Consider the following 56,768-nt stretch of genomic DNA (forward strand, 5'->3'; position numbering starts at 1 on the left):
GGGTCCCCGGCCCCGGGTGGGTGGGGGGGGTCGGGGGTGGCGTTTCGGGTTAGAACCCGAAACGCCACTCACGACCACCTGGACCGAGCGCTGACCAGGGAGCCTTCGCGTACTGGAGCTACTTGCCGCGCCTCAGCGAGCGCGGGAACAGGCGGCCCTTCCACGACATCGGCGCGTTCCGCTTCAGACTCTTGCGAACCTCGTCGAAGGCCGGGCCCAGCGTCGGGTCGTCCGCGGGCTGGTCCGAGTACCAGGACCGCTCCACGACACCGATGACCGTCCGCAGGCCGGTGCGGCCCTCCTCGTCCAGCCGGTGCTTCTCGACGACCTTCCGGCCCGCCACGCGCACCGTGTCGCCGTCGGAGAGCGGCAGGCCCCGGTCCGCGCATTCATCCATCAGTTCGCGCCACGCCGCGTCGGCCGCGGCGGGGGAGCGGGACGCGATCTTCTGCAGCCGCAGCCGTCGCTTGATCTCCCGGATGGCCGTCGGCGTGCCGAGCCCTCCGAGGACGATCACCAGCGCCAGCGCGAACCACCACGAAACCCACGCCGCCAGGAACGCGAACGCCGCCACCCACAGCCCGATCACGATCAGCGGCAGCCAGTTCGTCACGTTCTGGTCGTCCAGGAACCCGCCGTCCTCCCGGACCGGGGCAGGCGCGTCCGGGGCGGGGGACCGGGCAGGCGACGAGCGCAGCAGCGCCCGATATCTCAACTGCGACCGCACGATCATCACCACGGTCAGCGCGGCCGCCAGCCCACCGAGGATCCCGGCGAGGATCGCGGGCCACAGCGGCTCTTCCTCCTGCTGGCCCGTGCCGCCGTCAGCGCCGAGATCGGCGCCGGGGTCGCGGGGCGTGCCGGTGGCGGGGGCGCTCGACGCGGGTGCGCTCGGCACTTCCTGGGTGTCGTTGGCCGTGGAGCTGCCGGTGTCGTTCTGCAGGTACGGCGGGACGACCGCGCGGCCGTCGAGCAGCGGGGTCGGGTCGAAGCTGACCCAGCCCTTCGTCTGGAAGTAGACCTCGACCCACGCGTGCGCGTCCTCGGAGGTGATCGAGACGTAGTCGCCCTTCGGGGTCCCGGAGGAGAAGCCGATGGCGACCCGCGACGGGATGCCGACCGACCGCAGCATCACGGCCATCGCCGACGCGTACTGCTCGCAGAACCCGCGTTTGCCGTTGAGGATGAAGTCGGCGAGCGCGTCGGAGTCGGTGGCGTCCGCGGTCTTGGTGTCGTAGACGAATCCGTTCTGCGCGGTGAAGAACGACCAGAGTGCCTGCGCCTTGTCGAAGTTGTTGGACTCGTTTTCCGTCAGCTGCTTGGCCTTCGCGACCACGCGGGGGTCGACGCGGTCGATCCGGGTGAACTGCTGCGGCACCTCGGCCAGGCGGGCGTCGTCGCGCCGGAGTTCGTCCTTCGTCGGGTTCTCGATGGACGCGGTCTCGGTGTAGGCGGGCGCGTTCTGCTTGGTCGTGGTGAACACGGCGCCGCCGACCGGGTCGTACAGCCAGTTGTCGGCCAGCCCGTTGAGCGCCCGCGGCGCGCCGTAGATCGGCAGCCAGTTGTCGACCCAGTTCGTCGGTTCGATCCGGATCTCCCGCGCGGGACCGGAGCCGTCGTCGCCCGGAGCGGGCGGAAGGCCCTTGTTGGCCTGCACACCCTGCTGGGCGCGGCCGTTCTGCGCGAGCCCCCAGCCCTTGTTCGGCGTGTACGTGTCGAGGGTGAACGCGCGCAGCAGCCGTTTGTCCGCGCCCATTCCGTAGACCTTGAACAACTCCACGTTCTCGCCCTGGTCGAGCAGGCCGCGCAGTTGCGTGAACGGCTCGACGCCGAATCCACCGGCGCCAGCGCGGCCCGAGCCGGTCCCGCCCGGAAGGCTGCCGACCGTGCCGACCCCGGTGACGGCCGTGCCGATCACCAGGCCCATCGCGATCGCGGCGGCCACCACGCCGACGGGGGCCGACAACGTGCTCGCCGAGTTGCCCAGTCCTGGCGCGTCCCGGTTGCGCCAGCGGCGATGCCGGTGGTTGCCGTCGACGGCGAGGAGGGCGGCGAACGCGGCCGCGCCCAGCAGGAACGTCCACCACGGCAGCATGTCCTCGGCCAGCGCGGCCGGGACGGCGTACACGCACAGCAGTACCAGGCCGGTCGCGGCGGGCGCGGCGGCGGCCACGGCCAGCGTGTCGACCAGGACCGCGACCAGGCCGATCGCGATGGTGATCAGGCAGAGGATCGGCGGGGTGCCCTCGATCGGCGGGAGGCCGACGCGGATCTGCTCGGCCGCCGCGGCGAGGACGCCGCGCAGTTCCCCGAACGCGTCCGGGCCGGGGAAGATCTTCAGGATCCCGCTGGTGGTGAAGGCACCGGTGATCAGCAGCAACAGCACCAGCAGCTGTGCCAAGCCGACGACGATGGTCGGCGCGCGCAGCGAGCGCAGGGCGAGTCCGGTGGAGGCGATCAGGACGACGGCGACCAGCAGGTAGCCGAACCACGCCCAGCCGGAGACGACGCCGGTGAGCGAGGTCGAGGCGAACAGCGTGGCGAGCCCGGCGGCGACCGGAGCGAGCACACTGCTCGTCCAGACCGGGGGCGGGGCGGACGGCCGCGGTTGGGGGGTATGCGGCCGGGGTGGCGCGGTCGCGGTCACAGGCCGCCTCCGATCAGCGTGCCCCGGCGGGTGGCCGTCTGGCAGAGCTCGGCCCAGACCTGCGGCATGGGCGATCCGGGACCGGCGACGACGACGCCCCAGCCCGCGGCTCGCAGCAGCGCCACCGATTCCTCGGTGGCGGCGGCACGGTTTTCGGGCCGGTTGACGCCGGAGGACCAGCCGGGGGTGTCGAGCAGCACGGCGAGGCTCCGGATCCCGCGCGGGCGGTACCGGGACAGCTCGTGCACGGATTCGTTGCTGACGGTGCCGAGCACCGCGATGAGTTCCTGTCCGTCGGCCGGGTCGTGGCCGAGGGTGATGTCGCGCTGGTGCGCGGGCTGGAGCGCGGCGAGGACGTCGAGCACGACGTTGTCGTAGTGCTCGCCACCCTCACCTGGGGTGTCGGCCAGGGTCTGGCCGTGTTCGGTGATCAGCCGGACCCGGTGACCGGAGCGGCGCAGGTGCAGTGACACGGAAGCGGCGAACGAGACGGCCCATTCGAGGCTCGCCGCGGGGCCGTTGCCGTGGTGCGCCGCCGCACGGTGGTCCAGCAGCACCGTGGTGCCGCCGCGCCACGGCCGTTCCTCGACGCGGACCATGATCTCGTCGCGGCGGGCGGTCGAGCGCCAGTGGACCTTCCGCAGGTCGTCGCCCTGCCGGTACTGCCGGACGATCACGTCCGATTCGCCCTGTCCGGCGTGCAGGCGGATGCTGCCGTCGTCGCCCGCGCCGATCCCGGCGCCGCTGGGCAGGCCCCACAGGCCGACCACCTTCGGCACGACGACCAGCCGGGAATGCCCGATCAGCTCACGTTCGAATTCGCACAGCCCGAACGGGTCGGTGATCGTCGCCCGCAGCGGGCCGACCTGCTGGACGCCGCGCAGCACCGGTTGCAACGGGTAGCGCAGCGCGACCCGGCGGTCGTGGGGAAGGCGCTCGACGACGAACCGCGGCCGCGAACCCAGCGCGTAGGGCACGCCGTCTTCGAGCAGCACCTCGCCCGCCGGGAGCCTGCCGTCCCGCCACAGTTCGAGCTGGACCTCGCCCGGCGAACCGACCGCGACCCGCTCCGGGCGCAGCGAGCGGGCCGCGCCCAGCCGCAGCCGGGTCGCCGAGATGAAGAAGGCGACCAGCAGCGGCAGGGCGATGACGAACACCGCGACCCGCAGCAGATCCCGTTCGTTGAGCACGAACGAGCAAGCCGCCGCGGCCACGCCGGCGGCGAGGAGGCAGCGGCCGCGTGTGGTCAGGCCGGACAGCGCACGCAGCATGGCGCTTTTTCCTTACTCAGCGGTGGTTCGAGCCCTGCGGAACGGGAACGCGGTGCAAGATCGCGCGGACCACGTCGGTGGCCGAACGGCGGGCGGCGTGCGCCTCGGTGGTGAGCACCATGCGGTGCGCCAGCACCGGGACCGCGACCGTGTGCAGGTCGTCCGGGACGACGAACTCGCGGCCCGAGAGCGCGGCCTGCGCGCGGGCCGCGCGGACCAGCTGCAGGGTCGCCCGCGGCGAGGCGCCGAGACGGATCTCCGGCACCTGACGGGTCGCGGACACCAGATCGACGGCGTAGCGGCGGATCTCCGGCGACATGTGCACCGACCGCACCGTCTCGATCAGCCGCTGCACCGACTCGCGGTCGGAGACGGGCTCGAGCTCGGCCAGCGGGTTGTGCCCGGCGTGCTCGTCGACCATGGCCAGTTCGGCCTGCTGGTCCGGGTAGCCGATGGACACCCGCGCGGTGAACCGGTCCCGCTGGGCCTCGGGCAGCGCGTAGGTGCCCTCCATCTCGATGGGGTTCTGGGTGGCGATCACCATGAACGGCTCTTCGAGGTGGTAGGTCGAGGTGTCGACGGTGACCTGGTGCTCTTCCATGCATTCGAGCAGGGCCGACTGCGTCTTCGGCGAGGCGCGGTTGATCTCGTCGCCGACCACGATGTTCGCGAACACCGGCCCGGGGCGGAACTCGAACCCGCCGCTCTGCCGGTTGTAGATGGACACCCCGGTGACGTCGCTGGGCAACAGGTCGGGGGTGAACTGGATCCGGCTGACGGTGCAGTCGATCGAGCGGGCCAGCGCCTTCGCCAGCGAGGTCTTGCCGACCCCGGGGACGTCTTCGACGAGTAGGTGGCCTTCGGCGAGCAGGGTCACGAGCGCGATGCGGATGACGTCGGGTTTGCCGACCAGTACCCGCTCCACGTTGGCGGCGATCCGCCGCGCGGCCTCGTGCAGTTCGTCCAGCGACGCTCTGTTCTTGGCGTCACGGCCGTTCTGCCGACCGCTGACCGAGCCGGCGCCCGTGGGGTACGGCGCTTGCCCGGTTGCCTGCTCGCCCTGGTGTTCGCCGGGCGTCGCAGACTGGATTCTCGACGTCACTCGACCTCCTGATGCCGCGTGGCTGGATTTCCGCTGGGTCCTCTGCCGGACCGTTCAGTCACCCGGGCAGCGGTCAGCCTCCCACGAAGTGTGTCAAACTCGGGCGAACTCGTGGGGGGAACCCCGCCAACCCCAGTCGATGACTCTGTGCAACCGGAGACCTTACCTCGATCGGGTTAGTCGAGCGCGTTTTCGGGTGCTCCCGCTGACGGCGGGTTTTGTCGTATGCTCCGGTACGAGGTCGCTCGACTACGGAGAGGCGTAATCGCATATGAGCGAGGTGAGTACCGCCAAACCACGGTTCGATCTGAGCGGATTCGCGGTCGCGCCGGAGCTGGCGGCGGACGCCCACGTGAAGATCTCCGCCCTGCAGGACGTGGTCGGCCAGATGGTCCGCGAGGCCAAGGTGCTCGGCCGCACGGTTCCCCTCGGCGGGGGATACGCGGACGAGGTCGGCAGGTTCATGGCGCAGTACGGGATCGGCGCCGAAGGCTCCGCGGTCGAGGCGCTCACGGCGTTCGGCAAGGAACTCGAGGCGCTCAAGAACCGGATCGAGAAGGCGCTGGCCCGGTACACCCGGCAGGATGAACAAGCGGCGGCGGACGTGGACTGTGTCGGCGGCTGAACCCATGAAGTCCCGCCTTCCCGCGCTCGGCGTCCTCGTCGTCCTCACAGTGTCCGCCTGCGGGCAAGGGGCCGCGGGCCAGGCACCGGTTCCGAGCATGGAGACGATACGCACCGGCGCTTCCGTCGCAGGCACGGTCCCGCCGGCGGTCCTGGATCCGTGCGCGCTGCTCGGCCCGCAGGACCGGTCGGACGCCGGGATCACCGTGCTCGGCGTCGCGAAGGAGATCAACGGCGCCCGCGCCTGCGACTGGACGGTGCCCGCCACCTTCGGCGCCACCATCACCGTGGACGAGCGCAACGGCCTGAAGGATCTCGAGGTCGCGCGCAAGACCGCCACCAAGACCAAGGTCGGCGGCCGGGACGCGCTCAAGGTCGCCGACAAGAAGGCCGCCGACGGGACCTGCGCGGTCCTGCTCGGCATGGGGGAGAAGGCGAGCGTCCAGATCGACGTGAGCAACACGAACTTCACCGACACCGCGCTCGCCTGCGAGCGCGCGATGACGGTGGCGGGATTGGCCGAACCCAAACTGCCTTAGGAGAACTGCCGTGCCTGAAGGAGAGACGCCGGGCCGCGAGGTTCCGGTCGCGGCCACGCGGTACGCGGCCTACAGCCATGAAGCGCTGGCCGCCGAAGTCGAAGCGGGCAACGACCCCGAGGCGGCGGGCGGGATCGGCGCCGCCTGGGACGCGCTCGCGCGGCGCATGCACGACGCGACGTCCGAGCTGGCCGGGCTGGTCGGCAGCAGTGAAGAGAACTGGCGCGGCGAAGCGGGCGACGCGCTCCGTGGTGTGCTGGCCACCGCGTCCGGCTGGTTGACCTGGTCCGCGGACATCTCGTCCGCGCTCGGGAAGGCCGTTTCCGGGCAGGCCGAAGCGGCGGCGCGGGCCCGTGCCGACATGCCGCCGCCGGTGGACTACGACCCCGGCGCGATGATCCGCGGCGCCGCGGCCGGCGGGAACCTCGCGCTCCTCGCCGCGCTCGCCGACGAGATGGAGGCCAAGCACGCGGAGGCCGAGGAGGCCCGGCGCAAGGCCGTCGACGTCATGAACACCCGCGATGCCTCCCTGCGTTCGCTGACCCCGCAGGTCTCCTTCGGGAAGCCGCCCGAGCTGGGGCGGTCTTGATCCGCGTTTCCGCGTCGGCGTTCGACGTCCTCTGGTCCGACCTGGGACACGCGGCCCCGCCTTGGCCGCTGTCCGTGCGCAGTGTCGGCGCCACGGAAGCGGAGCGCGCCGAGATCCGCGGCGCGGTCTACGAAAACCTCGGCGAACGAGGCCTGTACGACGGGGACCGGCTCGACGCCGCCCTGGAAGCGCGGCTGGACCTGCTCGCGCGCGCCGAGGTCTATGTCGAATGCGAGGCGCTCGCCGACATGACCGCCGAAACCCCGTTCCGCGCGGTCGCGGCCGCGCGCGGACGGCATGGTGTGCTGGCCACGCAGCCGGAACAGACCATCGCGCTGTCCGGGATCACCGATGGCGAGGTGTTCACCGCGGTCGTCGGCGTCCTGCCCGAACTGCGGCCCGGCCCCGGCTACGGGATCAGCCTCCCCGCGGCGCGTTTCGACGACGACCTGGAGGATCCGGTGTTCGGCGACGGCGGGCGATCGTCGGCTTCGGACAGTCAGCTGCGCGAGGTGCTCGCGATCCAGGCACGGCCCGTCTACAGCGCGGGCCAGTTCACCGTGCGGACCCGCGACCGCGACGGCCGGGCGCACCGGGCAGGCGGGTTGACCTGGTTCGACACCGACGTCGGCGCATACTGCGCGGCGCGGACCGAGGGCCGTGGCGGGCAGGCGTGGGTGAACGTGTCCCCTGTGGATGGTCCCCGGCTGGCCGCGCGGCTGGCTTCGCTGCTGGACGACGACCGCTAGGTTGTGACGGGTCGAAAACCCGAGAAACTGGCGCGGCGTCAGCCGTCGTACGACGCCTGGGCTCCTGAACGAGCTTGGCCGCGGACCGGTCCGTGAAGGCCTCCTTGCCTACCTTGAGGGTAGGCAAGGAGGCCTTCGCTACCTCTGGGACCGCCACGCTCGCGTGACCGGACGGACGACACGCGTGTCGTCCGCCGGATCACATGTGTCGTCCGGTCGACCACGTGACGTCGCCGGTGCTGAGCCTCGTGAGTGGTGAGGACGGCTAGAACCCGAATCGCCTCTCAGGGCCAACACACCTCGGGGCCCACGAGAGCCCAGACGGCTGTCCTTTGTCGACACGTCATGGGATGAACCGACGTCACTCTCCACAGTGTCCTCGGCCGTCCCCACCGTGCCCCACCGGATTCCCCACCTTCACCCCCACTTCGCCCCACAGCAGGGTTCCGGCTGCCGATATCCGGACGTGTCAGGCCTGGATGAGGTTGCTTCGATACCCGCCCAGGGGGATCTTGGCCACCGTCCCCCACCATGCCCCCACCTGGCCCCACCTGGCTGACCAGCGAAAACGTCTGACACGACGGAGTGGTCGCGGCTTTTGACGCGTTGACTGTGGTGAAAAGTGGGGTACGGTGGTGCGCAGTGGGGCAGAAGGGAGCCCCGTGGCCGAGCTCGGTTGTTCGCAGCCGGGATCGGTAGGGAGGTGGGGCCGGTGTTCCTCGGCACCCACACCCCGAAGCTGGATGACAAAGGGCGGCTCACGCTGCCCGCGAAGTTCCGCGACGCGCTCGCCGGTGGGCTGATGGTCACCAAGGGACAGGATCACTGTCTCTTCGTCTTCCCCCGGGCGGAGTTCGAGCAGATGGCGAGGAAGGTCGCCGACGCCCCGTTCACGAACGAGGCGGTCCGGGCCTACCAGCGTTATCTCTTCGCCGGGACGGACGAACAACGCCCGGACGGGCAAGGACGTATCGCGATCGCGTCCGAGCTCCGACGCTACGCCGGGCTGAACAAGGAGTGCGTGGTGATCGGGGCGATCACCAGGCTGGAGATCTGGGACGCCCAAGCGTGGCAGGGCTACCTGGACGAACACGAGGACAGCTACGCGAAGGCTCGAGAGGAAGTTCTGCCGGGCGTCTTCTAGACGTGGCCGAGGAAGCACCCACGCCGTCGGGGGGCGCGGGTTCATGCTTCGGACACGCCGGGAACCGTCCACACGGATGCCGTGAGGCCTCTGTCCGCTCAGTGGCCCTGGTACACCTTCCCCGGTACCAGGTCAGCAGGCGGGCGGACAGGGACCTGACGGCATCCGGCATCTTCCCCGGCACTACAGAAAGGGGGGAAGACATGGCAGACGAACACGAGCACGTACCGGTGCTGCTGGACCGCATCGTCGAGCTGTTCGCGCCGGTCTTCTCCGACCGCGAGGCCGTGCTGGTCGACGCGACCGTCGGACTCGGCGGTCATTCCGACGCGCTGCTCACCGCGTTCCCCCTGCTGCGCCTGGTCGCCCTCGACCGTGACCCCAACGCGCTGGAACTCTCCGCGAAACGGCTTGCGCGGCACGGTGATCGTGTCGACTTCGTGCACGCCGTCTACGACGAGATGCCGTCCGCGCTGCAGGACCTCGGACTGTCCAGAGTGGACGGGATCCTCTTCGACCTAGGGGTCTCCTCGATGCAGCTCGACCGTGCCGAGCGCGGTTTCGCCTATTCCAAGGATTCCCCGCTCGACATGCGGATGGACCCGACCACCGGGTTCACCGCGGCCGACGTGCTCAACACCTACGCCCCCGGCGAACTGATCCGGATCCTCCGCGACTACGGCGAGGAACGCTTCGCCCAGCGGATCGTCAAAGCCGTTGTGGCGGAACGAGAGAAGGAACCCTTCACGCGCAGCGGGCGGCTGGTGGAACTGCTGTACGACGCGGTCCCCGCGGCGAGCAGGCGCACTGGCGGGCATCCGGCGAAACGCACGTTCCAGGCGTTGCGGATCGAGGTCAACGGCGAACTGGAGGTGCTGCGGCGGGCGATGCCGCGGGCGCTGTCCTCGCTCGCCGTCGGCGGCCGCATCGTCGTGGAGTCCTATCAGTCCCTCGAAGACCGGCTGGTCAAGCAGGCCTTCGCGGAACTGGCGAAATCCCGGACGCCGGAAGGGCTTCCGGTGGAACTGCCGGGCCACGGCCCGGAACTGAAACTGCTCACCAGAGGGGCCGAGAAGGCCGGCGAGGCGGAGACCGAACTGAACACGCGGGCCGCCTCCGTGCGGCTGCGAGCCGCCGAACGGATCGGAGACCGAGCACGATGACCGCTCCCGCGAAGTCCCGCGGCCGCCGGACACCGGCGCCCGGACGGCGTGCCCGCGCGACCAGCACGGTCGACCAGGCGCCCGGCACCGAGTCCACGACGTCCACCCGTGCCTCCCGCGGCCGCACGTCGGCGGCCGAACGCGCCTACGCCCGCCGCGCCCAGCGCGCCGACCTGCTGCAGCGAGACCAGCAGCGCAACCGTCCCGACGCCGAAGGCGGTGCGGGCAAGGAAGAGCCGAAGAAGAAGTTCACGCTGCGCTGGCCGCGTTCGCGGGCGTCGTTCGTACTGATGATGATGGGCCTGCTGGCCGTCGGCGTGGCGTGCACGCTGTGGCTGACCACGCAGGCCATCGCCGATTCGTACCGGCTCGAACAGCTCCGCACGACCAACGCCGGGCTCGCCGAGGCGAAGGAGCGGCTGCAGCGCGAGGTCGCGAAGGCCGAGTCGCCTGCTTCGCTGGCGCCCAAGGCCAGGGAACTGGGCATGGTGCCCGGCGGCGACCCCGCGCATATCTTGGTCGGCCCGGATGGGCAGTCCACTGTGGTCGGTGAGCCGAAGAAGGCCGAAGCCGAAGCGCCCGCCGCCTCGGCCGAGTCGACGGCGCCGCCGCCCGCCGAGGGAACGCAGCAGGGCACGCCGTACGAGGGCGACCAGCCCGCGGTGCCGCAGGAGAACGCGGCCCCGGCGCAGGGAGGTCAGTGATGTCGCCCGGCCGCCCGGCGCAGGCAAGGGCCCGGTCGGCGGGGAGCGCGCGGCGGACGTACGCCGCCGGGACCCGCCGTGCCACCGCCCGCCGGGGCAACGGGGGAAACCGGAGCCGGTTCACCGGCGTCCGGATCCTGCTGATCGTCGTGATGGTGCTCGCCGGTCTCAAACTGGTGCAGGTGCAGTGGTTCGAGGCCGGCGCGCTCTCCGAGGCGGCGGAACGGCAGCGGACGTCGGTGATCGAAAGTCCCGCCCAGCGTGGGTCCATCCTGGACCGAAACGGCACGAAGATCGCGTTCAGCGTCGAGGTGCGGACACTCGCCGTGAGCCTGAACTGGCTTCACAAGACGATGGACGACTTCGCCGCGAAGAACCCCACCAAGGGCAAGAACTTCGAGTCCGAGGTGGCGGGCGCGGCGAAGCTGATCGCGGCCAAGCTGCCCGGGGTGATCACCGAGAAGGAACTGCTGGACAAGTTCCACAAGCCGGACGGGTTTACGTACCTGGTCCACGACATCGAACCTTCGGTCGCCGAGGCGATCGTCAAGGAGTACCCGTGGATCAGCGTCGAGAAGCGCTCGAAACGGGAGTATCCCGGTGACTCGATCGGCGCGAACATCGTCGGCTACGCGAACTGGCGCACCGACGACAAGGACGTCTCCAAGCACAACCTGCACGGTGGTTACGGTCTCGAAGCCTCGCGGGACAACGACCTCGCCGGGACGCCGGGCCGCAAGATCGTCAACACTCGTAACGGCAACGACAACCTCGTCATCCCCGGCACCGAGCGGGACATCCAGAACGCCGTCCCCGGTTCGGACCTGCAGCTCACGATCGACACCGACCTGCAGTACGAACTGCAGCGGCAGCTGAGCGAGTACGTCGTCAAGTCGAAGGCCAAGGGCGGCCAGGCGGTCATCCTGGACTCCAAGACCGGCGAGGTCTACGCGCTGGCCAACGACAAGACCGTCAACCTCAACGACCCGGCTTCGCGCAGCGAGACGGAGAACCTGAACAACCGCGCGGTGACCACGCCGTTCGAACCCGGTTCGGTGAACAAGATCGTCACCGCCGCGGGCGCGATCGACGCGGGTATCACGACGCCGGAGGCGTCCCTGCCGGTGCCGGGTTCACTGCAGGTCGCGGACAAGATAGTCAAGGACGCCTGGCATCACGGCACGCAGCAGTTCACCACCACCGGCATCTTCGCGAAGTCGTCGAACGTCGGCACCCTGTTGCTGGCGCAGAAACTCGGCGAGGACCGGTACGCGGACTTGCTCAAGAAGTTCGGTCTCGGCCAGCGCACGGGGCTCGGCCTCCCCGGTGAGAGCCCGGGCGTCGTGCCGCCGCGCAACCAGTGGTCGGCCACGACCTTCGGAAACCTGCCGATCGGGCAGGGCCTTTCGATGACCGTCGTGCAGATGGCCGGGATGTACCAGGCCATCGCGAACGACGGGCTGCGCGTGGAACCCAGGGTGGTCAAGGCGAAGATCAATCCGGACGGGACCGTCGTCCCCGAACCGGCGCCGAAGACCGTCCAGGTCATCAGCCCGCAGGCGGCGAAGACCGTCCGCGAGATGATGCGCGCCGTGACGCAGCGGGGCCGCGGGCAGCAGAGCGGCACCGGGCCGAAGGCGGCGCTGGAGGGGTACCAGATCTCGGGGAAGACGGGCACCGGCCAGCAGGTCGACCCGAAGACGAAGACGTACAGCGACCACCTGTACAACATCACCTTCGCTGGCATCCTGCCCGCCGACAACCCGCGCTTCGTGGTCGGCATCCGGCTCGACGCCCCGGACGCCACCCTGCAGCAAGGGCTCTCGGCCGCGCCGCTGTTCCACTCGGTGGCCGCGTATCTGGCGCAGCGGTTCCAGATCCCGCTTTCGGACGGCCCGTCACCCCAGGTGCCGCTGATCCTGTCCTGACGTAACACGCGTGCTTGAAGCCGGAACTCGCGTGCTTGAAGGCGGAACTCGCTCATCCGTCCCGAGACACGTGAGATCCGGCTCCAGACACGGGAGATCCGGCTTCAAGCACACGAGATCCGGTTCCGGGCACCGCGCCGGAAAGTGATCGTCGCTGTGCGTGAAGGGGTCTCCGCGCTGAGCACCGTGCGGAAACGCGGGTCCGCCGAGGTCCGCTGTCCTCAAGCGACAGTCGGAAGCCCTTGCGTGCCAAGGAGAGCTCACGAAACCCAATACCACGCGAGTGATCGTCGCGTGCACACACCGCACCGCTTCAGTCACCCGAATGCCGCGCCGGTAACCTCCTTGGCTGTGTCGGTGCCTACTTCAGATCCCCGCAGCGGTCCCGCCGTCGAAAGCGGGTCCGGCGCGACGGCTGCCCAGGTCCCGGACAGTCCGGTCAAGGCCGTCGCCGCACCCCCTCGCCCGGCCAGGATCGAGCCGATGCCGCTGGGCACGCTGCTCGCCAGGGCGGGCGCGCGGCTCGTGGTCGGCGGCGACGACTACCCGGCCGCGGCCGAGCTGACGGTCACGGGCAGCACGCTGCGCGCGCAGCACGTCCTCCCTGGTGACCTCTTCGCCGCGCTTCCCGGCGCCCGCGCCCACGGCGCGGACTTCAGCGACCAGGCCATCGCCGCCGGCGCGGCCGCCGTGCTCACCGACGAGGCCGGTGCCGAGCGCCCGGTGCTCCGCGACGCCGGCGTGCCGATCCTGGTGCACCCGGACCCGCGCGCCGCCCTCGGCGAGATCGCCGCCTGGATCTACGGCGAGCCGTCGCTGGAACTGTCCGTCCTCGGCATCACCGGGACGTCGGGCAAGACCACGACGTCGTACCTGGTCGACGCCGGGCTCAAGGCGGCCGGGCTCACCACCGGGCTGATCGGCACGGTCGAGACCCGGATCGCGGGGGAGCGGCTGGCCAGCGGGTTCACCACCCCCGAGGCGCCGGATCTGCAGGCCCTCCTCGCCGTGATGGTGGAACGCGGGGTCACGCACGTCCCCATGGAGGTCTCCAGTCACGCGCTGTCGCTCGGCCGGGTCAACGGCACGCGTTTCGCGGTCGGCGCCTTCACCAATCTCTCCCAGGACCACCTGGACTTCCACAAGGACATGGAGGAGTACTTCGCCGCCAAGTCGCTGCTGTTCGACGGCCGTTCCACCGCCGAGGTGGTCGTCGCCGACAGCGCCTGGGGCCAGGCACTCCTCACCCCGCACACGGTGACCGTGTCCACCGAGCCGGGGACGGACGCGCTGTGGCGCGCCACCGACCTGACCCCCACCCCGGCGGGGGAGCAGACCTTCACCCTCCACGGTCCCGAAGGCCTCACCGCCTCGGCGAAGATCCCGCTGCCGGGTGAGTTCAACGTGGCGAACGCCGTGCTCGCTGCCGCGATCCTGAACACCGCCGGTGTCCCGCTCGACGCCATCGTCGCCGGGCTCGCGTCGGTCGAGGTGCCGGGCCGGATGGAGCGGGTCTACCTCGGCCAGCCGTTCACCGCCGTCGTCGACTACGCGCACAAGCCCGCCGCGGTGGCGCAGGGGCTCGACGCGCTGCGTGCCCGCACCGAGGGCCGGATCATCACCGTCCTCGGCTGCGGCGGGGACCGCGACACCGCCAAGCGCCCGGTGATGGGCGAGGCGGCGGTCCGGCGCAGCGAGATCCTGATCGTGACCGACGACAACCCTCGTTCGGAGGACCCGGCCGCGATCCGGGCGGCGATGCTGGCCGGTGCCCGCAACGCCGGTCCGGCTTTGGGCGGCGAGATCCTCGAGATCGCCGACCGCCGGGAAGCCATCGTCCGCGCGGTCGAACTCGCCCAGCCCGGCGACATCGTGCTCATCGCGGGCAAGGGCCACGAGACCGGCCAGGAGGTCCAGGGTGTCGTGCACCCGTTCTCCGACCGGGAAGAGCTGGCCTCCGCCATCCGCAGACGTCTGGAGACAGAGTGATCGTGCTCAGCCTGGCCGAGATCGCCGCCATCGTCGGCGGCAGGCTGCATCGGACCGACGGGACCGCCGAGGTCACCGGAAGCGTCGAATTCGACACCCGTGAAGTCACTCCCGGGGGTCTGTTCATCGCGCTGCCAGGGGCGAAGGTCGACGGCCACGACTTCGCCGCGCGGGCCGTCGAGGCGGGCGCCGTCGCGGTGCTCGCGGCCCGCGAGGTCGACGCACCGGCCGTGATCGTGCCGCCGTTGGACGGCGGTGTGGCCCATGAGCGGGCCTTCGCGCTGGTCTCGGACAAGGACGGGGCGGGTGCCGCGGTGCTGGCCGCGCTCGCCAAGCTCGCCCGGCACGTGATCCGGAAACTCGCCGGCGACCACCTGACCGTCGTCGGGGTCACCGGTTCGGCGGGCAAGACCTCCACCAAGGACATCATCGCCCAGCTGCTGGAGCCGCTCGGCCCGACGGTGGCGCCGCCGGGATCGTTCAACAACGAACTGGGCCACCCCTGGACGGCACTGCGGGCCGACGACACGACGCGGCAGCTCGTGCTGGAGCTCTCCGCCCGCGGGCCCGGCCACATCGCCGAGCTGGCGGCCATCGCGCCGCCGCGGATCGGTGTCGTGCTCAACGTCGGCACCGCCCACGTCGGCGAGTTCGGCTCCCGCGAGGGCATCGCCAAGGGCAAGGGCGAACTCGTCGAAGCGCTGCCGAGCGCCGAGGACGGCGGTGTAGCGGTGCTGAACCTCGACGACCCGTACGTCGCGGCGATGGCGAGCCGGACGAAGGCGCGGGTGGTGTTCGTCGGCGAGAGCGAGTCCGCGCAGGTCCGCGCGGCCGACATCACTCTCGACGACGAAGCGCGCGCGTCGTTCCGGCTGGTCACCCCGAGCGGCGAAGCGCCGGTCAAGCTGCCGCTCTACGGCGAGCACCACGTCGCGAACGCGCTCAGCGCGGCCGCCGTGGCACTGGAAATGGGCTCGACGGTCGAGGAGGTCGCCGCCCGTCTGTCGAACCTCGAACGGCGCTCCGAACGCCGCATGGAGGTCACCACCCGGGCCGACGGCGTCACGGTCCTCAACGACTCCTTCAACGCCAGCCCTGAGTCGATGCGGGCCGCACTCAAGGCGCTCGCGTCGATGAGCGCGAACCGGCGCTCCTGGGCCGTGCTCGGCGTGATGGGCGACCTCGGCGAGAACTCGGTCGAGGCGCACGACGGCATCGGCAGGCTCGTCGTCCGGCTCAACATCGACAAGCTCGTGGTCATCGGCCAGGCGGCCGCGGCGACCCATCAGGGCGCGCAGCAGGAGGGTTCCTGGGGCGAGGAGTCGGTACTGGTACCCGACGTCGAGGCCGCCATCGCCCTGCTGCATGATCAGCTCCGCGCGGGGGACGTGGTGCTGGTGAAGGCTTCCAAAGCCGCCGCGCTGTGGCGGGTGGCCGACGCCGTGCTCGCCTCCCCTGTAGTAGCCCCTTCCCCCTCTCAAGAACGCTCGAACGGTGGTGACGCGTGATCAGCATCCTGATCGCGGCCGCGGCGGGCCTGCTGGTCTCCATCCTCCTCACTCCCTATCTGATCCGGGTGTTCTCCCGGCAGGGCTTCGGCCAGGAGATCCGGGAGGAAGGACCGCAGGGACACAAATCCAAACGCGGTACCCCGACGATGGGTGGTGTCGCGATCATCGTCGCGATGGTCGTCGGGTATTTCGTGGCGCATCTGATCAGCGCGCTCAGCGGCGGCAACGGCACCGGCGGCCCGTCCGCCTCGGGGCTGCTGGTCCTCCTGCTGGCCGTCGGCCTCGGGCTCGTCGGCTTCCTCGACGACTTCATCAAGATCCGCAAGCAGCGCAACCTCGGCCTGAACAAGACCGCGAAACTGGTCGGCCAGCTCGTGGTCACGATCGCCTTCGCGATCCTGGCGCTGCAGTTCGCCGACGAACGCGGGCTCACCCCGGCGTCGGAGAGCCTGTCCTACGTGCGGGACCTCGCGCTGATCACCTTCCCGTCGGTGTTCTTCGTGATCTTCTGCTACATCGTCATCTCGGGCTGGTCGAACGCGGTGAACTTCACCGACGGCCTCGACGGTCTCGCCGGCGGCACCGCGGCGATGGTGCTGGCGACCTACGTCGTCATCGCCTTCTGGCAGACTCGCCTCTCGTGCGCGGTCACCCCGCAGGCCGCCTGCTACGACGTCCGTGACCCGCTGGACCTGGCCGTGGTGGCCGCCGCGGCGACCGGTGCCTGCGTCGGCTTCCTGTGGTGGAACGCCGCCCCGGCGAAGATCTTCATGGGCGACACCGGTTCACTGGCCCTCGGTGGCCTCGTCGCCGGCCTGTCGATGACCACCCGCACCGAACTGCTCGCCATCGTCATCGGCGGTCTGTTCATGGTCGAGATGATCTCGGTGGTCGCGCAGATCGCCGTGTTCCGCACGACCCGGCGGCGGCTGTTCCGGATGGCGCCGTTCCATCACCACTTCGAGCTGGCGGGCTGGGCCGAAACCACCGTCATCATCCGGTTCTGGCTGCTGTCGGCCATCTGCTGCATGTTCGGTCTCGGCCTGTTCTACAGCGAGCAGCTCGGTCTCGGGGGTTAGCAAGTGGAACTGGCCGGGCGTCACGTCCTCGTCGCCGGAGCCGGGGTCACCGGCAAGTCCATCGTCCCCGTCCTGGCGGACCTGGGCGCACGGATCACCGTCACCGACGGCAACGCCGAGCGGCTGGCGGAGCTCGAAGGGCTCGGCGCGGAACTCGTGCCGGGCCTGACGGAGCCACCCGAAGGTGTCGAGCTGGTCGTGACCAGCCCCGGCTGGAAGCCGACGTCGCCGCTGCTGGTGGCGGCGGCCGAGGCGGGGATCGAGGTGATCGGCGACGTCGAGCTGGCGTGGCGCGTCGGGCAGCTGCGCGACAAGCCGCCGGTGTGGCTCGCGATCACCGGCACCAACGGCAAGACCACCACGGTCGGGATGCTGGAGTCGATCCTGCGGTCCGCCGGGGTCGACGCCGTGGCCTGCGGGAACGTCGGTTTCGCGGTGCTCGACGCGGTCCGGGCTGGGCACGAGGTGCTCGCCGTGGAACTGTCGAGCTTCCAGTTGCACTGGTCGTCGACGCTGGCGCCGCACGCCTCGGTGGTGCTGAACCTGGCCGAGGACCACCTCGACTGGCACGGCTCGATGGAGGAGTACGCGGCCGCGAAGGGACGGGTCCACACCCATTCCCGGAACGTGGTGCACAACCTCGGCGAGCCTTGGTCCGCCCGGCTCGCCGACGAGCACGCGCCCGCGGACGCCCGCCGCGTCGCCTTCGGCATGGACACCCCGCGCCCCGGTGAACTCGGGATCGTGGAAGACCTGCTGGTCGACCGCGCCTTCGTCGCCGACCCGGCGACCAGCGCCGACGAGCTCGGCACCCTGGCCGACGTGCGTCCCGCCGGCCCGCACAACGTCTCGAACGCGCTCGCCGCCGCCGCGCTGGCCCGCGCGTACGGCGTCACCGGCGAGGACGTCGCCAAGGGACTGCGCGAGTACCGGCCGGCCCCGCATCGCGCCGAGGAGATCGGCGAGATCGACGGCGTCCGGTACATCAACGACTCCAAGGCGACCAACCCGCACGCGGCGAGCGGTTCGCTGCGCGCCCATCTGAACGTCGTCTGGATCGCCGGTGGCCAGCTCAAGGGCGCTTCCGTGGACGAACTCGTCGGCTCGATCGCCGGGCGGCTGCGCGGCGTCGTCCTGTTCGGCGTCGATTCACCCGTGATCGCCGCCGCTGTCGCGCGACACGCGCCGGATGTCCCGGTCAACAGCCTCCCTTCGGGTGACGATGACACCATGACTGCGGCGGTGAAGGCGGCCCGAGCCCTGGCGCGCCCTGGAGATGTGGTGCTGCTGGCCCCCGCCGCGGCGTCGTTGGACATGTACCGCTCCTACGGCGAGCGCGGCGACGCGTTCGCGCGTGCGGTCCGTGTCCTGCGCGACGGTGCGGGGGAGACCAGTGACGGCGGTTGAGGAAAGAAAGCGCGAAACCGCGCCCCGCAAGCGCCGGGAACGCAAGGAAAGCCCGTTCGTCGCCTTCCGCACCGCGCTGACGGCCTGGCTTTCGCGGCCGCTCGCTTCGTTCCACCTGGTCCTGGCGCTCACCGGCGTGCTGACCGTGATCGGCATCGTGATGGTGCTGTCCGCGTCGTCGGTCGCTTCGTACAACCCCAAGACCGGCACCGGCGTGTACGCCCAGTTCAGCAAACACCTCATGTTCGTCGCGATCGGCGCCGTGGTGTTCTGGATCGGGCTGCGGGTGCCGCTGGAACGCGTCCGGCGGTTGTCGGCGACGGCGACGGTGGTGTGCCTCGGGCTGCTCGTGCTGGTGCTGACCCCGCTCGGCTCCGAGGTCAACGGCTCGCAGGGCTGGTTCCGCCTCGGGGGGTTCGCCTTCCAGCCGGTCGAGGCGGCGAAGGTCGCGCTGGCCTTCTGGGGCGCGCACATCCTGGTGATCAAGTACAACATCATCAACCAATGGCGGCATCTGCTCGTCCCGGTCGTGCCGATCGCGCTGCTGATGTTCGCGCTGGTCATGATGCAGCCCGACCTCGGCGGCACGATCACCCTCGCGGTCGTGCTGATGGCCCTGCTGTGGTTCGCGGGCGCGCCGAAACGACTGTTCGGGGTCATCCTCGCGGGTGGCCTCGCCGGGATCCTGGTGCTGGCGATCATCGCCCCGTACCGGCTGGCGCGGGTCATGTCGTTCGTCTCCGGCGACCCGGACACCAGCGCCGATGGCTTCCAGGCCAACCAGGCGAAACTCGCGCTCGCCGATGGTGGGTTCCTCGGCAAGGGCCTCGGTCAGGGCCAGTCCAACTGGGGCTACCTGCCCAACGTGCAGAACGACTTCATCTTCGCCCTGATCGGCGAGGAACTCGGCTTCGTCGGCTGCGTGGTGGTGCTCGGGCTGTTCGCCGGGGTCGCCGTCGTGGGCCTGCGGATCGCCACCCGCAACCTCGACCCGTGGATCCGCATCGTGTCCGGCACGCTGACCGTCTTCCTGGTCGCGCAGGCGGGGATCAACATCGGCTACGTGGTCGGCCTGCTGCCGGTCACCGGGGTCACGCTGCCGTTGATCTCGTACGGTGGCACGTCGCTGGTGATCACCATGCTCATCATGGGGATCCTCGCCAACGCCGCCCGGCACGAACCGGAGGCGGTGGCCGCACTGCGCTCGCAGGGGCCGGGTAAATTCGGACGCCTGCTGAGGCTTCCCGCGCCCGAGCCGTATCGCCCGCCCGCCAAACGCAAGGGCACCGCGGCCAGGGGAGGCGCCGCCAAGGCGGCGAGGCCCGCGCCGAGGACGGCGAGGCCTTCGCCCGCACAGGAGCGGCGCCGTTCGGTACGGGAACCCGGCAGGAGGACGGCCGCGCGAACGGCGGCGAACCGCGGTACCGCGAAACGGGGTACCGCAAACCGGAGAGGTCATAGGTGAACAACCCCGTCAGAGGTGGCGCCGCAGGCGAGGTCGCCGGCAAGGCACCGGTGGTCGTGGTCGCCGGCGGTGGTACCGCAGGGCATATCGAACCGGCACTCGCCCTCGCCGACGCGGTGATGCGCCTGCGTCCCGACGCGAAGGTGATCGCGCTGGGGACCCAGCGCGGACTGGAGAACAAGCTCGTCCCGGCGCGGGGCTACCCGCTGGAGCTGATCCCGCCGGTGCCGATGCCCCGCAAACCGACACCCGAACTGCTGAAGATGCCGCTGAAGGTCCGCGACGCGGTCAAGCGCACCCGTGAGGTCCTGGACCGGGTCGGCGCGGACGTCGTCGTCGGCTTCGGCGGGTACGTCGCGCTCCCGGCGTACCTCGCCGCGCGCGGCCGCACGCCGATCGTGGTGCACGAGGCCAACGAGAAGCCGGGCCTGGCGAACAAGGTCGGCGCGCGGTTCGCCGTCCGGGTCGCCGTCGCGGTCCCGGGGACGCCGCTGGCGAAGGCCGAGGTCATCGGCATCCCGCTGCGCCGCTCCATCACCTCGCTCGACAGGGCCGCGCTGCGCGCCGAAGCCCGTGAGCACTTCGGGCTCGACCCCGACGCTCCGACGCTGCTGGTCTTCGGCGGTTCGCAGGGCGCGGTGTCGATCAACGGCGCCGTTTCGGGCGCCGCCAAGGAGTTCGCGGATGCCGGCGTCGGCGTCCTGCACGCCCACGGGCCGAAGAACACGCTGGTCGTCCAGGAGTTCCCCGGAAGGCCCGCGTACGTCCCGGTGCCCTACCTGGAGCGCATGGACCTGGCCTACGCCGCCGCCGACGCGGTGCTGTGCCGCTCCGGCGCGATGACCGTGGCCGAGGTGTCCGCCGTCGGCCTGCCCGCGGTGTTCGTCCCGCTGCCTTACGGCAACGGCGAACAGGCGGTCAACGCCCGGCCCGCGGTCGAAGCGGGTGCCGGGCTGATGGTCGACGACGCCGACCTCACCCCCGCCAAGGTCGCGGAGCTGGTGATCCCGCTGGTGTCCGACGCCGACAGGGTCGCGAAGATGAGTGCGGCCGCGGTCGGCCTCGGCCACCGCGAGGCCGACGAGACCCTTGCCAAGATCGTGCTGGAGGCCGCAGGTGCCTGACAATCTCCCCGACACGCTCAGGCGTGCCCACCTGGTCGGGATCGGCGGCGCCGGGATGAGCGGCATCGCGCGGATCCTGCTGGCCCGCGGTGCCCAGGTCTCCGGATCCGACGCCAAGGAGTCGCGCGCGTTCCTTTCGCTGCGTGCCCAGGGTGCCGAGATCGCCGTCGGCCAGCGCGCCGAGAACCTCGACGCGTTCCCCGAAGGCCCGTCCTCGGTGATCGTGTCGACCGCGATCAAGGCCGACAACCCGGAACTGGTGGCCGCGCGGGAACGCGGGATCACCGTGCTGCACCGCGCCGAGGCGCTGGCCGGGCTGATGGAGGGGCACCGCGTCGCCTGCATCGCCGGGACGCACGGCAAGACGTCGACGACGTCGATGCTGACCGTCGCGCTGCAGCAGTGCCGTCTCGATCCGTCGTTCGCCATCGGCGGCGACCTCAACGAGTCGGGCGCCAACGCGCACCACGGCGAGGGCGGGATCTTCGTCGCCGAGGCCGACGAGAGCGACGGGTCGTTCCTGGCCTACTCGCCGTCGGTCGCCGTGGTGACCAACGTCGAGCCGGACCACCTGGACCACCACGGCACGGCCGAGGCGTACGTCTCGGTGTTCACCGACTTCCTCGGCCGGATCGTGCCGGGCGGGCTGCTCATCGTCTGCGGTGACGACGAGGGCGCCGAGAAGCTGGGTGCGCGAGCCTCGGAGCAGGGCATCCGCGTTCGTCGCTACGGGCGTTCGGTCACCGGTGCCGAGGACGCCAAGGTGCTGGACTACGCGCCGGCCCCCGACGGCGGTGTCGTCCGGATCTCCCTGCGGGGTGAGGAAATCGTCCTGCGGGTCGCGGTGCCGGGCGACCACATGGCGCTGAACGCGATCGCCGCGCTGCTGGCCGGGATCGAGCTCGGCGCGCCGGTCGAAGGACTGGCCGAAGGGCTCGCCGCGTTCGGCGGCGTCCGGCGGCGGTTCGAGTTCAAGGGCCGCTCGGGCGACGTCCGCGTGTACGACGATTACGCGCACCACCCGACCGAGGTCGACGCGCAGCTGCGCGCGGTGCGGACGGCCGCGGGCCCGGGCCGGGTCATCGTGGTCTTTCAGCCGCATCTGTACTCGCGTACGAAGACGTTCTCGAAGGAGTTCGCGGCCGCGCTGTCGCTGGCCGACGAGGTCGTCGTGCTGGACGTCTTCGGGGCGCGCGAGAAGCCGGAGCCCGGCGTGAGCGGTGCGCTCATCGCCGACCAGATCTCCGGTGTCCCCGTGCACTACCAGCCCGCGTTCGACGTCGCGGCGAAGCTCGCGGCGGATCTGGTCAAACCCGGCGACCTGCTGGTGACCATGGGCGCCGGCGACGTCACGCAGCTCGGCCCGGAGATCCTGGCCGAACTGGACCGGCGGGCAGGCTAGCCATGACGCAGACCGGGGAACGCCGCCGCCCGGCCGAACCCGGTCGGCGTCCGAGCAGTGCACAACGCGCGAAGGCCCGGCGCCGCAGGCGGTCCGTGTACGACCGCCGCCGCACCGCCCGGCCCGCCAGGCACAAGGAGATGCGGCGCCGCTGGGTCGCGCTGCTGTCGGTGCTGACCGCCGTCGCCCTCGTCTACCTTCTGTGGTTCAGCTCGATGCTGGGTGTGCAGCAGGTCGACGTCGTCGGGGCGAGCTCCGTGCCCGCGGACCAGATCCGCGCCACGGCGGCGGTGCCGGACCAGAAACCGATGCTGCGCCTGGACACCGACGAGATCCGGGACAAGGTGGCGCAGATGCCCGGCATCGCCACCGTCGACGTCTCCCGGTCGTGGCCGAGCACCCTCGAGATCACCGTGACCGAGCGGACCGCGATCGCGTTCTTCGACAGCGGGCCCGGCGGCGACGGCGTGCACCTCGTCGACGGCGGGGGAGTGGTGTTCAAGACCGTCAAGGAGCGGCCCGCCGGGCTGCCCGAGCTGAAACTGCCGTCGGTGTCGGCCGACGACCCGGTGACCCGCGCGGTGACCGGCGTCCTCGGCGTGATCCCGCAGCAGTTGCTCAAGCAGGTCACCACCGCGACGGCGAGGACCCCCGGCAGTGTCGAGTTCGCGCTGGCCGACGGGAAGACCGTGCGGTGGGGGACCTCGGCCGACACCGAACGCAAGGCGAAGGTCCTGGCCGCCCTGCTCACCCGCGAGGGCAAGGTCTTCGACGTCTCGGCACCCGATCTACCGACCGTCTCCTGACGCGTTTCGTCCTCTGAATGCGGTGGTTGGCGATACGAACTACCGCATTCAGAGGACGAAACGCGTCAGGGGTCAGCGGGTGACGAGGGCTTCGATGCCGTCCAGCAGGCGTTCCAGGCCGAACGCGAAGGTCTCGTCGGCGGCCTCGCAGGTGTCCGCGTCGTAACCGCCGCTTTCCCAGATCCGCGTCATCGCCGGATGGCGCTCCACGTCGAAGTACTTCTCCCAGAAGACCGACCGCTGCCCCCACCAGGCGTCGGTCGACTGCCCGGTCTCCTGTTCGACCTGCGCGGTCTCGGCGAACAGCGTCGCGTTGGCCTGCACGTAGATCTCGATGCTGTTCGCGGCCGCGGCCGTCTTGCGCGGCTCCAGCCCGATGTCCGACACCGCCGCGATCAGGTACTCCTGGCCCGCCATCAGCCCGGGGCCGAGCACCGGCCGCACCATCGACGTCGAGCGCAGCCACGGATGCGCGCGGAACACGGCCAGGGTGCGCTCGGCGTAGAGCCGCACCTGCTCGCGCCAGCCGTCCGGCCGCGGGTCGCCGGGGCCGGGGAGGTCCCGCTCGGCGAGCACCGAGTCCACCATGAGATCGAGCAGTTCCGTCTTGCCGGGGACGTAGGTGTAGAGCGTCATCGTGCCGGCGCCGAGTTCCTTGGCGATCTGGCTCATCGACACGGTCGCCTCGCCCGCGCTGTCGGCGAGCGCGACGGCGGTGGCGATCACCTGGTCGAGGGTCAGTTTCGGCTTTCGCCCCCTGGTCGGCTGCCGGGTTTCGCCGCGGTCACGCCACAACAGTTCGAGGCTGCGCTCGAAATCCATCCACACTCCACTCGGCCGTGAAGCTGGATTCTACATTCTCGTATGCGGTACGGTTAAAGTTATCCCGTAGGGCGTACGAAAAGGAGTGGGGAATCGTGACGATCCTGGTGACCGGTGCGACCGGAAGCGTCGGCAGGCTGCTCGTCGACGAGCTGGTGGAGGCCGGGGCGCCGGTGCGGGCGCTGACCGTCAATCCGGTGAAGGCGGCGTTGCCCGAGCAGGTGGAGGTCGCCAAGGGGTACCTGGGCAAGCCGGAGACCTTGCCGGAAGCCCTGAAAGGCATCGAGACCGTGTACCTGGCGCCGCTCGCGGCCAAGGTGGACGACTTCGTGAAGCTGGCGAAGGAGGCCGGAGTGCGCCGGGTGGTGGCGCTGTCGGGCAGCAACGCCGACGATCCGGCGGAGAACTCGAGCGGCGTTGACTACGCGATCATCGAGAAGGCCGTCCGGGAGGCGGGCTTCGACTGGACGTTCCTGCGGCCGGGCGCGTTCATGAACAACACCCTCGGCTGGGCCGAGACGATCAAGGCCGAGCGCGTGGTCCGCGAGGCCTACCCCGAGTCACGGATGACGCCGATCGACCTCGCGGACATCGCCGCGGTCGCGGCGCACGTCATCCTGACCGAAGGGCACGTCGGCAAGAAGCACACGCTGAGCGGGCCGACGGCGGTCAGTCAGCGTGAACAGGTCGCCGCCATCTCGGCCGCGCTCGGCGAAGAGGTGGTCTTCCAGGAGCTGACCCGGGAAGAGGCGAACAAGCAGTGGGCCGCCGCCGGGATCCCGGCGGAGATCGCCGAATGGCTCCTCGACGGCTTCGCGTACTTCACGGAGAACCCCGACAAGCCGACGGGGGTAGTCCAGGAACTCACCGGACGGCCCGGCGTCACCTATGCGGAGTGGGCGGTGGCGAACGTCGAAGCGTTCCGCTGAATGGTCGTGAGTGGCGATTCGGGTTCTCTGGAGGGGTAAGGGCAAAGGGGCCGTTCGGGGCATCAGGGTACGACGTTGGGGCTGCGGTGTTCCCGATGTGGCATTGGGGACGCTCAGCGCCTCCAGTGCCACATCGGGGGCGTCGAACCGGGGTGGCGAGGGCCTCCTTCACTGCTGTCAGGGTAAGCAAGGAGGCCCTCGCGGACACGCCACATTTGCCCATCCCCCTTCCCGAATGTCCATAAGGGACACTTTCGAGATAATGGTGCCCGATTTGGGTAATTTGCACGGCTTGCAAGGGGGCGTAAGTGATAAAGAGGGTTAGAACCCTGCTTGCCACTCACGGCCCCCATCGGAAACCACGCATATAGTCACAACTCGGACATTCAGCTGGAAGAAGGTGTCCTTTGTGGACACTCAGGGGCACGGCCGGCTCCCTCCACTGCCTCGGAGTCAGCGAAGGGGTCCTTCACCGCAGAGGGTCGGTCACGCCGCATTTGACTACCCTCGATAACCCGAATCGCCACTCAAGACCCGCTGTACCGATGACGGTCCGGGCGGGTGATCGCAACAGCCTTACCGGTCCTCAGCGAGCCCGGCGGGGGAGGCGGGTCGGCAGTGGCGCACCACGCCGCGGCTGATCCGCCGCCGGAGCGGGCGGCGAGGACGGCCGCTGCGGCTGCGGCAAGGGCGGCGGGGCCTGTGAATCGCGGGGCCAGGCCGGGGTGATCATCGCCTGTGCCCCGACCCGGCGGACCGGCAGTCCGTGTGCCTCCCGTGCGGGCAGGCCTGGCCAGATCTCGCCCGCCTCCTTGGCGGCGTCGCGGATCGCGGTGCCGTCGAGCGAGGTGTGCGTCTCCTCGATGTCGCGGTCGAGCCATTGGACGATGAGCTCCAGCGGCCCGTCGGGCGGCAGCGGCCACAGGAAGATCTCGTGTTCGACGTGGAACGCCGAACCGCCCAGCCCCTGCGCGCGCAGCACCGGCTGGTCCGGTTTGGTGGCCGACGGCACGGAGATGGTCTCCGAACTGGCGCGTCTGCCGTCGGGGAAGAGCACTCCGACCAGCAGCGCGTTGTAGTCCGGGACCCGGCGGTGGTCGATCAGGCCTTCGCCGGGTTCGTCCAGCAGCAGATCACGCGAGTACACCGACAGCTGGAAGGACGCAGACTCCGGCCACACCTCGATCCCGCGCAGCGCCACGATGGTCCGCTCGGCGCGGCCCAGCGGCATCGACCAGGGCAGGATCGCCGGGACGATGTACTCGTGCGGCGGCTCCACCCAGGGGCGGCCGTTGTAGCCGAACAGTTCCTGTTCCGGCACCGGGAACAGGGGGCGGCTGCGCGGACCGTCCGTGAAGAAGCTCATCGCGGCGCGGCAGGACGCGGGGTGAAGCTGTCCGACCTGCCGTTCACGCCGTCAACGACCACCATGCGCTCACGGTAGCCGATGACCATGCCGGTACTGAACGGTTTCAAGGTACCTTTCGCGTCACCCGAAGCCCTTGATCTTCACTTTCGTGCCCTTCGGCACCTTGGTGCCCGGCTGCGGATCCTGTTCCAGGACGAAGTCGAAACCACCGTTTCCGCCGCCGTGACCGTTCCCGTTTCCGCGACCCTGGCGGTCGGGCTCCAGACCCGCCTGTTTCAGGATCTGAATCGCCTCCTCCATCCGTTTGAAGGTCACGTTCGGTACTTCGACGGCGTTCGAAACGAACACTCCGATACGGCGGTTGCTCGCCTTGCCGCCGCCCTTCGGGTCGGTGCGGATCACCTGACCGGCGGCGAACTGGTCGGAGAACTCCTCGCCGGCCTGGAACGGCTGGAAGCCCGCCTGCTGCAGGATCTGGAACGCGGCGTCCTTGCTCTGCCCGGTGACGTCCGGGACCGGCGGCAGCGGCTCGGGGCCCTTCGACAGGATGATCGTGACCTGCCCACCGATGTTCAGCTGCGAACCGGGGCTCGGGTCGACGCGGATCACCTTGTTCTTGGCGACGTCGCTGTACTCCTGCTCGCCCTGGACCGGGGTCAGCTGTGCGGCCTTGATCGCCGTCTCCGCGTCCTGCGGGCTCGTCCCGGCCTGGATGTCCGGCACGATCGGCCGGCCCTTCGAAAGCACGACGTTGACCGTGGAACCCGGCGCGAGCGACGTGCCCTCGCCCGGGTCGGACCGGATCACCGTGTGCTGGGCGGCGGTGTCGCTGTACTCCTCGGTGTAGGCGGGGGTCAGCTTCGCCGAGCGGAGCGCGTCCCCGGCGGCGGCCTGGTTCATCCCCGCCAGTTTCGGCACCGACGACGAGCTCGGCCCGGTGTCGTTGAGGATGAAGGCGAACGCGCCGATCAGGCCGCCGAGAACCAGCACCGCGGCGGCGATCATGACGTAGAGGCGCTTGCGCGACCCCGGCTGCTCGTCGTCGGCGGCCGGTTGGGGCCGTGGGGGAGGCGTGCGGGGTGGCTGGGCGGCGGGGATCTGCGGCTCACGGTGCAGTGCCTGCGTTCCGCGCGGGCCGGTGACCGGCATGGTCGCCTCGGCGACCGGGGTCAGCACCGTCGTCGCCAGGGCCGGGTTCGCCGCCGGGACGGCGGGGATGCCGGGAGTCGTGCGTTCGGCGTCGGTCTCCCGGTCGGCGTCGGCGGGCAGCGGCACGGGCACCGGGACGGCCGGGACGCCGAGGACGGTACGCAGGTGGTTCAGCTCGGCGAGGAACGCCGCGGCGTCGGCCGGACGCTGCTCGGGGTCGCGGCGCGTGGCGCGCAGGATCAGTTCGTCGAGCAGCGGCGGGATGCCCGGCCGCAGCTCGCTCGGGCGCGGGACGTCGTCGTTGACGTGCCGGTACGCCACCGAGAGGGCGGTGTCGCCGGTGTACGGCGGACGTCCGGTGAGCATTTCGTACAGCAGGATCCCGGCCGAGTAGACGTCGCCGCGCGAGGTGGTCGCGCCGGTCGCGACCTGCTCGGGGGATACGTAGGCGACGGTGCCGAGGATGACGCTCGAACTCGTGGTGCCCGCGCTCGCGATCGCGCGGACCAGACCGAAGTCGCCCACCTTGACCACGCCGCCCGAAAGCGCCGTGCCGCCGCGGCCGATGAGCACGTTCTCCGGTTTGACGTCGCGGTGCACCAGCCCCGCGGCGTGCGCCGCGGCCAGCGCGGAGAGCACCGGTTCGATGATGCTCAGCGCGAGCGCGACGTCCAGTGGACCGCGTTCGGCGAGCAGTTCACGCAGGGTCCCGCCGTCGACGAGTTCCATGACCAAGAACGCGCGGCCGGACTCCTCGCCGCCGGGGGTGTCGAAACCCTGGTCGTGCACCGCCACCACGTGTGGATGATGCAGCCGGGCCGCTGACCTGGCCTCCCGCTCGAAACGCTCGACGAACGACCTGTCGTCGGCGAACCGTGGGTCCATGATCTTGATGGCGACCTGGCGGTCCAGGCGGGTGTCGACGCCGCGGTACACCGACGACATCCCACCGCGTGCGAGCAGCTTGTCCACCCGGTAGCGGCCCTCGAGCAGAGTGCCCACCAGCGTGGGGTCCGTGCGTGTCACGGCTATGGATCGTACGGAAGTACCCATGTTCTGGTGTACGGGACCTGGCTCGCCGGGGATCACGATTCCCGCCATTTCGTCGAATCGGCGGTATACGTGACCGGGTGGGCACTCTCCGTCATGGTCCGGGTCGTCACCCATGCGTACTAACGGAGCGGGAGACGGAATGTGGCACAGTGTCACCTGTGAGTGGTATTCCCGTCGCCGACGACGTTCTCGATGCAGATGTGGCCGTTCTCCCGGTTCCGGAGGTCGCGACCGCGCTGAACGTCTCGGCCAACAAGGTCCGCCAGATGCTGCGCGACGGCCACCTGATCGCCGTCCGGCGGAAGGGCGAGCTGTACGTCCCGGTCGCGTTCCTGGTCAAGGACGGCGTGGTCAAGGGCCTGGCGGGCACCATCACCGTGCTCGCGGACGCCGGTTTCAGCCGGACGGAGATGCTGCGCTGGCTCTTCGCCGCGGACGAGACCCTGCCGGGGACCACACCGGTCAACGCGCTCCGCACCAGCCACGGCACCGAGGTCAAGCGACGCGCGCAGGCGATGGCGTTCTAGCTCTGACCAGCATGAACGTCGCGGCCGCCAGAAGCTGGCAACCCGCCGCGGCGCTCAGCGCGGCGGTTACGGAGAGTGCGCTCAGCGGTCCCGCGAGCGCGGCACCCGCCGCGAGTCCGGTGATTTTCACGCTCGCGGCCGTCGTGAATACCTGAGCCCGCACTCGCGCGGGCGCTTCGCGGTGCCGGATGGCGAAAAGCGCCGAAAGCTGCGGTCCTTCGGCGAATCCGGCGAGCACGGCGGCGGCCAGCAGAGTCACCATGTCGTGCCCCGATGCCGCGAGCAGGAAGCTCGCGCCCAGCAGGACGGTGCTGGCGAGCACGGTGCGATCCGGCGGCGGCGGCCTGCGGGCCAGCACCGCGTTCGCGACCAGTGACGCGGCGGCCAGCACGGTGAGCAGCAGCGCGCCGAAGCCCGGATTCCCCAGCCGTTGGGCGCCGAGCAGCGGATAGCAGACGATGGCGACCCCGATGCCGACGAAGGACATCGTGGACGTCGCGGTGGCGCGCAGCAGGGTGCGGTTGCGGAAGAGGACCGCGAACCCGTCGGCGAGTTGACGGCGGATCGGTGTCGCGGGTTTCACCTCGGCCGCGGGGAGCGACCACGCGGCCGGGAAGGCCGCGGCGACCAGCGTGATCGCGACAGCCACCGCCGCCGGCGCTCCGGCGTACGCGGCCACGAGGCCGGCGAGTCCCGGACCGGCGAGGCTCGCGGCGGTGAACGTCATCGCGTCCAGGGTGCTGGCCCTCGTCAGCGGTGTCTCGCCGCGGACGTTCGGCAGCTGCGCCGTCCACCCGCCCGCCAAGGCCGGGTTGAGCAGCCCGGCCGCGACGGCCACCGGGATCGCCGCGGGGATTTCGACCAGCGCGAGCACCGCGCCGAGTCCGCCCGCGTAGGCGAGAAGCGCCCACGCCAGCAATCGGCCTGGTCTGGGACTGCGGTCGAGCAGAGCGCCGAGCAGCGGCCCGCCCGCCGCCGCGGAGATCGTCAGTCCCGCGAGCAGCGCGGACCCGGTGGCGGCCGAACCGTCGACACCGATGCCGAGCAGCAGCAACGCCGGCCCGGACAGCTCGTCGCCGGTCCTGGCGATCGTCGCGCCGGTCAAGTAGGCGGCGAGTCTGTAACGGCCTCTCATGGACAAGACGTTACAGTGGGATATGATTTCAGCGCAGCGGGATTTTTTGCCGGGCCGTTCGGCTCGGGCGGCGGCGCAACGGGCGGTGGATCTGCTGACGGTGCTGCTGGCGCCGGAACCGTCGGTCGCGTCGGTTCGCGCCGTACTCGAGGCGCACGGCGAGACCTCTGTCGAGTTGAAGCCGTTGGACGTGGCTTCGTTGCGTGAGGCGGCCGCGGAACTGCGCGACGTCTTCGCGGCGCGGGATGTCGCGGAGGCGGCCGGAGTGCTCAACCGGCTGCTGGCTCGTTACGCGCATCCGCCGCGGCTGACCGATCACGCCGACGGGTTCGGCTGGCACCTCCACGTGGACGCCGACGACGACGGGCCGTGGGGCGCGTGGCTGGTGACGTCGTCCGCGCTGGCGCTGGCGGTGTTGCTGGCGGACCGTCAGGCGCCGCCGGGTGGGTTGTGTGCGGCCGCGGGTTGCGGGAAGCCGTTCGTGCACTTGGGCGGGGGGAGCCCGCGGCGGTACTGCTCGACGCGGTGCGCCACCCGGGAGAGGGTCGCGGCTCACCGTCGCGATCGGTCCTGAACGCCATGAAAGGTCCTTTCCTTGCAAAATTTGCAAGGAAAGGACCTTTCCTAGCGCGTGTGAGAGGTCAGGACTGCTGCTTGTCCCGCCAAGCGATCCAGGACCGCAGCTTGTCGAGGTTGTAGTCCGGCCCGCCGGTCGCCACGGTGAACAGCGAGACACCCAGCTCCAGCAGCTTCGGGCCCAGCTCCTCGGGCTCACCCTCGACGGCGACCGAACGCTCGATCTCCTTCGGGTCCCGGCCGACGTCGGCGCAGTGCTGGTCGAGGATCTTGACCTTGCGCTCCACGACCTCCGGGTCGCCGAAGCCGTGCCAAATGTCGGCGTGCTTCGCGACCAGGCGCAGGGTCTTCTTCTCGCCGCCGCCACCGATCAGCACCGGGATGTCCCGGACCGGCTGCGGGTTCAGCTTGCCCAGCCTGCTTTCGATCCGCGGGAGCGCCTCGGCGAGGTTGTCGAGCCGCCCGCCCGCGGTGCCGAACTCGTAGCCGTACTCGTCGTAGTCCTTCTCGAACCAGCCGGAGCCGATGCCGAGGATCAGCCGTCCGTCGGAGATGTTGTCGACGGTGCGGGCCATGTCGGCGAGCAGCTCGGGGTTGCGGTAGCTGTTGCACGTCACCAGTGCGCCGATCTCGACCCGCGATGTGGACTCCGCCCAGGCGCCCAGCATGGTCCAGCACTCGTAGTGCAGGCCCTCGGGCTCACCGTAGAGCGGGTAGAAATGGTCCCAGTTGAAGACGATGTCCACGCCGAGGTCTTCGGCCTCCGAAGCCGCCCGGCGGATGGCCTTGTATTCGGCGTGCTGCGGTTGCAGCTGGACACCGATCCGGATCTTCCTGTTCGCAGCAGTGGTCATGTTCGCAGCCTAAGCCTGGAGTTGCTCCACGCGCTCGCCAGCATCCTCGGCAGCGCGACTCCCAGCCGGCGACGGCGCGGGACGACCGCGCGGGTGTTCAGCACGTCGTAACCCAGTGCCGCGATTTCGTCGAGGATGCCTTCGTAGAGCACGAGCGCGGTCCGCACGCAGTCGCGGGATTCCGCGCGCAGCAACGGGACGCCCGCTTCGGCGCGGCGGTACACCGCCCGGTTGCGCGCCACCGCGACGGCGAGCGCGCGCCGCACCCGCCGGTCGGGCAGCCCGCGGGCACGGGACCATTCGAGCAGCTCGCGGTCGACGCCGAACGCGGCCAGCTCCTCGGTCGGCAGGTACAGCCTTCCCCGGTCGAGGTCTTCGCCGACATCGCGCAGGAAGTTGGTCAGCTGGAACGCTTCACCCAGCGCGGCGGCGCCCGGCACGGCTTCGGCGACCGGGACGACGGTGCCGAAGACGGGCAGCATCTGCAGGCCGATCACCTCGGCCGAACCATGGATGTACTCCCGGAGATCGGCGTAGGTCGCGTATTCGGTGATCTTGAGATCCATCGCCATGGACCGCATGAAGGCGTCGAACAGCTCGCGGTCCAGGTCGTGGCGCCGCACGGTGTCGGCGAGCGCGGTCAGCACCGGATCGGCGGGCGTGCCGCCGTCGAAGACCCGCGCGACCATGACGGCGACCTCGTCCAGGGCGACCGCGGGATCCGTGCCGGGCGCGGGGTTGTCGACCACTTCGTCCGCCATCCGCGCGAAGCCGTACAACGCGTGCGCGAACGGACGCGTCCGCGCCGGCAGCAGCCGGGTCGCGAGGAAGAACGTGCGGCCGTAATGCGCGTTGATGCGGCGGCATTCGGTGTACGCGGCCCGCAACGACGGCTCGGTGATCCCCGCGGCGTCGAGTTCGTTCATCGGCCGGTGACCCTTCCCGCCGCGAGCCTGCCGGAGATCACCACCGGAGGGATTCCGACGCCCGGTGTGGTCCCGCAGCCCGCCAGTACGACATTTTCCGCCGCTCGCACGAGGTTCCCCGGCCGGAACGGGCCGGTCTGGGCGAAGGTGTGCGCGAGTGAGAACGGTGTGCCCGCGGTGAGCCCGCGCTCCGCCCAGCCCTCCGGGGTGATCGCCTCGTCGACGGAGAAGTCGTCCGCGAACCCGGTGAGGCCGCGCTTTTCCAGTGTGCGCACCAGTTCCGCGCGATAGGCGGGACCGACCCGACGCCAGTCGATCTTGCCGCGGCGCAGGTTCGGCGCCGGGGCCAGCACCGAGATCACCTGGCCGCCGCCGGGGGAGAGGCCCGGTTCGGTCGCGGTCGGCCGGGTCACCAGCAGCGACGGGTCGCTCATCAGCTTGCCTTCGCGGATGATCTCCGAAAACGTCTCTTCCCAGGCGTGACCGAAGAAGATGTTGTGGTGGCCCAGATCCGGCCAGGAGTCCGGCGCGTGCCCGTGCAGGACGACGGCCGACGGCGAGTACCGCAGCGGCAGCGGCCGCCGGGGGCGGGCACCGAGCAACCGGTAGGCGGTGCCGAGTTCGGTGGCGAGAACCACGGTGTCGCAAGGGATCCGCTCGCCCGAGCGGGTCCGCACCGCGCGTACCCGCGAGGAAACCCTTTCCAGCCAAGCGGCTTCGGTGCCGAACCGCAGTTCCGCCCCGGCGCGCTCGGCGGCGCTCGTCATCGCCCGCGCGATCTCGCCCATCCCGCCCGACGGGTAGTAGACCCCGCCGACGGTGTCCATATAGGAGATGACGCCGTACGCGCCGATCGCGCGCGCCGGATCGAGGCCCGCGTAGAGCGCCTGGAAGGAGAACAGGCGGCGCACCCGGTCGTCGCGCAGGAACCGGCCGATCTTCGGGCCGAGACGGCCGAAACCGCCCAGTGCGGCCAATTTCGCCAGTTCCGGGCGGACGAGATCGAGCGGGGAATCGAAGTTCGCGCCGATGAAGTGGTCCTTCTGGACCGCGTACAGCTCGGTCAGCCAGCGCCGGAGCCTGCGGTAGCCGTCGGCTTCGGCCGGGCCCGCGGCCGCGCGGATCTCGGCCTCCATCGCCGCCGCCTCGGTGTGCACGGCGATCGTGCTGCCGTCGGCGAACCTCGCGCGGTAGGCCGGGTCGAGCCGGGTCAGCGTGAGGTTGTCCGCCAGGGATTCGCCGACCGCGGAAAAGGCCTCGTCGAGCAGCTCCGGCATGGTCAGCACGCTGGCGCCGGTGTCGACGGTGTTGCCGCCGAAATCCGCCTGACCGGCCCGGCCTCCAGGGCTCTTGTCCTGCTCCAGCAGGGTCACCCGGCGGCCGGCGCCGAGCAGGTGCAGCGTCGCCGACAGCCCGGCGAGCCCGCCACCGATCACCACCACGTGGTCACTCGGACCGGTGACAGTGCGCATCAGTACGTCCGCTGGGTCGCCTTGACGACCAGCCCGGTCAGCGCGGCGGGAGCGGGCTCGGCCAGGTGAGCGCGGTCCAGCGTCGCCATCGCGGAGTCGGTGAGCTCGTCGATGCGGCGTTCCACCGCGTCGACGGCGCCGACGTCCTGCAGCGCCTCGCGCACGGTCTCGACGGCGTCTTCGGACAGGTGAGCGTCGCCGATGGCGTCGGAGATGACCTTCGCCGCCGCGTCCTTGCCCTGCTCGGCCGCGCCCTGGAGACCCAGCGCGACCAGCAGTGTCCGCTTGCCCTCACGCAGGTCGTCGCCCGCGGGCTTGCCGGTGACCGACGGGTCGCCGAACACCCCGAGCAGGTCGTCCCGCAGCTGGAACGCCACGCCGACCTCGTCGCCGAACTCGCGCAGCGTCGCGATCAGGGCGTCGTCGGCGCCACCGAGCGCGGCACCGAGGTGCAGCGGGCGCTGGACGGTGTACGCGGCCGTCTTGAGCTTGCAGATGTGCAGCGCCGCCTCAGGGGAGGCGTCGCCGGTGGCCTGGGTGCGGACGTCGAGGTACTGGCCGGCGAGGACCTCGGTGCGCATAGCGCGCCACGCCGGCCGCGCCGCCGCGAGGGCCGCGGGCGGCAGCGGGGCCTCGGCGAACATGTCGTCGGCCCAGGCCAGCGCGAGGTCGCCGACCAGAACGGCGGTCGCGAGCCCGAACGTGCTCGGCGAACCCAGCCAGCCGCTGTCGGCGTGGAGCTTCGCGCCCGCGATGTGCACGGTCGGTGAACCGCGGCGCGAGTCGGAGGAATCGATGAGGTCGTCGTGGATCAGCGCGCACGCCTGGATCAGCTCCAGGCTCGCCACGGCCTGCAGCACGCCTTCGACGTCCGGTCCCGCCGGATCGCCGCCCGCGCCGCGCCAGCCCCACCAGGCGAAGGTCGGGCGCAGGCGTTTTCCGCCGCCCAGGACGAACCCGGCCAGCGCGTCGATCCCGACGCCGACGACCGGTTCGGTGCGGCGGATCTCGGCACCGGCGCGCTCGAGGAACCCGGCCAGCGCCCGCTCGACGTGGGCGGGCAGATCGGCGTCGTAGGCGGACGTGTCCATGAGCACATCCTCCGGGAAGCACGTCCCCGTGACCCAGTCGGGTGCCTTCGAATGTGGCGGAACTCGCCGCGTTTAGTCCTCTGAATGCGGTAGTTGCACGCGCAAGGACCGCATTCAGAGGACTAAACGCGGGTCTTGTCGTAGTGCCGCTTCGCCCGCGCCCGGTTGCCGCAGTCCGACGAACTGCACCAGCGCCGTGACCGGTTGCGCGTGTGGTCGGTGAAGACCCAGCCGCAGCCCGGCCCCTCGCATTCGCGGATCCGTTCCATCTTCGTGGATCGAAGCAGTTCCTCGGCCTCCAGCGCGAGGAAGTGCGGCAAGGCGGCGTCGCCCGTCAGCGGCACCGTCCACCGCAACGGCAGGGACGGTGCGAGCTCGGCGTGCCGATACGCCGCGAGCAGGGGCTTTCGCAGTGCCGTGGGGTCCGGCGGAGCCGAGACGAGGACGCGGTAGAGCGTCTCGCGGAAGGCCTTCACCGCCTCCAAGACGGCTTCGGAGATCTCCAGCCGTTCGGTGCCGGCGCCGACCAGGACCACCCACTCGGACAGCCGTTCCGGGGTCGAAAGCCGGTCTTCCCGCCGGGCCGGATCGCGCCGCCAGGAAACGGTGTTGACCAGGTCCAACGGCACGCTTCCGCCGATGCTGTCGTATCCGTTCCAGTGGCCGTCCATGGTTCTCCTAATGGTCAAAAGCAGTTTAGCTTGTTAGTGTCGAGGTCATGACGACGCTCCGGCGGAACTATCTGGCCGGCGCCCGCATCGGGCTCGGGCTGGGTGTCGCGACCTTCGTTCTCGGTGTCACCTTCGGCGCGTACAGCCAAACGCTGGGCTGGGGGATCGCGGCCCCGATCGTCGCGTCGATCCTCGTGTTCTCCGGCTCGGCCCAGTTCGCGATGGCCACCGCGCTCGCGGGCGGCGGGAACCTCGCCGTCGCGGTCGGCGCGGCGGCCCTGATCAACGCCCGGTTCCTGCCGATGGGCGCCGCCGTCGCCTCGGATCTGCGCGGTGGACGCCTGCGTCGCGCGTGGGAGGGCCAGGCCGTCGTCGACGGTTCGTGGGTGGCCGCCCACCTTGGCGAAGGGCGCTTCGATCGCGAAAAGCTCATCGGTTGCACGGTCGTCCAACTGCCCGCATGGGTGCTGGGGACGGTGCTGGGCGTTCTGGCCGCGCCACCACCGGACGTCGTCTCGCGGTTCGGGCTCGACGTCGTGTTCCCCGGCTTCTTCCTGGTCCTGCTCGTCGACGAACTGCGCCGTTCACGGCAGGCTGTCCTCACCGCGGCGCTCGCCGCCTGCCTGGCCGGGGTCCAGGTGCTGTTCGTCCCGGTCGGGCTCGCGCTGATCGGAGCCTCCGCCGCCGCGCTGCTCGGACTGGGGGCGCGGCGATGACGCTCTGGCTCGCCATCGTCCTCGTCGCGCTGGTCAGCATCGGGTTCAAGGCGGCGGGCCCGGTCCTGCTCGGCGACCGGACGCTGCCGCCGCGGCTCGCGAGCGTGATCGCGCTGCTCGCGCCCGCGTTGCTGGCCGGTCTCGTGCTCACGGACGTGGCCGGTCCGGCCTGGTCCGGGCTCGACTGGACCCTCTGCGCCGGCCTTGCCGCGATCGCGGTGACCTACGCGCTGCGCGTGCCGGTGCTCGCCGCGATCCTCTGCGGGGTCGTCGTCACCGCCGTTCTGCGCTTCCTGGTCTAGCTCCAGAACGGGCCGCTCAACCCGGCCTGGGCGAAGTACGCGGCCGCGGCGGCCGGATCCCGGCGGGTGTACCCGTGCTCCAGCCTACCCTCGTACCACCCCGCCGCGAGCCGCCACAGCGTCGCCAGATCCATGACGTATCCCTTGTCCTGCCCCGTTTCCGCCAGCCATCCGTCCACACAGGACTCACCGCAGAACAGGCGCTGGTTGTCGCAGGTGTGCACGACGTCGTCCCACATCCGCGCCACCGGCACCAGGAAGTGCGCGACCAGCCCGCCCTTCGGCGGAGTGCGGTCGTTCACCAGCAGGGCGTGCGGCTCGCCGCAGCCGCGGCAGCGCGTGGACACCAGCACCTCGGGTTCGGCCTTGACCAGATGGGGGATCGCGAACGCGTCCCACGCGCAGCCGCCCCACCACAGCGTGTGCGCGCCCATCACGGAGAATCCCAGCGGAATCGCCGCGAACGGATGCGCCAGCACGACGTGTTCGCATTCGTCGAGCACGAGATGCCGTCGCTCCGCGAGCCGGTGCAGTGCCTGTTTCGCCACCGCGAGTGATCCGTGGGCGGCGTCGGCCAGTTCGGGGGCCGTCGGCGGCCTCCCGTGCTCGGCGAACGCGCGGTAGACCGCGACGCGGACGTCCTCATCCCAGCTTGTGTCGGTTTCGGCGCTCATGGCGGCTCCCTGTGCTCGTCACCGAGTCTCCCCAGCCCGGCTCCACTCGGCAACCGCTCGTACGTGGCTGAAGTCGCACGCCCATAGCCTGAGAGGGGCTCCCAGCCAGCGGACATTCCCCCCTAAAATGGCGGAATGACTTCGGTGGTCGAGCGGTTGCAGGGTGATGGACCCGTGTTCTCCATCGAGTTCTTCCCGCCCCGCGACGCGGCAGACGAGGCCGTGCTGTGGAAATCGATCCGGGAACTCGAGCCGCTGGACCCGGCGTACATGTCGATCACCTACGGCGCCGGCGGCTCCAGCCGGGACGGCACGATCCGCAGCATCGCCCGCGTCGCCACCGAAACCACGCTGGTGCCGATGGCGCACCTCACCGCCGTGAACCACTCGGTCGCGGAACTGCGCAACGTCATCGGCTGGTACGCCGCCGTCGGCGTGCGGAACATCCTCGCGCTGCGGGGCGACCCGCCGGGCGACGTCTACGGCGACTGGGTCCCGCATCCGGAGGGGCTCAACTACGCCGAGGAACTCGTCGAGCTGGTGCGTTCGCTCGGCGACTTCTGCGTCGGCGTATCGGCCTTTCCGTACGGCCACCCCAGGTCGGCGAACCTCGAAGCCGACACCGAGTACCTCGTGCGCAAGCTCCGCGCCGGCGCGGATTTCGCGATCGCGCAGCTGTTCTTCGAGCCGGAGGACTTCCTCCGCCTGCGCGACCGGGTGGCGGCCACGGGCTGCGAGGCGCTGGTCATCCCCGGCATCATGCCGCTGACCACGCCGCGGACACTGCACACGTCCATCAAGCTGTCCGGCGCGCCGGCGCCGCGGCGGCTGCTGGACCGGCTCGAACCGCTGGCCGGCGACCCCAAGGCCTTCCGCGCCGAAGGGATCGACGCGGTGACCGAACTGGGCGAGCGGCTCATCGCCGAAGGCGTCCCCGACCTGCACTTCTACACGTTCAACCGGTCCAAGGCCACGCGTGAGGTGGTCAGCAGGCTCGGGCTGGTCCCGGCCCGCGCGTAACTCCGTACCGAAGTCGCCCGCCATCCCGGTAGCGTGCCGGTCATGGCTTCAACCGCGCGAAGTGTGCACCAGATCTGTGACCGGTACGTCGACGACTACGCCGCGGCCGACCCGGTCGCCGCGACGACGTTCGGCATCTCCGGATACGACGACCAGCTGACCGACTACTCGCCCGCCGGGCACGCGGCGCGGGCCGCCATCGCCGCCCGTGCGCTGGCCGACATCGAAGCGGCCGAACCCGCCGACGACGGCGAGCGCGCGGCCAAGGCGGTGTTCACCGAGCGGATCGGGTTGCACCTGGAGATCCACGAGGCGGGTCTCGACATCGCGGCGCTGAACGTGATCGAAAGCCCCGTGCAGGAACTGCGCATGGTCTTCGACTTCATGCCCACCGACACCGCGGAGGACTGGGCGACGATCGCCGCCCGGATGGCGAGGGTGCCCGAAGCGCTCGACGGTCTCCGCGCCTCGCTGCTCGCGGCCGCGGACGCCGGCCGGGTGTCGGCGTTGCGGCAGGTCGGCAAGGTCGCCGAACAGGCCGAAACCTGGGCCGGCCTGAAGGACGAGGCCGGTTTCTTCGAAACTCTCGTCTCGGGCGCGAAGGACGTCGACGAGAAGCTCCGCACCGAACTCGGTCAGGCCGCTCACGCCGCGCAGGAGGCGTACGCGGAGTTCGCCGGTTTCCTCCGCGCCGAACTCGCCCCGCTGGCGCCGGTCAAGGACGCCGTCGGCGCCGAGGTCTACCGGCTGTGGTCCCGGTTGTTCACCGGAGCCACCTTCGACCTGGACGAGGCCTACGCCTGGGGCTGGGCCGAGTTCACCCGTATCGAGACGGAGATGCGCGAGGTCGCCGGCCGGGTCAAACCCGGCACCACCCTCGCCGAGGCGGCCGCCGTCCTCGACGCCGACCCCAAGTACGTCGTGCGCGGCCGGGCGGAATTCCAGGCCTGGATGCAGAACCTGTCCGACAACGCGCTGAAGTCGTTGCGCGGCAAGCACTTCGACATCTCCGACCGGGTGATGGCGCTGGAGTGCAAGATCGCCCCGCCCGGTGGCACCGTCGGCGCGTACTACACCGGCCCGAGCGAGGACTTCTCCCGCCCCGGCCGCATGTGGTGGTCGCTGCCGCAGGGCCGGGACGAGTTCACCACCTGGCGCGAGGTCAGCACCGTCTACCACGAGGGCGCGCCGGGTCATCACCTGCAGATCGCGACCGCGGTCGACCAGTCGGAGTCGCTCAACAAGTACCAGCGGCTGCTGGCGTTCACCTCCGGGCACGCCGAGGGCTGGGCGCTGTACTCCGAGCGGCTGATGGAGGACCTCGGGTTCCTCTCCGACGACGGCGAACTGTTCGGCATGCTGTCCGAGCAGCTGTTCCGTGCCGCGCGGGTGATCGTCGACATCGGCATGCACCTGGAGCTGGAGATCCCGGCGGGTACCGGCTTCCACGAGGGCGAGCGGTGGACGCCCGAACTGGGCCTGGAGTTCATGCTCACCCGGACCGTCACCGACCCGGCCCACGTGCACGACGAGATCGATCGCTACCTGGGCTGGCCGGGGCAGGCGCCGTCGTACAAGCTCGGCGAACGGCTCTGGCTCACCGCCCGCGACGAGGCCCGCGCGCGGCAGGGCGACGCGTTCGACATCAAGCAGTTCCACACGCGGGCGCTGGCGCTCGGCGGGATGGGGCTGGACACCCTGCGGGAGATGCTGGCCGCGCAGGACTGAGCCCGCCGCTCCCCTTTGGACGTGCTAGGAACGGTCCTTTCCTTGCGAATTTCGCAAGGAAAGGACCGTTCATTGCATCCGGAGGACGCCTCCGCATGCCGGAATTCACGTGCGTCCGGTGCCAAGGCCTTGGTAGGTTCCGTCCGTGCACCGGATCTTTCTCGTCACCCCACCCCCCGCTTCCTGAGCGGGGTGTCTCCGGCCGCGCGGCGTTCCAGCCGCCCGGCCGATCCGTGCTGCACTGAAGCACCCCGCGTCGTCGACGTCCTTTCCGACAGACACAGACGCAGGAGCGTTTCCCCATGTCCGTTGCCGTACCCACGCGCGCCCGATCGTCGGCCGCGCTCGTCCTCGCCGGAGTCCTCTGGGGGACCGGCGGTCTCGCCGGATCCCTGCTCGCCTCCCGGGCGGGCCTCCATCCACTGAGTGTCGCCGCGTACCGGCTGCTCATCGGCGGCGTGATCGCCACCGGCTATCTCTGTCTCACCGGGAGCCTCCGCGGTTTCCCCCGCACTCCTGAGGTCCGCCGCCGTCTGCTCGCCGTCGGCGGCCTGTTCGCCCTCTTCCAGACCAGCTACTTCGCCGCGGTCTCGCTGAGTTCCGTGAGCGTCGCGACGATGACCACCATCGGCAGCGCGCCCGTCCTGCTCGCCGTCGCGACGGCCGTCAAGACCCGCCGCCTGCCCGGAGCGTGGACGGCGGTGTCCGTGGCCGGGTCCCTCGTCGGGCTCGCGCTGCTGCAGTGGACGCCCGGACAAGAGGTCGACGTCGCCGGAGTGCTGTTCGCCCTGCTCGCAGCGGCTGGGTTCGCCGTGCTGACGCTGGTGACCGCGACCCGCGTCGAAGGCCTCGATCCCTTGCCCACCACGGCTTTCGGCTGCCTGATCGGCGGCGCCGCGCTTGCCCCGGCCGCGCTGTGGTTCGGGATGGCGGTGCCGGTTCAGGCCGACGTGCTCGCGCTCGTCGTCTACTTCGGCGTCGTGCCGACGGCGCTGGCGTACGCCGCGTACTTCCGCGGTCTCGAAAGCGCGCATCCCGTACTGGCCGCGTTGTCCGCCCTGCTCGAACCGTTGACCGCCGCGCTGCTGTCCATGGCCGTGCTCGGGGAACGGCTCGGCGCCGTGGGCTGGTGCGGCGCGGTGGTGCTCATCGCCGCGCTCACGGTCGCCTACTCGAAACCCTAGAGCGGCAGCGTCCGGCCGAGGATCGCGAACGGCCGCGGATCCCCGGCGAAGTGGTAGTCCCGCAGCACGTCGACGAAGCCGACCCGCCGGTACAGGTTCCAGGCCCGGCTGGTGCCTTCCGGCGTGGAAAGGAGGACGTGGGCGCTGGGCACGCCGTCGAGCAGCCGTCGCAGGAGGTCCTCGCCGATCCGCTTCCCCTGGCTTTCGGGGCTGACGTGGATCTCGGTGAGCTCGAAGTAGTCGGACATCCAGTGCTCGGCGGCGGCCTGGCCCTCACGCCGGGTCAGGCCGTGGCGGACCTGCTCGTGCCACCACTGGCCGCCGCGGCCCTTGTAGCCGTAGGCGAGCCCGAGCAGGACGCCGTCCGCGTCGAGCGCGGCCATGCAGCGCCAGCCTTCGCGCAGCGCGTGCGTGAGCCACATCGGCGCGCGTTGCTCCGCCGTGCCTTCGGGGTAGCGCATGGCGTTGACGTAGATGGTCAGCGCCTCGGGGAGCCGGGCGCGGAACTCGTCCGCGGACAGCTGGACGTAACGGGTGCATTCCGAGGACATCGCGGTCACGGGCGCCCATCCTGCCCGTCGCCCGCGACGTCCGCGGGAGTGCCCCCGGTCAGCGCGACGAGGCCGTCGAACGTCGTGGGGTACACCGACTTCGGATGCCCGGCGGCGGCCCAGACGACTTCGTGGGCACGTAACGCGGTGTCGACGAGGGTGGTCAACGCCTTCGGGTGACCGACCGGGGCGACGCCGCCGATCGGCTGCCCGGTGTGCGCGCGGACGAACTCCGCGTCCGCCTTGCCGATCTCGTCGGCTCCGGTCAGCGAGGCCAGCAGCCCGGTGTCGGCGCGGTGCGCGCCCGACGTCAGGACGAGCAGGGCCGTTTCGGTGTCGCCGGTGCGGCTTCGGAAGACGAGACTGTTCGCGATCGCGCCGACCTCGACACCGAGCGCTTCGGCGGCCTGCGTGGCCGTACGGACTTCGGCGGGGAGGATGCGGATCCCGTCGGCGGCGGCGTGCTGGCCCGCCTCGGCGAGCGCGGCCGCGACCTTGGCCACCGAGGGATGACCGGACCGGTCGATGGTGCTCATACGCCTATGAGATCACGTGGCCGATGCCGTGTCCCGCACCACATGCGGCGATCACCCCGGTACGGGGTTGAGGAATGGGGCACTTCGGGGTTACATTGGAGTTGTTCGAACAGACGTTCGACATTCGGTGAGCGCGCACCGGTAGGTGCCCGGCGCGGGGGCGGGGGAAGCGCCTCGGCGCCGGGCACAGGCAGGCGCTCACGTACAGGAGGAGGGTCGTCATGTCCGTTTCGGTCGTGTCCCCCGACGAAGCCGAGAGGCCGGGGGGCACCGCGCAGCCCGCCCTGCCGATGTCGTTGCGCCCGCCGGCACCACCCGCGGCGGTCTCCTTGTACGCACAGGCGAGGCGGGGGCTCGCCGAAGCAGAGCGGGAGAGCGATCCCGCGGAGCGGTTCATCGGGGCGTATCTCGCCGCGCTGCGGGGCGCGGCGGCGGTACTGGAGGCCCGCGGCCGTCCGCACCGGGGCCGTGCCCGGCCGGCGAGTGGCTGGGTACTGCTCGACTCCGTCGCGCCCGAGCTGAAGGAATGGGCGGCGTTCTTCGCGGCCAATTCGGCGACGCGGGCCGCCGCGCAGGCGGGCATCACCGGAAAGGTCACCGTCGAGCTGGCGGACGAGCTGACCCGGGCCGCCACGGTGTTCCTGGAATTGGTGCGACGGGTGGTGCACGGGCTGCCGATGGGTGACTCGGCGCATGTGGCCTGAGCAGCCTGTCGGCCGGAGCGTGAACCCGCTGTGCCGATTCACACGCGGGTTCACCTAGAGACAGAGTCACCGCGGAGAGGGGGTGCCCGATGGCCGGGCAGGCCATGATCGACCAGGGCAGGTTCCTGGAAGTGATCGGCGCCGAAACCGAGTTGATGGCCCAGGTGGCGCACACCGCGTCCGCCGACGCGCCGGTCCCGACCTGCCCTGGCTGGACGCTCGGCGAGGTCCTCAGGCACGTGGGCAGCGTGTACCGGGTCACCCGCCGCTGGATCACCGACGGACGGCGTCCCGAGCACTGGCAGCGCAAACCGGGGCCGGGACAGCACCTGGAGGAGTACTTCCGCGAGGGCAGGGACGAACTCGTCGCCGAACTGTCCGCCCACGACCCGGACGAACTGGCGCCGACCTGGTGGCCGGCGGACCGCAGCTACGGGTTCTGGCGGCGGCGGATGGCGCACGAGACGACGATCCACCGGATCGACGCGGAGAGCGCGGCAGGCCGGGAAGTGTCGGAGATCCCCGAAGACGTGGCACTCGACGGGATCGACGAGGCGCTGGTGCTCTGGTTCGGCCAGCGGCTGCCGTTGCTCGGACTGTCCGGCACCAAGACCGGCTCGGTCGGCGTGCGCACCGCGGGCCACACCTGGATCGCCAGGGCGGGGCCCACGGAAACGGTCGCCTGGCGGTGCTCGGCCGAGGAGGCCCAGCGCGCGGACGACCTGATCACCGGGAAGCCGGACAAGATCTACCGCTGGCTCTGGGGCCGGGCGGGTCCGACGGCGGTGACGGTCAGCGGAGACCAGGACATGGCGGGACAACTCTGGGCCCTTCTGCGGCTCGCGACCCGATGACCGGTCGGTGGGGAAGCCAAACCGGTCACGCCAGTCGGCGGAGCTGAAGATGTGCCCGAGAAGCGACCGAACTCCGGTTCACCTGAGACGCACAGAAGTGTCGGTGGTGCCGTCTAGGTTCACCGGTGTGGCAGCACAGCTGGTGAACCTGGTCTTCGACTCGGCCCTTCCCAGAGATCTGGCGGGTTTCTGGGAAGGGCTGTTCAGCTGGGACGCCCCGTTCCAACCGGCGTTCCGCTCCGAGGCGGGCCCCAAACGGGGCAAGAACCGCCTGCACCTGGATCTGGCGAGCCGTTCGCCCGAGCACCAGGCCGAGCTGGTGGACCGCGCGCTGTCCCTCGGCGCACGGCATATCGACATCGGCCAGGGCCCGCCGGAGGAGAAACGGGTGCCGTGGGTGGTGCTCGCGGACCCCGAGGGCAACGAGTTCTGCGTCCTCGAGCCGCGCGAGCAGTACGAGGGCGCCGGCGCGATCGCTTCGGTCGTCACCGACGCCCTCGACCCGGAGCGGCTGGCGCGGTTCTGGGCGGCCGCCCTGGGCTGGGAGGCCGGCGTCCGGGAAGAGGCGATCGTCGGCCTGCGGCCACCGGACGGCCGCGGCCCGTGGATCGAGTTCCTCGCCACGCGGGAGGAGAAACGGCACAGGAACAGGCTGCGCTTCGAGATCGCGCCACGGCGAGGCAAGAGCCGGGCGGCCGAAGTCCGGCGCCTGCGGGAGCTGGGCGCGTCAGGGCAGCGTGGCGATGCGATGGTGGATCCGGAGGGCAACGAGTTCAGCGTGCTTTCTCCCCGCTGAGTGTTTCGCCGGGGTTGCGCGGTGGCGTCGAACGCTGACCTGAGCGAAACACTCGCGCCGTGGGTAGGCAACAACCGGCCGGGACCGTGGAGTCATGGAGACCTATCGAGCCCGGCCCACCCTGGTCCATCCCGGCGAAGAGACCGCGGCCGCGTCGGCATGGCGTGTCCGGATCCGCGTGGACGACCGGCCCGGCACCCTGGCCAGGATCGCGATCCGGCTCGCCGACCTCGAATGCAATATCCTCGGACTGTCGGTGCTCCCGGTCCCCGGCGGCGTGCTCGACGAGATCGTCCTGCGGCCGGCCACCGGTCTGCCGCGTCAACTGCTCATCGACGCGATCCGCGACGAAGGATGCGAATGCTCCGCCGTCATCGACGCGGATCTGGCCGAACTGGTCGACCCTGCCACCGCGACGCTCACCGCGGCCAAAAGGGCCGTCGAGGAGCCCGGTGGCCTCGCGGAAGTGCTCCGCGGCGTCCTCGCGGCCGACGTCGTCACCAAGGTCCCGTCGATCGAGGCGAACCCGGCCCGCACGGAAGGCGGGCACCGCGCGGTGTTCCCGGCAGGGGACGGCGCCGCGTTCGTCGCGCGCCGCCGGTGGTCACCGTTCGTCGAACTGGAACTGAGCCGCGCCGTCGCGCTGGTCGGCCTGACCACCGCCGTCCGCGACAACGTGACCGGTCCGATCGTGCTCGACCGGGCCGACGGCGCCGCGATCGTCCTGCGCAAGGGCGTCCCCGGTGACGCGGAAGCGGTGTCCGCGCTGCACCAGAGATGCTCGATGACGACGCTCTTCCACCGCTATCACACCGGAATGCGCGCCGTGCCGCGTCGCTGGCTGCACCGGCTCCTGATGCCGCCGCGCGGGATCAGCCTGCTCGCGGTCTGCGGCCGTGACGTGATCGGTCTCGGCCAGCTGATCCCGGCTGCCGAGGTCGGCGCGGCCGAAGTCTCGCTCCTGGTCGAGGATTCCTGGCAGCGCCAAGGCATCGGCACGGCTTTGCTCGCCCGGCTCGCCACTCTGGCCGTGGCCAAGGGGGAGCGCGAACTCACCGCCGTCTGCCTGCCCGGCGACGACTCCCTCCACCGCACCGCCACCCGTGTGGGGCTCCGGCCCGAACGCGCCCCCGGCGACCCCGGCACCCTGCGCTTCCGGCTCCCCGACCCGCGCGTTTAGTCCTCTGAACGCGGTAGTTCGGGTTACCAACCACCGCATTCAGAGGACGAAATGCGGGAGTGGGTCAGCGGTTCCAGAACCAGTCTTTGCCGCGGGCCTCGCCCAACGCGCGCTTCTTGCGTTCCGGGGTGAGCCGTTCCAGGTAGAGCTTGCCGTCGAGGTGATCGGTCTCGTGCTGCAGGCACTGGGCGAGCACGTCGACGCCTTCGACCTCGACCGGCTCGTTACGCAGGTCGACACCGCGCACCACGGCGTGCTTCGCGCGGACGACCGGGAACCACAGCTCCGGCACGGACAGGCAGCCCTCGCCGATCTCGTGTGTTTCTTCGGACAGCTCGACGATCTCGGGGTTGATCACGTACCCGCTCAGTCCGCCGACGTCGTAGCTGAACACCCGCAGCCCGACCCCGATCTGCGGCGCCGCGAGACCCGCGCGCCCGGCCGGTTTCACCCCGTCCATCAAATCGGTCACCAGCGACTCGATCTTCTTGTCGAATGTCGTGACCGGGTCGCATACGGTCTTGAGCACGGGATCCCCGAAATAGCGCAGGTCGCGCATCACCATGGTCGAACGTCCTTCTCCGCAGGTCTGAGCGGTGATTCTAGGCCCGCAGGCGCAACCCTTTGGGAGTCGCCCGGAAACCCGCCTCCTGAAGGACGGCCGAAAGCGCCGAAGTGAGCGCCACCTCGCCGTCGGCCTTCTGCACCGCGAGCTGCCCCAGCCAGCCTTCCCGCACCGCCGTGGACAGCGCCCGCGCGGCCGAGCGCAACCTGTCCTGATCCTCGGTGAAACTCAGCAGCGACCGGCCGCCGCGTTCGACGTACATCGCCGGGACACCGTCCACGAGTACGGCCAGCGCGCCCGCTTTCCTTGCCGGACGGTGCTTCGTGTCTCCTGTCGCGGCAGGCCATGGCAACGCGGCACCGTAGGGCTGGGCCGGGTCGGCGGCGGCGAGGACGACGGCGCCTTCGGTGGTGGTGCGCTGGTTCCCCGACTGCGCGCGCAGCCTGTCGACGGCGCCCTTCGCCGCGAACTGCGCCGCGCCGAGTCCTTCGACCACGTACCCCCGGACGACCTGCCCCGAATCCTCCATGCCGCGTAAAACCTTGTAGATTCCTGAAAAACCGCCCGTCACACGCTCGGTATCGAGGGCGCCGCGGGTGAGGACGCCGTGCCGTTCCAGGAAGGCCTCCGTCCGCGCCAGCGCGCGCCTGGTCGGATCGGCTTCGCGTCCCGGGGCCAGTGCCCAGCGGCCGGCCACCGTCGGCGGCCCGGTGCGCGAAGGCATCGCCGGACGCCCGGCCCGAAGCCGCGCGTACCGGCCGCGAGGAGCCTGTCGCCGTGGCTTGTGCGCCGCGCCGGAACCGGAGACCTGCGCCCGCAGCGGGCCCAGCGTGTCCCCGGTGACCAGACCGGCCCACACGAGATCCCACAGCGCCGCCACGACTTCGCCGTCGCCGGGCGGGGTTTCGACCATCGGCGACACCCGGTCCACGAGCTGACGGAAGAACTGCGCTCCACCCTCCAATGTGGACAGAATGGCCTCGTGGAGCGGGCCGGAGGGCAGATCGTCGTCGAGATCCGGCAACAGCAGATCGGCGACGTCCGTGGGGGCGAGCGCCAGCCAGCCGTCCCCGCCGGACAGGGATCCGCAGCCGCACCAGGTGACCTCGCCCGCCGTGGTGAGTTCGTCCAGCAGCGACGGGGTGTAGCCGGGCAGCCTGCTCGGCAGGATCAGCGACTCGACGGCGCTCGCCGGGAGCGGGGCACCGGCCAGCTGCTCGACCACGGACAGCACGTCGTCCGCCGTCGGCGCGGACCGCACTCGTGCGCCGATGCCGTGCCACGAGGGCAGGAACCGCCCCAGTGCGGCCGGTTCGACCGGCTCCACCTCGGCCCGCAGCCGGGCCAGCGACGCCCGCCGGAGCCTGCGCAGCACCGACGCGTCGCAGAACTCCATCCCGACGCCGTGGGTCTCCGGATGCCCGACGGGGCTCAGCTCGCCGCGGACCAGCCTGCCCTGCGCGGTCAGCCTGTCCAGTACGCCGGTGACCACGGCAGTCCCGAGGCCGAACCGCTCGGCCGCCTGCCGGGCGCTGAACGGGCCGCGGCTGCGCGAATAGCGCGACAGCAGGTCACCGACGGGATCCTCGACCGGCTCGGTGAACGCCTCCGGCACCCCGACCGGAAGCGCGGTGCCCAGCGCGTCGCGTACGCGGCCGGCGTCCTCGATGGCGATGAAGCGTTCTCCGCCGCCGATACGGACCCGGATCACCCGCCGCGCGGCCTCCAATTCCTCCAGCCATTCCCGCTGGATGCCGCGCGCGGCGGCCTCCTCGATCGAGAGATCGCCGAGGAACCGCAACAGATCCGCGGCGTCTTCGGCGTTGCGGGCGTGCCTGTCCGGATCGAGGCGTTGCAACGAGCGCTCGACTTCGGCGACGACCTCGGCGTCCAGCAGTTCGCGGATCGCCTCGGTGCCGAGCAGTTCGGCCAGCAGCGTCGAATCCAGTGCCAGCGCCGCCGCGCGCCGTTCCGCGAGCGGGGCGTCGGTCTCGTACAGGAACATCCCGACGTAGCCGAAGAGCAGGCTGCGCGCGAACGGGGACGCCGACGGTGTCTCGACCTCGACCAGCTTGACCTTGCGGGACCGGACGTCGGTCATCAGCTCGCGCAGCCCGCCGACGTCGTACACGTCCTGCAGGACTTCCCGCATCGCCTCCAGTACCACGGGGAACCGCTCGTACTTGGCCGCGACCGAAAGCAGCTGGGACGCGCGCTGCCGCTGCTGCCACAGCGGGGTGCGGCGGCGCGGATCCCGGCGGGGGAGCAGCAGCGACCGTGCCGCGCATTCCCGGAACCGCGCGGCGAACAGCGCGGAACCACCGACCTCGGCGACGATCAGCTGCTCGACTTCTTCCGGATCGAGCAGCACGTCCTCGACGCCGATGGTGACCTCGGCGCCGTCCATGTCCAGCGCCTCGGGCAGCCGCAGCACGATGCCGTCGTCGGAATGCGCGACCTGGGCGTCGACCCCGCGGTTCTCCCGCAGCCGGGCCGCGATCGCGAGCGCCCACGGCGCGTTGACCTGCGCGCCGAACGGCGAGTGCAGGATGACCCGCCAGTCACCCAGCTCGTCGCGAAACCGTTCCAGCAGCACGGTTTTGTCGTTCGGCACATGCCGCGTGGCCGACTTCTGCTCTTCCAGGTACGCCAGCAGGTTGTCGCAGGCGTACTCGTCCAGCCCGGCGACGGCCGCGCGTTCCCTGGCCGCCGATGGCTCCGAAGTGGACAGTTCGCGGACGAACGCGCCCAGCGCCCGCCCCAGTTCCAGCGGGCGGCCGGGGGCGTCGCCCTTCCAGAACGGCATCCGGGCGGGCTCGCCCGGCGCGGGGACCACGATCACGCGGTCGTGGGTGATGTCGGTGACCCGCCAGGAGGAGGTGCCGAGCAGGATCGTGTCCCCGACGCGGGACTCGTAGACCATCTCCTCGTCGAGCTCGCCCACGCGCGACCCGGGCTTGCCGTCGGAACCCGGCGTCATCACGGTGAACAGGCCGCGGTCGGGGATCGTGCCGCCCGAGGTCACCGCCAGCCGCTGCGACCCCGGACGGCCGTGCAGTTCGCCGGTGACCCGGTCCCAGGTGATCCGGGCGCGCAGTTCGCCGAACTCCTCACTGGGGTACCGGCCGGCGAGCATGTCGAGCACGGCCAGCAACGCGTCGTCCGGCAGGGACGCGAACGGCGCCGCGCGGCGGGCCAGGGCGGCCAGCTCGTCGACCGTCCACGATTCGAGCGCCACCATCGCCACAATCTGCTGCGCGAGCACGTCCAGCGGATTCCGCGGATACCGCACCGCCTCGATCGCCCCGGACGCCATCCGTTCCGCCACCACCGCGCAGGAGACGAGGTCGCCGCGGAACTTCGGGAACATCACCCCGCTCGACACCGCGCCGACCTGGTGCCCGGCCCGGCCGACCCGCTGCAGTCCCGAAGCGACCGTCGGCGGCGCCTCGATCTGCACGACGAGATCGACCGCGCCCATGTCGATGCCCAGTTCCAAGGAGGACGTCGCCACGACGCACGCCAGCCGCCCGGACTTGAGCTCCTCTTCCACATGGGTGCGCTGCTCACGCGACATCGAGCCGTGGTGCGCCCGCGCGATCACCGGTGCCGCGCCGGTGGTGAGCCCGGACTGGCCGATCGCCTCGGCCGGATACCGCTGATCCGGCTCCAGCTCGCTCTGTTCCGCCACGAGTTCGTTGAGCCGGGCGGTCATCCGCTCGGTGAGCCGCCGCGAATTGGCGAACACGATGGTCGACCGGTGCGCCTGGATCAGTTCGAGGACGCGTTCCTCCACCGCGGGCCAGATCGACGGCCGCCGCGGCGCACCGTCGATGTCCTCCAGCGATCCGGGCAGACGCGCGAGGCCGGCGTCGAGGTCTTCGTTCTGCTTCGGCCCCTGAGGACCGTCGAGATCGGCCATGTCCTCGACCGGAACTTCGACGCGGACCTCGATCGTCTTCGCGAGCTTCGGCTGGACGACGGTGACCGGCCTGCCGCCCGCCAGGAACGAGGCGACCTCGTCGATCGGCCGGACCGTCGCCGACAGCCCGATCCGCTGGGCGGGTTTCTCCAAGAGGGCGTCGAGCCGTTCCAGGGACAGGGCCAGATGCGCGCCGCGTTTGCCGCCCGCGACCGCGTGCACCTCGTCGATGATCACCGTCTCCACGCCGCGCAGCGAATCGCGGGCGGAGGAGGTGAGGATGAGGAACAGCGACTCCGGCGTGGTGACCAGCACGTCCGGCGGGGTCTTGCCGAACGAGCGCCGCTCGGCGGCGGTGGTGTCGCCCGTCCGCATGCCGACGCCGATGTCCGGGACCGGCAGCCCGAGCCGCCGCGACGCCTGCGAGATACCCGCCAGCGGTGCCCGCAGGTTGCGCTGGACGTCGACCGCCAGGGCCTTCAGCGGAGAGACGTAGAGGACGCGGCAGCGTTTCCTCGGCTCGGACGGCGGAGGCTCGACCGACAGCCTGTCCAGCGCCCAGAGGAAGGCCGACAACGTCTTGCCCGATCCCGTGGGGGCCACGACCAGCGCGTGTTCCCCCGCGTGCGCGGCACGCCACGCGCCCTCCTGCGCGCGGGTGGGCGCGGCGAAGGCCCCGGTGAACCAGTCCCTGGTCGCGGGGGAGAAGAGGTCGAGTACGTGTGCCACGCCCTCCATACTGCGCCGGACCACCGACAGTTTCGCTCCGAGGGCTGTGACGAGGCACCCGGTCGGGGACGAGTTCGGCGGGTTCCGCACGTGCGGTGACCTCGCTCGTGGGAGCATCACCGCCAGCGCGGCCGGATCGGTACTGGGGCGGTCGCCGTTCGTCTGTGAAGGGGTATGAGCTGTGCGGATCCTGTCGGTGGACCTCGGGACGTCCAACACCGTGGCCGTCCTTTCGGCGCACGGGAGGCCCCCGCGCGTGGTCGAAGTCGACGGTTCGGCCAACATGCCGTCCGCGGTGTTCGCCACCGAGGACGGCACGATCATGGTCGGCCGGGACGCCGAGCGCCGCGCCCGCCTCGACCCGACCCGCTTCGAGCCCAACCCCAAACGCCGCATCGACGAGCAGACGCTCCTGCTGGGCACCGACGTCATCCCGGTCAGCGAGGTGCTGGCCGCGATCCTGCGCCGCGTCCTCGACGAGACCACCCGCCAGCTCGGCGGGGACCTGCCCGACGAGGTCCGGCTCACCCACCCCGCGCAGTGGGGCCCGACCCGCCGCAACGTGCTGCTGTCCGCCGCCCGGCTCGCCGGGATGGGCGGCAACCTGGTGCTCGTCCCCGAGCCGGTCGCCGCGGCCGCGCACTTCGCGTCGTTCCCCGGCAAGACGCTCGCTCCCGGTCAGGCGCTCGCCGTGTACGACCTCGGCGCCGGCACCTTCGACGTCGCGATCGTCGGCGCGACCCCGAACGGCGGCTTCACCGTCGTCGCCGAAGACGGCCTTCCCGACCTCGGTGGCCTCGACGTCGACCAGGCGCTGCTGGTGCACGTCGGCCGCGAGGTCTCGCACAAGGATCCCCAGCGCTGGCAGCGGGTCCTGCGGCCCGAGTCCACTCCGGACCGTCGTACGCGGCGCGCGCTGCAGGAGGACGTGAAGGCGGCGAAGGAAGCCCTTTCGCGGCACCCGCAGACCGAGGTCCCGATGCCGGAGCCGTTCGAGGACGTCCTCGTCACGCGAGGGGAACTCGAAGCGCTGGTGCGGCCGTCGATGCTGCGCAGTGTCGAGCTGATGTCCCGGGTGGTCCGCTCGGCCGGGATGACCCCGGACCGGCTCGCCGGTATCTACCTCGTCGGCGGTTCGAGCCGTCTCCCGCTGGTCGGCAGCCTGATCGCGGAGAAGCTCGGCGTCGTCCCCGGCAGCCTGGACCAGCCCGAGACCGCGGTCGCGCTCGGCGCCCAGCACGTCGCTTCCGACGGCATCAGCTCGCGCACGCAGGGCGTCGAAGGGCAGGTCGCCGCGGGAACCGGCCAGCATCAGGTCGGGCCCGGTGCTTCGGGCCCGTACGCGCCGCCGCCGCAGCAGGTCGCGTCGATCCCGGGGTATACGGGCGGCGGCCCCGGCCAGTCCGGCGGTTTCCCCCAGTCGGGTTACCCGAACAGCGGTCCGCAGCAGGTGCAGCAGCCCGCGCCGACGAATTTCCCGACGTACTCGCTGGCCGGCCAGACCTCCGGTGACAAGGCGCCCGCGCGCAAGAAGAAGCCGCTCGTCATCGGCGCCATCGTGGCCGTCGTCGTGCTGCTCGCCGCCGGGCTCACGTACTTCCTGACGTCCTCGTCGGTGACGACGTACACGGCAGACGAATGCAAGGTGCCCGGCGCGGCCGACGACAAGGGCCTCACCGGCTGCCTGCGCCAGCTCGCCGGGAAGATCGCCGACACCGGCGACTGCAAACCCGGGATGGGCAACGGGCCGGCGAAACCGGCGGAGGATCTCGGCGTGACGTCGACCTGCTCCGCCCCCGGCCGTGCCGGGACCCAGGTGACCTACCTGCAGAGCGACTCCGCGGACAAGCTCAAGGCCTACACCGACGGGCTGCTCAAATCGGCCGGTGGGGACCGCACCGAGGCCAAGTGGGCGGGCAACGCCCTGGAAGGCCAGTACTCCTCGGCCGCCGGGCGGAACGCCGCCGTGCTGGTGTTCACCGTGACCGACCGGCCGCTGGTCGGCTTCATCTACCAGGTCCCGGCCGAAGGCCAGAACCCGACGCCGGGCGAGCTCGCCGACTACTTCGAAAAGAGCGTCCAGCCGGGCGAATAGCCGCTGTTCGCGCGTGAAGGCCCCCTTCCCCTTGGGCTCAGCTGAGGGAAGGGGGCCTTAACGCGTTTCCGCCCGAGGCGGGGCTAGACTTCACCTGATGCGTATCACGGTCTTCCGGCGGCTGATGGCCGACGAATTCGGTCCCGGACGTGCGGAAACCCTCGCCAGGGATCACGTCTTCGGCGAACTCGCGGGCCGGACCGTCGAACAGGCCCTCGACGCGGGAACCTCTGCCAAGGACGTCTGGCGGGCGGTCTGCGAAGCCTTCGAGATCCCGCCTGAGCGGCGCTGACCTCGGCGAAAGGACAAGAACCCCAGCGCGACGGCGTGTCGGTCGCGGCCTCGAACACACGTTCGTCTAGGGTGTTGTCCACAACGGGGTCAGCGATCCACAGCTTGGGCGCGAGGCCTGGAATTGTCGGTGGTCGCCCGTAGCGTCGGACCCGACAGCTCAGAACTGAACAAGCCCTACCCGGCTCAACCAACGAGGTGGACTCCATGGCACCAGCAGCACCCGACAAGGACAAGGCGCTCGAACTGGCCCTCGCCCAGATCGACAAGCAGTACGGCAAGGGCTCGGTCATGCGCCTCGGCGAAGAGGGCCGCGCGCCGATCGAGGTCATCCCCACCGGCGCCATCGCACTCGACGTCGCGCTCGGGATCGGTGGCCTTCCCCGCGGCCGGGTCATCGAGATCTACGGTCCGGAGTCCTCCGGTAAGACCACCGTCGCGCTGCACGCGGTCGCCAACGCGCAGAAGAACGGCGGCATCGCCGCGTTCATCGACGCGGAGCACGCGCTGGACCCGGAGTACGCCAAGAAGCTCGGCGTCGACACCGACGCGCTGCTGGTCTCCCAGCCGGACACCGGTGAGCAGGCGCTCGAGATCGCGGACATGCTGATCCGCTCCGGCGCGCTCGACATCCTGGTCATCGACTCGGTCGCCGCGCTCGTGCCGCGCGCCGAGATCGAGGGCGAGATGGGCGACAACCACGTCGGCCTGCAGGCCCGGCTGATGAGCCAGGCGCTGCGGAAGATGACCGGTGCGATGAACAACTCCGGCACCACCGCGATCTTCATCAACCAGTTGCGCGAGAAGATCGGCGTCATGTTCGGCTCCCCGGAGACCACGACCGGTGGTAAGGCGCTGAAGTTCTACGCGTCGGTCCGCCTGGACGTCCGCCGTATCGAGACGCTGAAGGACGGCGGCGAGCCCGTCGGCAACCGCACCCGCGTCAAGGTCGTCAAGAACAAGGTCGCGCCGCCCTTCAAGCAGGCCGAGTTCGACATCCTTTACGGCAAGGGCGTCTCCCGCGAGGGTTCGTTGATCGACATGGGCGTCGACCAGGGCATCCTGCGCAAGTCCGGCGCCTGGTACACCTACGAGGGCGACCAGCTGGGCCAGGGCAAGGAGAACGCCCGGAAGTTCCTGCTGGACAACCCGGACATCGCCAACGAGATCGAGAAGCGCATCAAGGAGAAGCTCGGCATCGGTGCCGCTGTCGACGCCGAAGCCGCCCCCGCGCCGGTCGACTTCTGAGTTCGTTCAGCCCCGCCTGGGGTGAAGTCGCCGATCGATCGTTTCGACTGGAGTGATGGCTGAATGCGTGCGCCCAAAGTGGATCCGGCGGAGCTGCCGCCGGACGAGCGGAGGAAGAAGGCCAAGGAGATCTGCTTCGATCTCCTGGCCGCGCGCCCGCGTTCCACGGAGGAACTGCGTCAGGCCCTCAAGCGCAAGGGCTTCGACGAGGAGACGACGGAGACCCTGCTCGGTAAGCTGGACAAGGCAGGGCTCATCAACGACGCCGAGTTCGCCGAGATGTGGGTACGTTCCCGTCATGCCAACATGGGCCTGGCACGGAACGCCCTCGTAGCCGAACTCAAACGCAAAGGAATCGATGGGGATATCGCCGTCCAGGCCGCCGAAGAGGTGGACCGAGAGGCAGAGGAGCAGCGCGCCCGAGAGCTGGTACGGAAGCGCATGCGCTCCTTGGGCAACGTCGACGAGCAGACGGCGATCCGCCGCCTGCTGGGCTTCCTCGCCCGCAAGGGCTATCCCCAGGGGCTGGCCTACACCGTGATCCGCGACGAACTCCGCGAGTTCGGCGCCGAGTCGGCGCTGCTGGACGACGCCACCCTCGACTGACCTCCGTCATCTGAGCCGCTCACCGGCCGTGCGGGCCCGATTGCCCGCCGGCCGGTGTTGTGCGTTCAGGCGAAGTACATGAAGGGGCACTGGTCCGGCCACGGAGGTAGTGAGGGCCTCCTTCACTACCTTGAGGGTAGGTAAGGAGGCCTTCACGGACCCGGACGCCCGAGACGGCTCCCCGAACCAAGGCTCTGAACAGCGCAGATACGACCGATCAGGAATCAAGAAGCACCGGAAGCCCGCCGCGAAATAGCGTTACCGGCATGAACTTCATCGACGCCATCACCCTCGAAGTGGCCGACACCGAGGCCGCCGAACGCTTCTACACCACCGCCTTCGGGCTCGGCCCCGAGCTGCGTCTGCGGGCTTCGCAGGAGCCGTCCACCGGCTTCCGCGGCTACACCCTCTCCCTCACGGTTTCCCAGCCCGCCAACGCCGACGCGCTCATCGACGCCGCCGTCGCCGCCGGGGCGATCGTGATCAAGCCCGCCGCGAAGTCGATGTGGGGTTACGGCGGAACCGTGCGGGCCCCGGACGGCGCGATCTGGAAGATCGCCACCTCGGCGAAGAAGAACACCGGACCGGCGGCCCGCGAATTCGACGCCATCGTGTTGCTGCTGGGCGTCGCCGACGTGGCCGCGAGCAAGAAGTTCTACGTCGAGCACGGCCTCACCGTGGGGAAGAGCTTCGGCCGCGTGTACGTCGAGTTCGAATCCGGCTCGAGCCCCGTGAAGCTGGCGCTGTACAAGCGCAAGGCCCTGGCCAAGGACGCCGGCGTGTCCCCGGAGGGCACCGGCTCGCACCGCATCGCGATCTGCGGTACCGCCCCGTTCACCGATCTCGATGGGTTCGTCTGGGAGACCTCGGCTCTCGCCGCCCAGTCCTGATGTGCCACTACCGGATGCCCCCGCTCGCCGCTTACCAAGGAGAAGCCGCAATGACCACCACGTACGAAGGATTCACGGCCGAAGAGAAGGCCGCGATGAAGGAACACGCCCGGGACATGAAGAAGGCGGCGCGCCGCGGTTCGGCCGCCGACAAAGCGGCGGCGGCGGAGCAGGACGTGGTCGCGAAGATCGCCGAGATGTCCGATGAGGACCGGGCGCTGGCCGAGCTGGTCCACACCGTCGTGAAGGCGAACGCCCCGATGCTCGCGCCGAAACTCTGGTATGGCCAGCCCGCCTACGCGCTGGACGGCAAGATCGTCTGTTTCTTCCAGGCGGCGGCCAAGTTCAAGACGCGGTACG

At 70.6% G+C, this 56,768-nt stretch carries 51 protein-coding genes (1 of these 51 only partly in view); 34 read left to right on the forward strand and 17 right to left on the reverse strand.

The window, feature by feature from the left end; translation table 11 throughout:
- Positions 1-118: 118 nt before the first annotated feature.
- From AC069I_RS22405 to AC069I_RS22415, 3 genes are read right to left on the reverse strand one after another with little or no spacing between them, the layout of a single operon-like run.
- A complete protein-coding gene (locus AC069I_RS22405; RefSeq protein WP_478266324.1) occupies positions 119-2,647 on the reverse strand; it encodes a transglutaminase TgpA family protein in 2,529 nt (842 codons plus the stop codon).
- On the reverse strand, positions 2,644-3,918 hold the full coding sequence (locus tag AC069I_RS22410; protein WP_478228777.1) for a DUF58 domain-containing protein: 1,275 nt from the start codon (positions 3,916-3,918) through the stop codon (positions 2,644-2,646). The genes AC069I_RS22405 and AC069I_RS22410 overlap by 4 nt, the downstream gene beginning before the upstream one ends.
- A gap of 16 nt (positions 3,919-3,934) precedes the next feature.
- On the reverse strand, positions 3,935-5,020 hold the full coding sequence (locus AC069I_RS22415) for an AAA family ATPase (protein ID WP_478228776.1): 1,086 nt from the start codon (positions 5,018-5,020) through the stop codon (positions 3,935-3,937).
- Between the two features lie 271 nt (positions 5,021-5,291).
- Between AC069I_RS22415 and AC069I_RS22420 the strand changes: the two genes are divergently transcribed.
- The 16 genes from AC069I_RS22420 (at position 5,292) to AC069I_RS22495 (ending at position 23,243) form a co-directional block, all read left to right on the forward strand.
- Complete coding sequence (locus AC069I_RS22420; RefSeq protein ID WP_219153439.1) at positions 5,292-5,645, forward strand: hypothetical protein; 354 nt, start codon at positions 5,292-5,294, stop codon at positions 5,643-5,645.
- Positions 5,646-5,649: 4 nt separating this feature from the next.
- Positions 5,650-6,183 (forward strand): DUF3558 family protein, encoded by a 534-nt coding sequence (locus tag AC069I_RS22425; protein WP_478228775.1) that lies wholly within the window; start codon positions 5,650-5,652, stop codon positions 6,181-6,183.
- Between the two features lie 10 nt (positions 6,184-6,193).
- On the forward strand, positions 6,194-6,772 hold the full coding sequence (locus AC069I_RS22430) for a PPE domain-containing protein (RefSeq protein ID WP_478228774.1): 579 nt from the start codon (positions 6,194-6,196) through the stop codon (positions 6,770-6,772).
- On the forward strand, positions 6,769-7,521 hold the full coding sequence (locus AC069I_RS22435; protein WP_478266325.1) for an ESX secretion-associated protein EspG: 753 nt from the start codon (positions 6,769-6,771) through the stop codon (positions 7,519-7,521). The genes AC069I_RS22430 and AC069I_RS22435 overlap by 4 nt, the downstream gene beginning before the upstream one ends.
- 712 nt (positions 7,522-8,233) lie before the next feature.
- Positions 8,234-8,665, forward strand: coding sequence for a division/cell wall cluster transcriptional repressor MraZ (gene mraZ, locus AC069I_RS22440; RefSeq protein ID WP_005156436.1), 432 nt, complete (start codon positions 8,234-8,236; stop codon positions 8,663-8,665).
- A gap of 203 nt (positions 8,666-8,868) precedes the next feature.
- A complete protein-coding gene (rsmH, locus tag AC069I_RS22445) occupies positions 8,869-9,828 on the forward strand; it encodes a 16S rRNA (cytosine(1402)-N(4))-methyltransferase RsmH (RefSeq protein WP_478228772.1) in 960 nt (319 codons plus the stop codon).
- Complete coding sequence (gene ftsL / locus AC069I_RS22450; RefSeq protein WP_478266326.1) at positions 9,825-10,532, forward strand: cell division protein FtsL; 708 nt, start codon at positions 9,825-9,827, stop codon at positions 10,530-10,532. Before rsmH ends, ftsL begins: the two co-directional genes overlap by 4 nt.
- The gene (locus AC069I_RS22455; protein WP_478266327.1) at positions 10,532-12,460 is read left to right on the forward strand and encodes a peptidoglycan D,D-transpeptidase FtsI family protein; all 1,929 of its coding nucleotides are present in this window, start codon (positions 10,532-10,534) and stop codon (positions 12,458-12,460) included. Before ftsL ends, AC069I_RS22455 begins: the two co-directional genes overlap by 1 nt.
- Positions 12,461-12,943: 483 nt before the next feature.
- A complete protein-coding gene (locus tag AC069I_RS22460) occupies positions 12,944-14,449 on the forward strand; it encodes a UDP-N-acetylmuramoyl-L-alanyl-D-glutamate--2,6-diaminopimelate ligase (protein WP_478228781.1) in 1,506 nt (501 codons plus the stop codon).
- Positions 14,446-15,957, forward strand: coding sequence for a UDP-N-acetylmuramoyl-tripeptide--D-alanyl-D-alanine ligase (locus AC069I_RS22465; protein WP_478266328.1), 1,512 nt, complete (start codon positions 14,446-14,448; stop codon positions 15,955-15,957). The genes AC069I_RS22460 and AC069I_RS22465 overlap by 4 nt, the downstream gene beginning before the upstream one ends.
- Positions 15,954-17,039: a phospho-N-acetylmuramoyl-pentapeptide-transferase gene (gene mraY, locus AC069I_RS22470; RefSeq protein ID WP_016332673.1), complete on the forward strand. Its 1,086-nt coding sequence runs from the start codon at positions 15,954-15,956 to the stop codon at positions 17,037-17,039. The genes AC069I_RS22465 and mraY overlap by 4 nt, the downstream gene beginning before the upstream one ends.
- Before the next feature lie 3 nt (positions 17,040-17,042).
- Positions 17,043-18,446 (forward strand): UDP-N-acetylmuramoyl-L-alanine--D-glutamate ligase, encoded by a 1,404-nt coding sequence (gene murD / locus AC069I_RS22475; RefSeq protein ID WP_478228768.1) that lies wholly within the window; start codon positions 17,043-17,045, stop codon positions 18,444-18,446.
- A complete protein-coding gene (ftsW, locus tag AC069I_RS22480) occupies positions 18,433-19,911 on the forward strand; it encodes a putative lipid II flippase FtsW (protein WP_478228767.1) in 1,479 nt (492 codons plus the stop codon). Before murD ends, ftsW begins: the two co-directional genes overlap by 14 nt.
- Positions 19,908-21,035 carry an undecaprenyldiphospho-muramoylpentapeptide beta-N-acetylglucosaminyltransferase gene (murG, locus tag AC069I_RS22485; protein ID WP_478228766.1) on the forward strand — a complete coding sequence of 376 codons (1,128 nt, stop codon included), beginning with the start codon at positions 19,908-19,910 and terminating at the stop codon, positions 21,033-21,035. The genes ftsW and murG overlap by 4 nt, the downstream gene beginning before the upstream one ends.
- Positions 21,028-22,437, forward strand: coding sequence for a UDP-N-acetylmuramate--L-alanine ligase (gene murC / locus AC069I_RS22490; RefSeq protein ID WP_478266329.1), 1,410 nt, complete (start codon positions 21,028-21,030; stop codon positions 22,435-22,437). Before murG ends, murC begins: the two co-directional genes overlap by 8 nt.
- Before the next feature lie 2 nt (positions 22,438-22,439).
- Positions 22,440-23,243 carry a cell division protein FtsQ/DivIB gene (locus tag AC069I_RS22495; protein WP_478228764.1) on the forward strand — a complete coding sequence of 268 codons (804 nt, stop codon included), beginning with the start codon at positions 22,440-22,442 and terminating at the stop codon, positions 23,241-23,243.
- 72 nt (positions 23,244-23,315) lie between these two features.
- Here AC069I_RS22495 and AC069I_RS22500 read toward each other — a convergent pair whose 3' ends face one another.
- Positions 23,316-24,065, reverse strand: a complete 750-nt coding sequence (locus AC069I_RS22500) for a TetR/AcrR family transcriptional regulator (protein WP_478228763.1) — start codon at positions 24,063-24,065, stop codon at positions 23,316-23,318.
- 95 nt (positions 24,066-24,160) lie between these two features.
- Here AC069I_RS22500 and AC069I_RS22505 point away from each other — a divergent pair, with 95 nt between their 5' ends.
- Complete coding sequence (locus AC069I_RS22505) at positions 24,161-24,994, forward strand: NAD(P)H-binding protein (RefSeq protein ID WP_478228762.1); 834 nt, start codon at positions 24,161-24,163, stop codon at positions 24,992-24,994.
- Between the two features lie 586 nt (positions 24,995-25,580).
- Here AC069I_RS22505 and AC069I_RS22510 read toward each other — a convergent pair.
- Together AC069I_RS22510 and AC069I_RS22515 are read right to left on the reverse strand one after the other, a co-directional pair.
- Positions 25,581-26,360, reverse strand: a complete 780-nt coding sequence (locus AC069I_RS22510) for a hypothetical protein (protein WP_478266330.1) — start codon at positions 26,358-26,360, stop codon at positions 25,581-25,583.
- A gap of 123 nt (positions 26,361-26,483) precedes the next feature.
- Positions 26,484-28,538, reverse strand: coding sequence for a PASTA domain-containing protein (locus AC069I_RS22515; protein WP_478228760.1), 2,055 nt, complete (start codon positions 28,536-28,538; stop codon positions 26,484-26,486).
- 185 nt (positions 28,539-28,723) lie between these two features.
- Between AC069I_RS22515 and AC069I_RS22520 the strand changes: the two genes are divergently transcribed.
- Positions 28,724-29,092 (forward strand): Rv2175c family DNA-binding protein, encoded by a 369-nt coding sequence (locus AC069I_RS22520; RefSeq protein WP_126734959.1) that lies wholly within the window; start codon positions 28,724-28,726, stop codon positions 29,090-29,092.
- Here the strand turns inward: AC069I_RS22520 and AC069I_RS22525 are convergent.
- Positions 29,061-30,227: an MFS transporter gene (locus tag AC069I_RS22525; protein ID WP_478266331.1), complete on the reverse strand. Its 1,167-nt coding sequence runs from the start codon at positions 30,225-30,227 to the stop codon at positions 29,061-29,063. The genes AC069I_RS22520 and AC069I_RS22525 overlap by 32 nt on opposite strands.
- A gap of 22 nt (positions 30,228-30,249) precedes the next feature.
- Between AC069I_RS22525 and AC069I_RS22530 the strand changes: the two genes are divergently transcribed.
- The gene (locus AC069I_RS22530) at positions 30,250-30,801 is read left to right on the forward strand and encodes a CGNR zinc finger domain-containing protein (RefSeq protein ID WP_478228758.1); all 552 of its coding nucleotides are present in this window, start codon (positions 30,250-30,252) and stop codon (positions 30,799-30,801) included.
- 67 nt (positions 30,802-30,868) lie between these two features.
- Here AC069I_RS22530 and AC069I_RS22535 read toward each other — a convergent pair whose 3' ends face one another.
- The 5 genes from AC069I_RS22535 to AC069I_RS22555 all read right to left on the reverse strand — a co-directional run bounded on the left by AC069I_RS22535 (position 30,869) and on the right by AC069I_RS22555 (position 35,817).
- Positions 30,869-31,657 (reverse strand): LLM class F420-dependent oxidoreductase, encoded by a 789-nt coding sequence (locus tag AC069I_RS22535; RefSeq protein ID WP_478228757.1) that lies wholly within the window; start codon positions 31,655-31,657, stop codon positions 30,869-30,871.
- Complete coding sequence (locus AC069I_RS22540) at positions 31,654-32,583, reverse strand: phytoene/squalene synthase family protein (protein ID WP_478228756.1); 930 nt, start codon at positions 32,581-32,583, stop codon at positions 31,654-31,656. The genes AC069I_RS22535 and AC069I_RS22540 overlap by 4 nt, the downstream gene beginning before the upstream one ends.
- Positions 32,580-34,055 (reverse strand): phytoene desaturase family protein, encoded by a 1,476-nt coding sequence (crtI, locus tag AC069I_RS22545; protein WP_478266332.1) that lies wholly within the window; start codon positions 34,053-34,055, stop codon positions 32,580-32,582. The genes AC069I_RS22540 and crtI overlap by 4 nt, the downstream gene beginning before the upstream one ends.
- Positions 34,055-35,146 (reverse strand): polyprenyl synthetase family protein, encoded by a 1,092-nt coding sequence (locus tag AC069I_RS22550; protein ID WP_478228754.1) that lies wholly within the window; start codon positions 35,144-35,146, stop codon positions 34,055-34,057. The genes crtI and AC069I_RS22550 overlap by 1 nt, the downstream gene beginning before the upstream one ends.
- Positions 35,147-35,268: 122 nt before the next feature.
- Positions 35,269-35,817: a CGNR zinc finger domain-containing protein gene (locus AC069I_RS22555; protein WP_478266333.1), complete on the reverse strand. Its 549-nt coding sequence runs from the start codon at positions 35,815-35,817 to the stop codon at positions 35,269-35,271.
- Positions 35,818-35,864: 47 nt separating this feature from the next.
- Between AC069I_RS22555 and AC069I_RS22560 the strand changes: the two genes are divergently transcribed.
- Both AC069I_RS22560 and AC069I_RS22565 read left to right on the forward strand, forming a co-directional pair.
- Positions 35,865-36,533 carry an AzlC family ABC transporter permease gene (locus AC069I_RS22560; protein ID WP_478266334.1) on the forward strand — a complete coding sequence of 223 codons (669 nt, stop codon included), beginning with the start codon at positions 35,865-35,867 and terminating at the stop codon, positions 36,531-36,533.
- A complete protein-coding gene (locus AC069I_RS22565; RefSeq protein ID WP_478228751.1) occupies positions 36,530-36,835 on the forward strand; it encodes an AzlD domain-containing protein in 306 nt (101 codons plus the stop codon). The genes AC069I_RS22560 and AC069I_RS22565 overlap by 4 nt, the downstream gene beginning before the upstream one ends.
- Here AC069I_RS22565 and merB read toward each other — a convergent pair.
- Positions 36,832-37,509 carry an organomercurial lyase gene (gene merB / locus AC069I_RS22570; RefSeq protein ID WP_478266335.1) on the reverse strand — a complete coding sequence of 226 codons (678 nt, stop codon included), beginning with the start codon at positions 37,507-37,509 and terminating at the stop codon, positions 36,832-36,834. The two genes, AC069I_RS22565 and merB, sit on opposite strands and share 4 nt — an antisense overlap.
- Positions 37,510-37,644: 135 nt before the next feature.
- Here merB and AC069I_RS22575 point away from each other — a divergent pair, with 135 nt between their 5' ends.
- The 3 genes from AC069I_RS22575 to AC069I_RS22585 all read left to right on the forward strand — a co-directional run bounded on the left by AC069I_RS22575 (position 37,645) and on the right by AC069I_RS22585 (position 41,441).
- Positions 37,645-38,529, forward strand: coding sequence for a methylenetetrahydrofolate reductase (locus AC069I_RS22575; RefSeq protein WP_410647071.1), 885 nt, complete (start codon positions 37,645-37,647; stop codon positions 38,527-38,529).
- Positions 38,530-38,571: 42 nt separating this feature from the next.
- Positions 38,572-40,257 carry a DUF885 domain-containing protein gene (locus AC069I_RS22580; protein ID WP_478266336.1) on the forward strand — a complete coding sequence of 562 codons (1,686 nt, stop codon included), beginning with the start codon at positions 38,572-38,574 and terminating at the stop codon, positions 40,255-40,257.
- 302 nt (positions 40,258-40,559) lie between these two features.
- Positions 40,560-41,441 carry a DMT family transporter gene (locus tag AC069I_RS22585; RefSeq protein WP_478228748.1) on the forward strand — a complete coding sequence of 294 codons (882 nt, stop codon included), beginning with the start codon at positions 40,560-40,562 and terminating at the stop codon, positions 41,439-41,441.
- Here AC069I_RS22585 and AC069I_RS22590 read toward each other — a convergent pair.
- Both AC069I_RS22590 and AC069I_RS22595 read right to left on the reverse strand, forming a co-directional pair.
- Complete coding sequence (locus AC069I_RS22590; RefSeq protein ID WP_016332697.1) at positions 41,438-42,001, reverse strand: GNAT family N-acetyltransferase; 564 nt, start codon at positions 41,999-42,001, stop codon at positions 41,438-41,440. The genes AC069I_RS22585 and AC069I_RS22590 overlap by 4 nt on opposite strands.
- Positions 41,998-42,528: a YbaK/EbsC family protein gene (locus AC069I_RS22595; protein WP_478228747.1), complete on the reverse strand. Its 531-nt coding sequence runs from the start codon at positions 42,526-42,528 to the stop codon at positions 41,998-42,000. The genes AC069I_RS22590 and AC069I_RS22595 overlap by 4 nt, the downstream gene beginning before the upstream one ends.
- 221 nt (positions 42,529-42,749) lie before the next feature.
- Between AC069I_RS22595 and AC069I_RS22600 the strand changes: the two genes are divergently transcribed.
- The 4 genes from AC069I_RS22600 to AC069I_RS22615 all read left to right on the forward strand — a co-directional run bounded on the left by AC069I_RS22600 (position 42,750) and on the right by AC069I_RS22615 (position 46,062).
- Positions 42,750-43,232, forward strand: a complete 483-nt coding sequence (locus AC069I_RS22600; RefSeq protein WP_340683906.1) for an SAV_6107 family HEPN domain-containing protein — start codon at positions 42,750-42,752, stop codon at positions 43,230-43,232.
- 89 nt (positions 43,233-43,321) lie between these two features.
- Positions 43,322-44,086, forward strand: coding sequence for a maleylpyruvate isomerase family mycothiol-dependent enzyme (locus tag AC069I_RS22605; protein WP_340683905.1), 765 nt, complete (start codon positions 43,322-43,324; stop codon positions 44,084-44,086).
- 127 nt (positions 44,087-44,213) lie between these two features.
- Positions 44,214-44,882 carry a VOC family protein gene (locus tag AC069I_RS22610; RefSeq protein ID WP_478228746.1) on the forward strand — a complete coding sequence of 223 codons (669 nt, stop codon included), beginning with the start codon at positions 44,214-44,216 and terminating at the stop codon, positions 44,880-44,882.
- Positions 44,883-44,976: 94 nt separating this feature from the next.
- On the forward strand, positions 44,977-46,062 hold the full coding sequence (locus tag AC069I_RS22615) for a GNAT family N-acetyltransferase (protein ID WP_478266337.1): 1,086 nt from the start codon (positions 44,977-44,979) through the stop codon (positions 46,060-46,062).
- Positions 46,063-46,126: 64 nt separating this feature from the next.
- On the opposite strand, the gene def is transcribed toward AC069I_RS22615, so the two are convergent.
- Both def and AC069I_RS22625 read right to left on the reverse strand, forming a co-directional pair.
- Positions 46,127-46,627 carry a peptide deformylase gene (gene def, locus AC069I_RS22620; protein ID WP_037343240.1) on the reverse strand — a complete coding sequence of 167 codons (501 nt, stop codon included), beginning with the start codon at positions 46,625-46,627 and terminating at the stop codon, positions 46,127-46,129.
- 37 nt (positions 46,628-46,664) lie between these two features.
- Entirely contained in the window at positions 46,665-51,287 is a 4,623-nt protein-coding gene (locus AC069I_RS22625) for an ATP-dependent helicase (RefSeq protein WP_478266373.1), read from the reverse strand.
- A 172-nt stretch (positions 51,288-51,459) separates the two neighbouring features.
- Between AC069I_RS22625 and AC069I_RS22630 the strand changes: the two genes are divergently transcribed.
- From AC069I_RS22630 to AC069I_RS22655, 6 genes are all read left to right on the forward strand, one after another.
- Entirely contained in the window at positions 51,460-53,373 is a 1,914-nt protein-coding gene (locus tag AC069I_RS22630) for an Hsp70 family protein (RefSeq protein WP_340683902.1), read from the forward strand.
- A 97-nt stretch (positions 53,374-53,470) separates the two neighbouring features.
- Positions 53,471-53,665 (forward strand): DUF3046 domain-containing protein, encoded by a 195-nt coding sequence (locus AC069I_RS22635; RefSeq protein ID WP_478228744.1) that lies wholly within the window; start codon positions 53,471-53,473, stop codon positions 53,663-53,665.
- Between the two features lie 206 nt (positions 53,666-53,871).
- A complete protein-coding gene (gene recA, locus AC069I_RS22640) occupies positions 53,872-54,912 on the forward strand; it encodes a recombinase RecA (protein WP_005164741.1) in 1,041 nt (346 codons plus the stop codon).
- A gap of 78 nt (positions 54,913-54,990) precedes the next feature.
- Positions 54,991-55,518 carry a regulatory protein RecX gene (locus AC069I_RS22645; protein WP_340688761.1) on the forward strand — a complete coding sequence of 176 codons (528 nt, stop codon included), beginning with the start codon at positions 54,991-54,993 and terminating at the stop codon, positions 55,516-55,518.
- Positions 55,519-55,784: 266 nt separating this feature from the next.
- The gene (locus AC069I_RS22650) at positions 55,785-56,408 is read left to right on the forward strand and encodes a VOC family protein (protein ID WP_478228743.1); all 624 of its coding nucleotides are present in this window, start codon (positions 55,785-55,787) and stop codon (positions 56,406-56,408) included.
- 50 nt (positions 56,409-56,458) lie between these two features.
- Positions 56,459-56,768, forward strand: the 5' portion of a protein-coding gene (locus tag AC069I_RS22655) for an iron chaperone (protein ID WP_478266338.1). It continues 131 nt past the right edge of the window; 310 of the gene's 441 nt are visible here — the first part of the coding sequence; it begins with the start codon at positions 56,459-56,461; its stop codon lies beyond the right edge, outside the window.

Source organism: Amycolatopsis sp. NPDC043885 (assembly GCF_056435685.1).

Coding starts and splice junctions, on each gene's coding strand:
- AC069I_RS22625 (WP_478266373.1), bottom strand. CDS start 51,287: ATGGAGGGCGTGGCACACGTACTCGACCTCTTCTCCCCCGCGACCAGG.
- AC069I_RS22575 (WP_410647071.1), top strand. CDS start 37,645: ATGACTTCGGTGGTCGAGCGGTTGCAGGGTGATGGACCCGTGTTCTCC.
- AC069I_RS22650 (WP_478228743.1), top strand. CDS start 55,785: ATGAACTTCATCGACGCCATCACCCTCGAAGTGGCCGACACCGAGGCC.
- AC069I_RS22615 (WP_478266337.1), top strand. CDS start 44,977: ATGGAGACCTATCGAGCCCGGCCCACCCTGGTCCATCCCGGCGAAGAG.
- AC069I_RS22460 (WP_478228781.1), top strand. CDS start 12,944: ATGCCGCTGGGCACGCTGCTCGCCAGGGCGGGCGCGCGGCTCGTGGTC.
- AC069I_RS22605 (WP_340683905.1), top strand. CDS start 43,322: ATGGCCGGGCAGGCCATGATCGACCAGGGCAGGTTCCTGGAAGTGATC.
- ftsL (WP_478266326.1), top strand. CDS start 9,825: ATGACCGCTCCCGCGAAGTCCCGCGGCCGCCGGACACCGGCGCCCGGA.
- rsmH (WP_478228772.1), top strand. CDS start 8,869: ATGGCAGACGAACACGAGCACGTACCGGTGCTGCTGGACCGCATCGTC.
- recA (WP_005164741.1), top strand. CDS start 53,872: ATGGCACCAGCAGCACCCGACAAGGACAAGGCGCTCGAACTGGCCCTC.
- AC069I_RS22635 (WP_478228744.1), top strand. CDS start 53,471: ATGCGTATCACGGTCTTCCGGCGGCTGATGGCCGACGAATTCGGTCCC.
- AC069I_RS22565 (WP_478228751.1), top strand. CDS start 36,530: ATGACGCTCTGGCTCGCCATCGTCCTCGTCGCGCTGGTCAGCATCGGG.
- AC069I_RS22555 (WP_478266333.1), bottom strand. CDS start 35,817: ATGGACGGCCACTGGAACGGATACGACAGCATCGGCGGAAGCGTGCCG.
- AC069I_RS22425 (WP_478228775.1), top strand. CDS start 5,650: ATGAAGTCCCGCCTTCCCGCGCTCGGCGTCCTCGTCGTCCTCACAGTG.
- AC069I_RS22540 (WP_478228756.1), bottom strand. CDS start 32,583: ATGAACGAACTCGACGCCGCGGGGATCACCGAGCCGTCGTTGCGGGCC.
- crtI (WP_478266332.1), bottom strand. CDS start 34,055: ATGCGCACTGTCACCGGTCCGAGTGACCACGTGGTGGTGATCGGTGGC.
- AC069I_RS22495 (WP_478228764.1), top strand. CDS start 22,440: ATGACGCAGACCGGGGAACGCCGCCGCCCGGCCGAACCCGGTCGGCGT.
- def (WP_037343240.1), bottom strand. CDS start 46,627: ATGGTGATGCGCGACCTGCGCTATTTCGGGGATCCCGTGCTCAAGACC.
- AC069I_RS22500 (WP_478228763.1), bottom strand. CDS start 24,065: ATGGATTTCGAGCGCAGCCTCGAACTGTTGTGGCGTGACCGCGGCGAA.
- AC069I_RS22580 (WP_478266336.1), top strand. CDS start 38,572: ATGGCTTCAACCGCGCGAAGTGTGCACCAGATCTGTGACCGGTACGTC.
- AC069I_RS22510 (WP_478266330.1), bottom strand. CDS start 26,360: ATGAGCTTCTTCACGGACGGTCCGCGCAGCCGCCCCCTGTTCCCGGTG.
- AC069I_RS22585 (WP_478228748.1), top strand. CDS start 40,560: ATGTCCGTTGCCGTACCCACGCGCGCCCGATCGTCGGCCGCGCTCGTC.
- AC069I_RS22525 (WP_478266331.1), bottom strand. CDS start 30,227: ATGAGAGGCCGTTACAGACTCGCCGCCTACTTGACCGGCGCGACGATC.
- AC069I_RS22535 (WP_478228757.1), bottom strand. CDS start 31,657: ATGACCACTGCTGCGAACAGGAAGATCCGGATCGGTGTCCAGCTGCAA.
- AC069I_RS22410 (WP_478228777.1), bottom strand. CDS start 3,918: ATGCTGCGTGCGCTGTCCGGCCTGACCACACGCGGCCGCTGCCTCCTC.
- AC069I_RS22420 (WP_219153439.1), top strand. CDS start 5,292: ATGAGCGAGGTGAGTACCGCCAAACCACGGTTCGATCTGAGCGGATTC.
- AC069I_RS22560 (WP_478266334.1), top strand. CDS start 35,865: ATGACGACGCTCCGGCGGAACTATCTGGCCGGCGCCCGCATCGGGCTC.
- AC069I_RS22600 (WP_340683906.1), top strand. CDS start 42,750: ATGTCCGTTTCGGTCGTGTCCCCCGACGAAGCCGAGAGGCCGGGGGGC.
- merB (WP_478266335.1), bottom strand. CDS start 37,509: ATGAGCGCCGAAACCGACACAAGCTGGGATGAGGACGTCCGCGTCGCG.
- AC069I_RS22595 (WP_478228747.1), bottom strand. CDS start 42,528: ATGAGCACCATCGACCGGTCCGGTCATCCCTCGGTGGCCAAGGTCGCG.
- AC069I_RS22550 (WP_478228754.1), bottom strand. CDS start 35,146: ATGGACACGTCCGCCTACGACGCCGATCTGCCCGCCCACGTCGAGCGG.
- AC069I_RS22455 (WP_478266327.1), top strand. CDS start 10,532: ATGTCGCCCGGCCGCCCGGCGCAGGCAAGGGCCCGGTCGGCGGGGAGC.
- AC069I_RS22530 (WP_478228758.1), top strand. CDS start 30,250: ATGATTTCAGCGCAGCGGGATTTTTTGCCGGGCCGTTCGGCTCGGGCG.